This is a genomic window from Roseateles sp. P1_C6 (assembly GCF_056406315.1).
Map to the genome: position 1 here is coordinate 1 of NZ_JBFUAK010000011.1, position 57,671 is coordinate 57,671.

A 57,671-nucleotide genomic window follows, 5' to 3' on the forward strand; every position below is an offset into this window, starting at 1 on the left:
CCTGCGGGGGCTGGCACCGCGGATGGCGCACCGTCCGGGTGATTTCCGATCCCGAGTTTTTCGAGGATCTTGGAGAAGAAGCTCATGTCGTTTCCTTGCAGTGGGTGGAAGCGAGACCATAGAAGAGAGACACGATCCAACGTGTAGGCAAACGACTGAATCATCCGCGAGCTTGACGAGGACGTGAAGCCCAACCCTGGCGTGACCCGCCGCCCTGGTACCTGAGCCCGAGTCAGCCTTGAACGAGCACCAACGCAGCTTCCTCATACTGGCGCTTCAGAACCCAACAGCAGCCTCCACGACGGCAGCAACACGGGGCGCGCTAGGCCTCGGTTAGACGCTCACCCATCACACAATCTCCCTCAGCCTCCCCTGCCCCACCCCGCGCAGCGTGTGAAACAGTAGCCACGCAACCACGATCGATGCAAAGGCGAGCAGCAGCGCAGCCAGGCCATCGGCGACGCGCGACCGGAAGGCGGCGGCGATCTGCAGCGAGGCGATCACGCACGCCGCGAGCGGGAAGCTGGTGGCCCACCAGATCGTCTTGAACGGCGCACGCCATGCGCGGCGGAGCTGGGCGACGAGTACGACGAGCAGCGGCAGCGCGGCACCGAACAGGCCCAGTGCCAGCAGATCACTGTGGCCGCCGGAGAGCGCGGCGTGGCTCGATGCACCAACGGCTGCGGGCGCCACCAGGATCAGCAGGGTGGGCTGCATGGGGGCTGGCAACGGTGTGCCGAACAGCAGTCGCGCGCCGACGGCGGCGAGCAGCAGCACGGACATCGCCAGGCCGACTGCCCAGCACAGCGTCAGCGCCGCATGCCACGACGCTGGCAAGTGCAGCGCTGGGGCCGCAAGGGGCACGTCGAGCAGGCCAACGGCCGGGACGATCCAGGCCGGGGTGGCGCTCTCGCGAGCTTGCCGCAGGCCTGTCGCCCACCGGCCGGCCACCGGCACCATGAAGACGAGCATCAAGACGGCTCCTACCACCCACAGGGCGCGCGCGAAGGCGAGCGACAGCGGCGCAAGCACGATGGGCAGCAACAGCAGGTTGGCGATGAACAGACCGAACATGTGGCCGGCAACGGGGTGCTTGAATTCAGCGCGCACGGCATCGGGCGCGAACGCCGCCTTCACGCCATAGGCGGCCAACAGCACGGCAAAGGCCAGGCCGGCCACCGCCGCGATGCACTGCGAGATCGCCTCGGGAACGCCGAAGCGCACATGCGCCAGGCGCCAGGCCACGCTCAGGCCGGTCAGGCCCATGCTGGCCCCGAACAGCGCGACGGGGAGGTAATGCATCGGACGCGCGCCCGTGGGCGCCGTGGTGAGGGTGCTCGCGTTCATGTTGATTCGCCTCCAGTGGGGATGGCTCCATTCTGGGAAGCGCGGCGCCGGGCACCAACGAGGCGCGGTGAAAGTGACCATTGCACGGCGCGGTGGACTGCTTGGCGCATCGCCGGCATCACAGACACTTCCTCCATGGACCAGTTGCATTCCCTCCGAGTGTTCGCCGCCGTCGCCGAGGCGGGGGGCTTTGCGGGCGCGTCACGCAAGCTCAACCTGTCACCCGCCAGCGTGACGCGCGCGGTGGCCGACCTGGAGGGGCACCTCGGCGTGCCGCTGTTCACGCGCACGACGCGGGTCGTTCGGCTGACGGAGGCAGGCGCAAGCTACCTCGACGACTGTCGGCGCATCCTGGCCGACCTGGACGATGCGGACAGCGCCGTGGGCGGCGTGCACGCGACGCCGCGCGGCCGCGTGGCGATCACGGCGCCCGTCCTGTTCGGCAACCTCTACATCGCACCTCTGATTGCCGAGTACCTGGGCCGCTACGCGGAAACCCAAGCGCTGTGCCTTTTCGAGGACCGCATGGTGAACATGGACGACGAGGGGGTGGACGTGGCGGTGCGCCTGGGCGACCTGCCCGACTCCTCGCTGCAGGCGACGCGCGTGGGCACCATCCGGCGGCTGCTGGTCGCTTCGCCGGGCTACCTCAAGCGCCGCGCCGCGCCGCAGCACCCGAGCGAGCTGGTCGACCACACCATCATCTCCGCCACGGGCGTCACGCCCACGGCGCGCTGGCGCTTCAAGGACGACAGCGAGCCGCTGGTGTGCGAACTGCGCCCCGCGCTGATGACCACCACCAACGACTCGGCCATCACGGCGGCCATCGCGGGCTTCGGCATCACGCGCATCATGTCCTACCAGGTGACCGATGCGTTGCGCGACGGTCGGCTGCAGGTGCTGCTGCCCGACTACGAGCCCGGGCCCGTGCCGGTGCATGTGCTGCACCGCCAGGGGCGGCGCCCGAACGCCAAGGTCCGGGCGCTGCTGGACTTGCTGATCGAGAGACTGCGGGCCAACCCCGCGTTTCGCTGACGCCTCACCGTCTCCGTTACACGCTCAGTTGCGAACCTTGCGCGCCAGGAAGTCGCGCATCAGCGCCGCGATTGCTGCGCTGTCCTCCTCCAGCGCGAAGTGCCCCGTGTCCAGCAGGTGCAGCTCGGCCTTAGGCAGGTCGCGCAGGTAAGGGTGGGCGCCGGCCGGCGGGAAGATCTTGTCGTTCTTGCCCCAGGTGATGAGCATGGGCGGCTGATGCTCGCGGAAGTAGGCCTGCCATTCGGGGTAGCGGCCGGGGTTGCTGCCATAGCTGTGGAACAGCGCCAGCTGGATGTCCTTGTTGCCGGGTCGGTCCATGTAGGCCTGATCCAGCACCCAGGCGTCGGGGCTGAGGTTGGCCGCGTCGCGCACGCCTTCGGTGTACTGCCAGCGCGTGGTGCCCAGCTCCAGCGCTGCGCGCAACGGTGCGGCATTGGCCTCGGTCTTGTTGGCCCAATAGGCCTTGATCGGCTTCCAGAAGTCGTTGTCCAGGCCTTCGTCATATGCATTGCCGTTCTGCACCACGATGGCCGAGATGCGCTCCGGGTGCGCCGCGGCAATCCGGTAGCCAATGGGCGCACCGTAATCCTGCACGTACAGCGCAAAGCGCGTGAGGCCCAACACCTGCGTGAACCTGTCCATCACCGCGCCCAGGTGATCGAAGCTGTACTCGAACTTGTCCATCGGCGGCATGTCGCTCTGGCCGTAACCCGGGTAATCCGGCGCGATCACGCGGTAGCGGTCGGCCAGGCGCGGGATGAGGTTGCGGAACATCTGCGACGAAGTCGGGAAACCGTGCAGCAGCAGCAGCACCGGCGCATCCTTCGGCCCCGCCTCGCGGTAGAACACCTTCACGCCGTCGATCACGACGCTGCGGTACTGCACGTTCGCGGCAGTCGCCACATTGGCTGATGCCGTGGTGGAAGGCGCCGCGTTCGCGGCGAGCGGCGCCAGGGACAAGGCAATCGCTGCGGCAGCGATGCGGGTGGCAAGAAACGTCTTCATGTTGAACTCCAGATCGAGGGGTCTCGGGTGGAATTCATTCTGGGGACGGCCTCCCACCGCACCAATCCAGCGGCGCGAAAGTGACCCTTTCACGCCGCATCGGAATGGCCCTCGACGGCCCTCTCTTCACTTGCCTCGTCGTCGCCCGAGCCAAAGAGCATGACCCATGCGAGCGGCAATGCCCGACTAGCTTCGGCACCGCGACAGCTTCGCAGACTGCATGCCCGCCACTTTCCGCCAGCGTTGTCATCGCTGGGGCATGCGCACCATACTGGTGTAAACCCAAATGACATCGATAACATTTGTCCGCACAGTCCGGCCCATCGACAGTCCGGTGACCGCGCCCGGCTCTCGAAAAACGCCTACATCGACGACTGGAGACAAGCCATGCACCGCGCCAGAGCCGCATCACGCCACGGTGGCCGCCCCGTCGACGCCCTCCTCCTCCCGCACCCGATTGCTCCGGCTGGCCACGGCAATCGCGCGGCGGACAGTGCGGCGCTGCCCCGCGACTGGGGCGAGAGCTTCTTGCCACCCGAACAAGGCTGGGGTGAGGACGCTAACGCGATCGCGGCTCGCCGCCGACCGCACGAGCCCGGGACCACCCGGGCGGCGGCGAGTAGCAGGTGCAGGAGGGCTTCGCTTGGACACCCGTCGCACAAGCGTGGGACAGGTCGGCAAAGACCTTCATCGCTGATGACGCCCCTGCCGAACCTTACCCTTCAGTCCAGCGGCACGAAATGGCCAAGGCCGTCGGCGTGTAAGCGATTTCAATGTCCCTGAAATGAGGCTGCTGCCAAAAAACGGTGCATCGATCGCCATTTGCAGACGTAGGCTGCGCACCCCGAGCAGTTTGAGCGAGGAGCATTTGCATCATGACGAGCGCACCCGTTGACGAAATGGCCTACGGCCCGGTGACGCAATTGCTTCGGAAATGGTCCGACGGCGACGGCCAGGCGTTCGAGCGCCTGATTCCGCTTGTGTATGACGATCTGCGTCATCTCGCGCGCCGCCATCTTCGGCACGAGCGCTCGGGCCACACGCTGCAGGGCACCGGCCTGGTCCATGAGGCGTTCCTGCGCTTGTCGCAGGAGCGTGAAGTGCAGTGGCAGTCACGCTCTCAACTGTTCGCGCTGGTCTCCAAGCTGATGCGCCACATCCTGGTCGACCATGCTCGCGCACGTCAGGCCGGCAAACGCGGCGGTGGCCAGATCGCCGTGAGCCTTGACGAGCTTCATGAAGTGCCGACCGATTGGGACCAATCGGTACAGGCGGGCGAGTTGGCGATCAACATCCTAGCGCTCGACCAGTGCCTGCAGCGGCTGGAGCGTCTGGACCCGCAGCAGAACCAGGTTGTCGAGCTCCGCTACTTCGGCGGCCTCAGCATCGACGAGACCGCCGAGGCGCTGGGGATTTCTCCGGCAACGGTGAAGCGCGAATGGGTGACGGCGCGTGCCTGGCTGCTGCGCGAGATGGCGTGGCCGGCTGCGGGCGTCCCGCGGCGCGGCAACCTGCCCGCCGTCGCGCCTGCATGAGCTCGAACCGTCGTCCCAGGAAGCACCGCCCTTGAGCGCCTCGATAGACGTCGAACTCTGGCAGCGTGCCAAGTCGATCGTGGCCGACGCCATCGAGCGTCCGGCGCACGAGCGCAAGGCTTTCGTGCGGCAAGCCAGTGCTGGCGATTCGGCGTTGATGCGCGAGGTTGAAGAACTGCTTGAAGCCGCCGGCATTGCGGCAAGCGCGTTGGACGAGCCGCCCGCCGAGTTCATGCTCGAGGCGCTGGAGCAGCGCGCCGCGGGCGCATGGGTCGGGCGAACGCTCGGCGCCTACCGGCTCGTGTCGCTGATTGCGCGGGGAGGCATGGGCGAGGTGTATCTCGGTGAGCGCGCGGACGGCCAGTACGAGCAGCAGGTCGCGGTCAAGGTGATGCGGGCGGACGCCGACCAGGCGGTGGCCCTGGAACCGTTCTGGGCCGAACGGCGCATGCTTGCCTCGCTGGATCACCCCAACCTCGCCAAGCTGATCGACGCCGGTGTCACCGGCGACGGTGCGCCGTGGTTCGTGATGGAACTCGTTCAGGGCGACGCCATTGACACCTACTGCGACGACCGCGGGCTCGGGGTCGACGAACGGCTGCGCCTTTTCGTCACCGTCTGCCACGTGGTGGGCTACCTGCACCGACGAGGCGTGGTGCACCGCGATCTGAAGCCGAGCAACATCCATGTTCGCGACGACGGCACGGTGAAGCTGCTGGATTTCGGCATCGCTGAGCAGCTGTGTCCGGCGCCGGCCGACAACAAGCGCACAGGGTGGGCCTATCGCATCCTGACGCCTGAATACGCCAGTCCCGAGCACATCCGCGGCGAGCCGGTCACGCCGGCGAGCGACGTCTACTCGCTGGGCGTGGTGCTGTACCGCCTGCTGGCTCGAACCAGCCCCTACGACGCCGGTGACGGTTTGCTGAGTCAGGCGATCTGCGAGCACGCGCCCCCCTGGCCGAGCCGCGCGGTCGACGCCACCTTGAGCGACGCCCGCACATTGAAACGGCAACTGCGCGGTGGCCTGGATGCGGTGGTGATGAAGGCGCTGCACAAGTCGCCGGCCATGCGCTATGCCTGCGCGGAGGAACTGGCGGACGATCTCTCCCGGCACCTGCAAGGCCTGGCGGTCGAGGCCCGGCGCCACGCCTGGCGCTACCGCATGAGCCGCTTCCTGCGACGCCACCGTCTGGCGCTCTCCGCGTCGCTGCTGGCCCTGTTCGCCGGCGCCACCGTCGTGGCCTATGAGGTGTACGAAGCGCGCCGGCAGAAGGCCCGTGCGGAGCAGCACTTCGCCGACGTCCGCAAGCTGGCCAACATCATGCTGCGCGACCTGCAGAAAGCGATCGCCCCGCTGCCAGGGGGCACGGCGGCGCGGCAAATGGTCGTGCAGAACGCGCTGGACTCGCTGCGTCAACTGAGCGTCGAAGCCAAAGGCGATGACGAACTGCAGATCGAGCTGGCCAGCGGCTACCGCAGCATCGGCGACATCCAGGGCCGCCCCTATTCGTCCAACCTCGGCGACCCGAAAAGTGCGCGGGAGAGCTACGACCGGGGCATCGCGTTGGTGAAGGATCTCGTCGGCAACCCGCGCGTCGCGGAACCGACGCAATCCCACGCCGTGGCCGCGCTCGCCCAGCTCTATCAGCGCAAGGGCACGCTGCTGGGCTCCCAGGATGACGATGCCGAGGCCGTGTCGCTGGTGGCGAAGGGTGTCGCGTTGATGGACCAGCTGGCCTCGCGTGGCCCGCTTGATCAGGACCTGCAGTTCACCCATGCCGCCATGCATTCCCAGCTTGCGCAGGTCCAGCGTTTCGTCGACAAGGTGGAGCCGTTCTTCAAAAGCCTGGCAACCGCCCGCCGGCTGTACCTTGCCATCCTGGCAAGCCGCCCGGGTGACGAGGCCGCCGTGTCCGGGCTCGCCACCACGCATCTGGAAGAAGGCACTTATTACTTCGAGCGCGACGAGGACCCAGCGACGGTTCAGCTGGCCATCACCGCGTTCCGACGCGCCCTTGAGCTGCAAGGGCCGATCGTGCAAAAGCATGGCGACGATGCGCGCCTGAAGCGCAATTTCGCGGCCCACAACGCCAACCTGGCCGCGGCGTTGATGCGCGCGAAGCAGCCGCGCGACGCGGCCGATGCGTACCGGCAGGCGGTGCAGATCCTCTCCGAACTGAGCGGCAGGGATCCCAGCAACGCGCAGCTGCGCGCCGAGGTGGCCATCGTCACCGGCTCGATGAGCCGGGCGCTGCTGGCCAACGGTGATGCCGTCGCCGCCGTGGCAGCCGCGCAGCAGGCGGTGGATGGCTACAAAAGCCTGCCCGAGGGCTCGCTGCGCGACCTGAACACCCGCTACAAGCAAGGTGTCGCCCATTACCTGCTGGGCCAGGCACTGGCCGCCGGCCACCAGAACCAACGGGCATGCGCCGCGTGGCGAAGGAGTCTGAGCATCCTGCGAGAGGTGGAGAGCCACAACGGCCTCAGTCGGACCGGCACCACCCCGGACGTCGTGTCGCAGTCACTGCAAAGCTGCGGTTCGTCGCCAGTCGACTAAAGCGTATCCAGCTGAAACGCCATGAGCCGGTCGCTCGGCGTTTCTCGCCTTATGCGGTATCTGGAACTGGTGCGCAGCCGAGGTGTGTGGCATGGGAATGTTGACGTCTTTGGGAGCGGCGTTCCGCCGTGACGACTACGCTGTACCGCCGGGAGCAGGCGGCGCTGCGCCGGTCTTGCTGCACGACGAGCCGCCGGGGGTGGAACGAGACCTGACGCAGCCGCGGCTGCAGCCGGCGCTGCTCGTCGAGCTGATGGCAGCCGAGACGCCGGCGTTGCGCCAGCGCTCGGTGAAGGCGATGCTGCAGTCGCTCGGCTTCGAATGGCTGGGCTACGGCTGTTTCAGCCAGGCCAGGGACCGGCCCGTGCCACGGTCGTTTTGCACGACCTACGCCGATCCGGCCTGGACGGAACACTATTTCACCCAGTCCTACCACCTGGTCGATCCGCGGCTGCAGCGCGTCCCCGAGTCCGGCTTGCCGGCCATGTGGACGCTGGAAGAACTGGAGGCCGAGGCCGAAACGCCTTCCTATCTGCAAGGCCTGCGCCAGCGCTTCTTCGACGACTTGCGCGCCACCGGCGCTGGCAGCGGCGTGATGATGGGTCTGCCCAGCATGCCGGGCCGTGATCGTCACATCGTCAGCCTGATATCGAAGCGATCGGGCCGCGACTGGATGACCGATGCCGTGTTGGGCCAGGTCCTGACGCTGGCGCTGTGCCTGCACGAGTTCTACAGCCGCTACACGCTGGCGCCGCAAGCGGACGGCCTGAGCGGTGCGGCCGGCGCGCTGACGCCGCTGCAGTCCGAGATCCTGGCGGGGCTGGCGCGCGGCCTGCCCGACAAGCTCATTGCCGCACAGCTCGACCTGTCGCTGCACAACGTCGACTACCACATGCGCCAGCTGCGCAAGCGCTTCGGCGTGCGCAACCGCCTGCAGCTGATGCAGGCCGCGCTGGGGCCAACGCCGCACGTCGCCTGACGTCACGACGGCGATTCGCAAGCGCGCTGCGCCGACTGAGCGCGCCGGCGCAGCGCCGCGCCCAAAGGAGCACGGTCGCAGCTCATCACTTCGGTGGGTGATATCCATCGGGCAGCACCAGCACATCGCCCACTTCGATGTAGTTGGGGTTCTGGCCGCCGCGCGCGTTGATGGGCCGCTCGTCGCTCTCCATGCGGTCGTTCAGCCACAGGTTGTGGTCATAGATCCACTCCACGACCTTCGGGTCATTGCCGGCAATGCCCCAGACGCTCTCGTTCTCCTGCACGGTGTAGGTATTGCTGCGCGCGGTCTTGGATGTGTCGGTCGGCGTCGCAGGCTTGTCGTCGGGCTTTGGCAGCGGTGGTGGCGCCATGCCGTGCGCGTGCAGCCAGTTCTTCAGCCCCTGCCCCCCGCGGGCGGACAGGGGGATGTTGATGTCGGCCATGCAATGGATCTCGCGCGACTTCGGGTTGTAGTCGATGAAGTAATGCCCTTTGTTGGGGTCGTTGACCTTGGCGGCGCCAGAGGCGGCCGCAATGTCCTTGTCGTAGACCCAGCTGCCCCCGCGGTAGTAGGTCTGCGTCATCGGGTCCTCGAAGCGCTTCTTGTCCTTGTTGTAGGCCACGCTCGAATAGGACAGATCCACCTTGGTCGGGTCCTCGGGCAGAGCCAGGAAGGCCTCGTAGTGCTCCGGTGCGCGCTTATCGGCGTCGTATTCAGACGCCTGGCGCACCTGCTCCAGCCGACCCGTGCGTTGCAGTTCGTTGACCCAGTCGACAAACTTGTCGGGGTCGCCACTGGCATCGCTATAGGCATCCAGCAGCCCCTCGGCCAGCGATTCACCACTGAGCCAGCGGTTGAAGTTGGCCTTCAGCAGGTCACGGTCGGCGAGGTTGTCTGCGGCGTCCGGGTGCATGCCGGCGGCGGAGAGGTAGTCGCGGTCCACCGCTTCCAGCTGCTTGTGGATCTTCTGTTCATTGCCGTACCAGTTGATCAGGTCGGTGGCCGTCCAGGCCATGGTGGCCAGCCAGCCGGCAGGGCCAGCTTCCATGAAGGGCAGCTTCTTGGCCATCTGCTTGCCGATGAATTCGTAGAAAGTGGACGGCGCCATCACGGTCTTCAGGCCGAAGCGGGTCAGGGCGTATTTGTCGACAAACTTCTCGACGGCCAACTGTGCGCCCTTGATCGGGCCATCCCGCGTCACGGCCGTGCCACCCGTTGCGGCGATGCGTTTGGCCTCCTCGGTGGTGACCAACGGGTCCTTGAGCAGGTTCCAGGCCCCCTTGAACTCGAGCGTCGAGATCGCGACATCGTTGGACAGGTTGACCGTGGCGGTCCAGAAGTTGCGCTGGTCGACCGGCTTGCCGTCCTGGAAATTGTTGACCTCGCTGTTGACCCGGCTCAAGTCCCACACCGCGGCGTCGGCGTGCAGCAGGCCGAAGAAGCCGATGGAACGCCATTCGGCGGTGCGGGTGAACTCGCTGCCACGCCGGATCGTCTCGACACTGGGCAGGCCCTTGGTGTCGTTGAGGATCTGCTGCATGCCCGGCGGCAGTGCCTGCGCGCCCTTGTGCGCCAGCGCGGCACCGGCCTCCAGCACCTTGATGCCCGCGAAGCCCCCCACCAGCCCCAGCAACACCGGCTTTCGCCAGGACTGGCTCGCGTCGAAATTGACGTTGTGATAGAGATAGTCGGTGAACCACAGCTGCGTGACGCCCACCGCGCCCCAGCTCGCCGCAGCCGCCGGCCCGTGGTTGCCCAGGCGCGCGTAGCCAGCACCGTACTTGCCCTTGAGCTTGTTGTTCTCGATGGCGTTCTCGGCGAAGTCGCCGGTCCACTGCAGATAGAGATTCACCGGCACCGGCCCCAGGGCCGCCGGCGGCGCGATGCCGGCGTCGCGCATCCAGTTCAGCGATGAATGCACCGCCTGCTCCTTGATGCGGGTGGAGGCGGCATCGCTGCCCATCAGCATGGTCTTGGTGTAGTCGTCATCCATCAACGACGTGCGCTTGTCGTTCACCTGGCTGAAGCCGTCCTGCTTGCCCAGCTTGTCGTCCGCGCCATAGAAAGTGACCATCTCGCTGTCGCGCAGCAGGCGGTAGCCGCGCGCGTCCAGCGCCTGCTTGCCGTCCTGAAAGTCCTTGGCGAAATCGGGATGCTGCTTGATGACGGCCTGCATGGCCTTTTGCTGCTGCTCCTCGGTCATCAGCTTGCCGAATCGCAACTGCGGCACTTCCAGGGCAGCCATCTTCTTGTGCTGGTCCTCGAACAGCTGGCGCGAGTTCTTCTTCAGGTCGTCCAGCCCCTGTGACGTGCTTTGCAGCGTTTCCTTGGCGAGGTCGACCTTGTGCCCACCGGCGGGGCCCCAGTCCATCTTGAACTGGAAGTCCTTCTCCTGCCGGGCCGTCTCCAGCGCCAGCGTCGCGCCGGAGCCGTTGGCGATGGCACGCTGGAAGCCGCCATTGAGGCGGCCCTGTTGTGGTCCCCAGTTCTCGACGATGTTCATCGTGAAGGCCTGCCCGGCGGACTCGACGGCCTTCTGCACCTCGTCGGACTCCCAGGCCATCGTCGGCTTGCCGTCCGCTGCATTCCCGGTCGGGTGCGAGCCGGCCGCCGCACGGTCGATGACCGTGCTGACGCCACCGATGATCTCGTCGAAATCCTTCAAGCCGTAGCCCAACAGCATGTCGTTGTCCATGCCGCGGAAGGACTTGAAATCGTCAGGCGTGCCATCAATCGTCATCAGCTCCGCGGAATGGTCGCCATGCAGCGAGACGTCGTCGATCACCTTGTCCAAGGTGCCGTTGCTGTTCGGGCCGAACAGCTTGTTGACGATGCGCGCCGTGATCTCAGGCGTGAGTTCCGGGTGCTTGGCCGGGTCCGTCAGCTCCATCAACTTGCGCGTGGCCGCCGTGGCGGGCGCTGCATAGTTCTTGTCCCTTCGGTAGGTGTCCCCGTACTCGTCCTTGTAGTCCTTGACGCCCTTGTCGTAGGCATCCGTCACGGCCTGGGCCGATTCGTTCACATAGCTGTCGACGAGCTTCTTGACGCCCGGGTCCGACATCACCAGCTCGCGGATCTGCAGGCTGGTTTCGGGCGGCATCGCCTTGCCGAGAGCGAGCATCTGGTCGGTGGTGCCGCTGGCATCCTGCGTGTGGCTGATGATGCGGGCCGCCGCGGCCATGCGCGCCAGGTCCTCGTCACCCAGGTAGCGGTCGACAAGGCCCATCGCGGCATCATCGATCGCCTTGTCGCGCGCTGCGCCGGCCGGCTCGCCCGCCGTGGCCAGGGAGATCTCGTGGCCCAGGGCCTCCATCGCCGCATTGCGCTTGGTCTCGTAGGTGGCCAGGGCCGACTTGTAGGCGCCGTCGTCGGTGTGCCCGGTCGCGTTGAGCTGGGCCTGCAGCGTCGTGACCTCGTCGGTTGCGCGGTGGAATTCGTAGAGCTTGTTGCCGGTGTCGCGCTGCTGGGCGTTCTCGGTCTTGACCGTCTTCAACGCGCTGTCGACCACCATCTGGGCCTCGGGGTCGTCGCGGAAGCGCTTGGCGATCTCGTGCGCCGCATCTTCGGTGGCGACGGCGTTCTTCGGATCGGCCTTGTAGGTCTGGCGCAGCTCCGCCGCGATGGCCTGCTCGCTCTTGGCACGCTCCCGGATCGTCAGGTTGGCCGCGCTGCGATAGGCCTGCGACGCCTTCTCGTAGTCCTCGGTGCCAGGCTTGTATTTGGCGAGCTCGCCTTCCTTCTTGCGCGCGTCGAGCAGCAGCTCGTGCGACAGGCCGACCTCGTCGTCCGTGTAGGTCTTCATCGCCGCCAGCTCGGCGGGTGAAGCGCCCGGCACGCCCGACGGCTGCGGAACGCCCGCGATCAGGCGGACCGTGGCGGCCAGCGCGTCGGGCGGCGCCGCCAGCACCGAGCCCGGCTGCGCGTTCTGCGGCGATTGCAGCGCGAACAGCACCGCGTCGTGCAGCGCCCCTTTGCCGGCGTTGTGCGCGCTCAGGGCGTCGCCAAACAGGTCGAGCCGGTCGGCACCGCCGCCCGGCGTGGCTGCCGCAGCCAGATGGTTCAGCAGCGTCTGCGCGAGCTGCCGCGCGTGCGCCGGGTCGCCAGCGGCATCGGCAGCCGTGGCCAGGTCGTCGACCAGCGCGCGGTACTCCGCCTTGTCGTCGATGCCCGTGGTCTTGCCGGCCTGGCCATCGGCCGGCAGGTCGGTGTGGCGCGCCTGCTGGCCCGCCGTCTCGGCAAGCTTGCTGATGACCGGCTGGGCCTTGTCCATCAGCTGTTTGCGCTGCTCGGGGCTCAGGCTCGTGTCTCCCATCGCCTGCGCGAGCTGCTGGGCAGCGGTGGCTGCGCCGGACTGGGCGTAGACGTCCTGGATCTGCTTGGCATAGCCGTCGACGTCATGCTTGGCGACCGGCAAGCCCTGCGTGGGCCGCAGGGACAGTGGCGGATTGCCGCCGAGGGTCGGCTTCGGCTGCAACGGTCCAAGCCCCGGCGACAGCGGGCTGCCGCCAAGCGAGGGCGTGGCGGGTAGCGGCCCGAGCCCGTTGAGGAACGGCGACCCGCCGTTGAAGGGGGTCGCGGCCGCCAAAGGGTCGTAGAAAGCGTAGGTCGCCCTGGCCTTGTCGACCTGCTTCTGCGCATCCTGCGTGGCGGCCGAGGGCGCCGATGGGGCACGGTTGTCCTGCGCGTCCTTCCACCGGGCCTGGGCGAGGCCATGCTCCTTCTCCTTGAACACGGCCTGGGCCTCGGCCTTGAGTGCATCCGCCTGCTTGGCCTTCAGTTCGGTCTTGGCCTTGGCGACCTTGTCCTCGTCCTGCTGAGCGTGGGTTTCTCGTGCCTTGGCCTCGGCATCTATCGCAGCCTGGCGTGCGGCTTCGGCACGGCGCTTCGCCTCTTCGGCCACGCGGCGGGCTTCCTCGGCGCGGCGCCGTGCTTCCTCGGCGGCGCGACGTGCGGCTTCCTCGGCACGGCGGCGCGCTTCCTCGGCCGCCTGTGCGGCGTCGTCCCGGCCGACGAAAGAACTGGACCCGATGGCGTCAAGCATGCAATCACTCCTGGTCTTGATCTGGTGGGCCTCGCGGCCCGGCAATGCACATTAGTTGCCGTGCCCCTGAGCTCGCAACTACGAGTCCACGGAAACGGTCAGTGCCGAGTGGCTGGGCTGTGGCTGTTTCAATCGGGTCGGGAAGCGGCCGTGCCCCACGCCCTGCCGGCAAGGCACGGACTGCTCACCTCATCACTTCGGCGCGTGGTAGCCCTCTGGCAGCACCAGCACGTCGCCCACCTCGATGTAGTTGGGGTTCTGGCCGCCGCGCGCGTTGATCGGGCGCGTGTCGCGCTCCATGCGCTCGTTGAGCCACAGGTTGTGGTCATAGATCCACTGCACGAGCTGGGGGTCGTTGCCGGCAATGCGCCAGGCGCTCTCGTTGGCCTGCACCGTGTAGGTGTTGCGGCCCGCGGTCTGCGAGGTGTCGGCTGGCTGGTGCTGGACGGGCTCCGGCTGGGGTGGCAGCGGCATGCCGTTCGCGCGCAGCAAGTCCGTCACCGCCCGGCCGCCATGCGCGGACAGCTTCACGCCGTAGTCGGGGAACATGATCTGGCACAACTTGGTGTCGTAGTAGTTGAAGTGCGTGGTCGATGGGGGCAGGCACCGCACGCCGCCTGAGGGCCGCCGAGGCGGCGCGCCGCGGGGCGGCCGGACGAGGCCCGCGCCCATCAACCGAGGGGCGGCTTGTAGTCCACGGGCAGGATCAATCGGTCGCCGGGATAAATGACGTCCGGGTCCTGTCCGGGCAAACCGTTCGGATACCGGCCTTCCATGCGGTCGTTCAGCCAGGGATTGAGCGCGTAGATCTGCGCCTTCACCGCGGTGTCGTAGCCGGCAATCTTCTCGACAAAGTCGCCCGTCTCGACCACGTAGACGTTCTGCTTGGCCGGTTCATCCGGCGCCGCAGGCAACGCAGAACCGCCGCTGTCCGTCGACGCGTTGAAGGCCGAGCCACCGCCTGCGACCCAGCCATCAAACTCGCCGCTGTTACTGGGATCCAGCTGCACCTTCTTGTCGCCCTTGGTGTAGAGCATCCGTGCTGCCGGGTCATAAGACACGATGCCATACGGATTGCCATCGGCACCGGCGGCCTTGGGGTCGAAATACCACTTTCCGTCGGCAAAAGCCATGTGCGTGGTCTTGTCGTGATAGCGCCTGTCGCCGTCGTCGTAGCTGAAACGCGTGTTCTTCGTCACGTCGACCTTGGCTGGATCGACGGGCAGTGACAGGAAGTTGCCGACGTTAGGCGGCGTGATCGGTGACGGCGCCTGCGGCGGCAGCGGCATGCCGTTGGCCTGCATCCAGTTCTGCCAGCCGGACTTGCTGGTCGCCTCGACCGGCAGAGTGTGGCCAGTGCCACCTCTGGCGTAGGTGTTCGTCCTGGCGACCGGGTCGTAGAACACCAGCCCGTCCTTGCGCGCAGGCGTGGTGCCCATCATGTTGCCGATCCTCGCGTCGTAGAACCAGCGGCCATGGCCGTCCCAGTAAGTCTGGGACACGGGGTCTTCGTAACGCTTGGTCTGGCCGTTGAAGCCGATGACCGTGTACTTCGACGTATCGACCTTGGTCGGGTCCAGCGGCAGCGCGAGGAAGGCCTGGTCTTCCTGCGTGATGGGCACCTTGCCGTCCTTGTCGAGCTTGTCGTCCATGTGCTCGGCTGCAACCAGCATCGCGTCCAGCACCTTGGTACCGGTGTGATTGACGTAATCGATGAACTTGGCCGGGTCGCCCCCCTGCGCCTCGTAGGCTTTCAGGAATCCGTCGACCTTGGCATCACTGCTCCACCAGTCGTGCTCGTCCATCACCTCGGCATGGGCATGGTCCAGACCCGCGCCTTTCATGAAGGCACGGTCGTGGCTTTCGTAGCTATTGATGTTCGAGCGGTGGTCGTAGGCCCAGTTAGCAAAGGCGGTGCCCATGTAGAGGAGGTTGACCGCCCAGCCGACCGGGTTGTCGCCCAGCACGGCGAACTTGAGAACGCTCTTGCCGCCCTCACCCACAGCCTCCTTGAACAGGAAGCGCTTGATTGAACCGTCGAGCAATTCCTTGGTGCCGTCCATTTGCTCGAAGAAGTTGAGGAACGCGCTGTTGCCCAGGGTTCGCCAGCCGTTCTTGGCGCCGGCCGCGTAGGCCTGCTTTCCGGCTTCGCGCAGGCCCAGCTGCTCGGCTACAGCGGCGTAGGCAGGGTCATTCAGAGCCTCCTTGCCGATCAAGCGCAACACCATTTCGCGCACTTGAAGGTGCAGCAATACGGAGTCATTCGCAAGGTTGGTGCCCTGCGTGACAAGCTTGAAGACATTTCGCTGGTTACCGTCAAGCTCGGCAGCATTGAAGATCACGCCGCTCAGGTCCCATGCCACCGCGATGGTCATCAGGCCGACGAGTTGCTTGACCAGAGGCGGGGTGGCCGCCACCGCGAGTTGCGTCCAGCGATCACGCAAGGAGCCATTCTTCAGATACAGGCTCCAGCTGTCCTCACCGCTCTTCGCGGCATCGAAGATGCTGCTGCCAACCTTCTTGATCCCCGAGTCGATCTTGTCTGCAGCCCACTTGGTTCCGCGGGTCACCGCGTTGTTTCCCAACCCGAGGCTGTGCGGCTGAATGCGGGCCACAGCCAAGCCCGCCTGCATCAGGTGGAAGCCGGCAAAGCCCCCTACGAGGCCCAACAGCAACAACTTCCGAGCCGGGCCAAACTTGCCGCCGATCTCCAGGTTGTCCGCCAGATACACAGTCATGATGGCTTGCAGGGTGCCACCGGCACCCCAGACAGCAGCGCCTGCGAAGAATGGCAGATGTCCGATACGGGTGGCTTCAATCGGCCCGTCCGGCGTGGTGACGAACGCCTTGCCAGCCTCTCCCTTCCCAACGACGTAGCTTTCCGCCAGGAACTCAGCCATGTCACCAAACAACTGCGCACCCAGCCCGTAGCGCTGCGCGTCAAGCGCACCGTTCTTCATGTCCTCGGAGAGCAGCCCCCGTGCAATCTGCCCCCCCATGCGCCGGCCGGCGGCGTTGCTGCTCAGGATGATGGTGGTGGACTTCTCATCCGCCATCACCTTGCTGCTGCGGTCCTGCACGTCCTTGTAGGCCTTCAGCTCACCCAGGTCCTTGCTGTAGAACTTGACTGACTCCGCGGTGCGCACGAGGCGATAACCCAATTCGTCGAAGGCCTTGAAGCCCTTCCTCACGGCCTCGGCCAACTTCGGGTCCTCCGCCGTCATCGCCTGCTGACCAGCGCGGAACTGTTCCTCCGTCATGTTGGGAGAGTGCTTGCCCTGCACCAGCAGCGGCCCCATGCCCGTCATCGTCTCATCGGAAGTGCTATCCACCTTCTTCTGCAGTTGCGCCAGCCCCTGGCTGATGGCGCTCAGCATGGAGTCCTCCCATGCCTTGCGCTGCTTCTCGTCGACCTTGCCAAGTGCGCCCCGGCCGACCTCGTCGAGCTTCATGTTCTTGATCTCGGCGACGGTCTGCAGTGCCAGCGTCGCGTAGCCGTTGCCCACCGCATCGTTGAAACCGAGCTTCGTGATGTCGAACGCAGGCTTCGTCGCGATCAGATGGGCCGTGTCCTTGATGGCCTTCTCAATCTCCGGGCTGTCGTACTGCTTCTTCACGACGTCGCCGCCCTCGGCCGCCACATCGACGGCCTGCGAGAGTGCGTCGGCAACCCTGATGCCGGCGCTGATGTCCGCGCCGTAGGGTTGGCCGTCCTTGCCCTTGGGCGATGACGTGTAAATGTCATCGACGATCTTCGCGATGGTCGGCTGCGACTTGTTGATGATCTGTGCGGCGATCTGCGGCGTCACGCCAGCATGCTTGGCCGGGTCGGTGAGGTCGCGCAGCGCCTCGGCACCGAACGCCGTGCCCTTGGTGCGGTGGGTCTCATCGACATTGGCAGCAGCATTGGTGACGTAGGTGTCGACCACCCCCTTCACACTTGCATCCCCCATCACCAGGCGCTTGAGCGACGGGTCCACACCCTTGGGCAGTAGCTGGCCCAGCTTGTCGAGCTGCGCCTCGTTGCCCAGCACCGCCGTCTCGTTGATACGGCGGATATCCGTGGCGGCCTTCACCACGACGGTCAGCTCCGGGTCGTCCTTGTAGCGGCTGGCAAGCTGCTCGGCGGCATCCGCCAGCGGGTCGTCGGAGCGAACCATCAACCCGTCGGGCAGGTTCTTGTAAGTCTCGTCCAGATCGGTCTTCACGCTGCCGAGCAGGTCCTGCTGCGCCGCCTCGTACTGCTTGCGGGCCGCCTGGATCTGCTCTCCGGTGACGCTCCTGTCGCCTTCTCGCTCGCGGCCGCTGAGGTCGTCGAGCGTGGCGGCCTTGCGGTTGACCTCGTTGAGATGGCTGTTCGTCAAGCGCTGGGCCGGGGTCTCGTTGAGCACCGTGTGCTGGGCATCGGCAACCATCTTTTGCATCAGCGGGTCATCGCGGAAGCGGTCGGCGATGCCATGCGCTGCGTCTTCGGTGGCCACCTTGTTAGCCGGGTCGGCCCTGTAGGTGAGTCGCAGTTCGGCCGCCACAGCCTGTTCAGCCTTGGCCTGGTCCTCGTTGGCCACGGTGCGGCGGGCGGTGTACATCTCCCAGCCCGCTGGGTCGTCCTCGGGCGAGGTCTTGCCGAGCTCGGCCTGCAGCTTGTCAGCCACGATCTTGCTGGTCTGCGCCTGCTCGACGCTGAAGCGCGTGTAGGCCGCGGCGATGTCGGGGTCACCGGCATTGCCGACGCCCGGTCCGGTCAGCCCGTCGGGCGACGACAGGTAAGCTGCCGTCAACGCGCGCGCTTGCGCCGACTCGCCGAGCACCGAACCGGGCGCTGAGTTGGTGGGGGCATCGGCATTCAGGCTCAGCATCACCATGTCGCGCAACGCGCTCTTGCCGGTCGGCAGCGCAGAGAGTCCGGTCCCCAGCAGGTCAAGGGTGTCGGCATGTCCGCCCGTGGATTTGGACTTGGCCGTGTTCGACAGGATCACGTCGGCGATGTGTCTGGTCTGCGCAGGATCACCGGCCGCATCGGTGGCCGTGGCCAGGTCGCTGACCAGCGCGCGGTATTCCGCCTGGTCATCGATGCCCGTGGTCTTGCCGGACTGGCCATCGGCCGGCAGGTCGGTGCGGCGCGCGTCCTTGCCAATCATCTCGGCGATCTTGCTGATCACCGGCTCCGCCTTGGCCATTAGCCGCTTGCGCTGCTCAGGGCTCAGGTTTGTGCTGCCCTCGGCCAACGCCAGCTGCTGTGTAGCGGCTGCGGCGCCCGACTGGTCGTAGACGTCCTGGATCTGCCTGGCATATCCGTCGACGTCATGCTGCGGCGCTGACTGCTTCGGCATCGCCCAAGCGGAGAGCGGTGGTTTTCCATCGAGAGCGGTGGGGGCCAGCGGACCTTGCCCGTTGAGAGAGGGCACGCCGCTGTTGGCGTTGTCCGCGGCCGGCGGCCCGTAGAAGGCGGCGGTCGCCTTTGCCTTGTCGGCCTGCTTCTGCGCGTCCTGCGTGGCGGCCGACGGTGCCGATGGGGCACGGTCGTCCTGCGCGTCCTTCCACCTGGCCTGGGCGAGGCCATGCTCCTTCTCCTTCAACACGGCCTGGGCTTCGGCTTTGAGCGCATCGGCTTGCTTGGCCTCGAGTTCGGTCTTGGCCTGAGCGGCCTCGTCCTTGTCCTTCGGGGCTTGGGTTTCTCGCGCCTTGGCCTCGGCTTCCATCGCAGCTTTGCGCGCGGCTTCGGCGCGACGTTGAGCCTTCTCGGCGGCGATGCGGGCTTCCTCGGCGCGGCGTCGCGCTTCCTCGGCAGCGCGACGTGCAGCCTCCTCGGCGCGGCGGCGCGCCTCTTCGGCCGCCTGTGCGGCGTCATCCCGGCCGACGAAAGAACTGGACCCGATGGCGTCAAGCATGCACTCTCTCCTTGTCTATGGCAGATGGGCCTGGCGGCCCGACGATCAACAGTAGTTGCAGGGGTGTCGGCATCGCAACTACGAACCCACGTAGAAGCTCAGCTATCACCGTGGGCCCACTGCAGCAGCCGGGCCACCGGCGCATACAGCGAGCGCGGGATCGGGCGGTCCTGCGGCACCTCGTCGTACAGGCGCTCGGCCAGCGCGGGGTCGAAGGCCATTGGCACCAGCAACTCGCCCGCCACGCGGCGGATCTGCGCGGCCATCTCGGCCTCGCCGCGGGCCAGCACGCGGGGCAGGTCGTGCTCGCCGAGGTATTGCAGCGCCACCGCCACGCGCTGCGAATGGATAACGGCCGAGGCCATGCGCACACGGTCCGCCAGGCTTGCGTACACGGCCTCGAAATGCGCGTTGCGGCGCCGCGAGCGATTGAGCGGGTCACCCTCGGCGTCCTTGTGCTCGCGGCGCACCTCGTCGATGGACATGCGCAGGCCCTTGATGAACTCGTAGCGCGTGTGCGCATAGTCCACGCCCGCCATCAGCGCGTACACGAGGCCCGCCCAGGCAAAGCTCTGCAGCACCAGGCTGGCGCCGACGCTCAAGGCGGCCGACGGCGTTGCGTAGCCGAGTTTCAGCGCGGTATCGAGGCAGCCGCGGATCACCAGCCACATCACCGACGCGAGCAGTGCGGTCTTGACCCCCATCTTCAACAGGTTGACCAGGTTGCGCGTCGAGAAGATCTTCTGGAAACCTTGCGCCGGGTTGAGCCGGTTCACGTCGGGTTTGAGGCGCTCCCACGCCAACAGCCCGCCCACCTGCGCGAACGAGCCGACCAAACCGCCCACCGTCGCCACGGCTGCCATGCCCAGCGTCGTGATCACCAGCACGCGCGTGGCGTGCAGCAGCAGCGCGTGCATGCCCTCATCCGGTGCGACGAACAGGCGCGCGCTGGTGGCGTGCAGCCAAAGCTCGCGCCACATGCCAAAGATCGTGGCGCCGGCCAGCCACAGCGCCAGCACGACCAGCAGGAACACGACGCTGGATGCCACGTCGTGGCTGAACACCACCTCGCCCCGCGTACGCGCGTCGCGCAGGCGCTTCGGGGTCGGGGCCTGGTCCTTCTCAGCCATTGCGGGGCCTCACCTTGGCCGCATGGCCGAGCGCAGGAACTCCAGCACGCCGTTGTCGGGCCGCAGGAACTGCTGCAGCGAATCCCACAGCACGTACATGAACAGCATCATCATCAGCGCGGCCAGCAGGCTTTTCAGCGGCTGCGTGCTCTGGAACACGTTCAACTGCGGCGCGACGCGCTGCAGCAGCCCGACGCCCAGCTCCACCAGCATCAGCACCAGGATCACCGGCGCAGCCAGCTTGACGATCCACGTGAAGAGCGTGTCGCCCTGGCGGATGGCGAAGGCCTCGATGACGCCGGCCAGATCGGGGAAGAAGTCGGCCACCGGCCACAGCCGGTAGGAGTCCACCACCGCGCCCACCAGCGCCAGCATGCCGCCCGCCGACACGAAGAGGTTGATGACGACCCAGCCGAGGAATTCGCCGGTGGGGCCGTTGTCATGCCCGGCCACGGGGTCGAAGAAGGCAGCGTTGCCCGTGCCGGTCTGGAAGTCGATCAGGTCACCCACGCTCTGGATCGCCCAGAAGAAGATGCCGAAGCCCAGGCCCAGCATCACGCCGATCAGCGCCTCCTTGGCGGCGATGGCGACCCACATCGTCACCGACAGCGACGGCATGTCGCCCGCCAGCGGCGACATGAACAGCGCCAGCATCAGCATCAGCGAGTTGCGCGACATGCCGGTGATGACGTGCGGCGACAGAAACGGCGTGACGGCGAACACGGCGAAGAGCCGCGGCATCGTTAGCGCGATGGATGCGAGCAACTGCTCGGGATGGGTGAAGACGGACTCGTCCATCAAGCCCGCCTCGCCGCCGACCACAGCTGCACCGAGGCTTCCTCGGTCGCCTCGTCCTGCCGGTGCTCCTGCTGCGCCCGCTGCTCGGCCTGGGCGCGTTGCTGCATCTGCCTGGCCTTCTCAAGCTCCCCGCTGATGCGGCGCAGCTGCCCCCGGCTCGCGTCGAGCTGCTCTTCGGCATGCGCCACCACGGCCTGCGCCTGCGCCACGGCCTCGCCGGCCGCCACGATGCGCGCATCGAGCGCGTGGCTCCAGGCACCCGCCTGGCGCATCTGCGCGACGCTGCACGCGCCCTCACCCACCGCCGCCACGGTGGTCTGCCAGTGCTGCGCCTTGGCCTGGTGCTGCTGCCGCCACTGCTGCTCGGCCTCGTGCGCCCTCGCCTCGCAGGCCTGCAACGCGCGCTGGTCGCGCCCGACCGCCTGCAGCGCGCCGCGCTGGTGGCGCTCGCGCACGTCGGCCAGCAGCTTCCAGGCGATCGCCATGTCACACGCCTTCGGCGAGCCGCCGCAGCGCCGCCAGCGTCTGCTCCAGGTCTTGTCGCTCGCCGGGTTTCTGCGCGAGGAATTGCTGCGTCGCCGGGCGGCGCTGCACCGCCTGGTCGGCCAGCGTGTCAGCGCCACGGCGGTACTCGCCGATCTGGATCAGCAGCTCCAGCTCCTGGTACTTGGCCATCAGGGAGCGCAGGCGCCCGGCCGCCTGCGCATGCTCGGGTGCCGCCACGGCCGACATCACGCGGCTCACGCTGGCCAGCACGTCGATGGCGGGGTAGTGGTTGGCCGCGGCGAGCTTGCGCGACAGCACGATGTGGCCATCCAGGATGGAGCGCACCTCCTCGGCGATGGGGTCGCTGTCGTCCTCCCCCTCGGTCAGCACCGAGTACACGGCGGTGATGGAGCCGCGCTCGCCCTGCCCTGCGCGCTCCAGCAGCTGCGGCAGCATCGAAAAGATCGACGGCGGATAGCTGCGCCGCGTCGGCGGCTCGCCGCTGGCCAGGCCGATCTCGCGCTGGGCACGCGCAAAGCGCGTCAGCGAGTCCACCAGCAGCAGCACCTTCTGCCCCTGGTCGCGGAAGTGCTCGGCGATGGTCGTGGCGACATAGGCCGACTTGATGCGCTCCATCGGCGGCCGGTCGGAGGTGGACACCACCATCACCGTGCGCGCCATGCCCTCGGCGCCCAGGCTGTTCTCGATGAACTCCTTCACCTCCCGGCCGCGCTCGCCGATCAGCGCCACCACGTTCACGTCGGCCGTGGAGCCCCGCGCCAGCATGCCCAGCAGCGTGCTCTTGCCCACGCCGGGCGGTGAGAACACGCCCACGCGCTGCCCTTCGCCGAGCGTCAGCAGGCCGTCGATCGCGCGGATGCCGGTGACCAGCGGCTGCGCCACCATGCGGCGCGCCAGCGGGCTCACCGGCTGGCGCTGCACCGGCATGCGCGCCAATGCCTTCAGCGAACCTTTGCCGTCCATGGGCTCGCCCATCGCGTCGAGCACCCGGCCCAGCAGCCCTGGCCCGACGGGACACACGTGGCCGCGGCCGGACGGCACCACCTCCGTCAGCGCGGAGATGCCGGTGGTCGGCCCCAGCGGCGTCAGGATGGCCACCTGCTTCTGAAAGCCCACCACCTCCGCCAGCAGCGGCGGCTCGCCCGGCGTGCGCAGCTCGCAGAGCTCACCGACATGGGCCTGGATGCCGGTGGCGTCGATCAGCATGCCCACCGCCTTGCTGACGCGGCCACGCACGCCGACGGTGGGCAGATGGCCGAAGGCGCGCGACAGGTCGTCGACGAGGCTTTGCGTGGCCAGGTCGTCCATCAGCCCTGCTCCACTTCCGGCAGCAGCCCGCTGCGCTCCACTGCGGCGCGGAAGGCGTCCAGTTGCGCATCGACGCCGATCTGCAGCGTGCCCGAGGGCGTCTGCAGCACGCAGGCCTGCGCCGGCAGGGCCGGGTCGGCCACCACGGCCAGCGCCTGGGCCCAGGGCAGCTCGCCGGCAATCTGGCGCAGCGCGGTGCGCACATGGGCCTCATGTGGTGGCGCCACGCGCAGCGTGACGAAGGGCTCATGGCGCACCAGCGTGTCCACGCGGCGCAGCGCGGTCTCCAGCAGCGCCGCCGGGTCGGCCTCGGCGAGGAACTGCCGCACGGCCTGCGCGACGATCTGCGCCATCGCCGCGCGCAGCGCCTGCAACTGGCGCTGCGCGGCCAGCGCGTCGCCCACCAGCTGCTGCGCATACTCGGCCCGGGCGGCCTCCAGCCCTTGCTCATGGCCTTGGCGGCGGCTGTCTTCGGCCTGGCGCTGGGCCTGCTGCTCGATGCGGCGCGCCTCCTGCCGCGCGGCCTCCACCACGGCCGACGCGTCCAGCAGCGCGGCGTACTCGGCCTCCTTCAGCACCTTGCGCTCGCTGAGCAGCTGCAGGTTCTCGGTCGTGATCAGAAAAGCCAGTCCCATTGCGGCAGTCTTTCCGGAACGATGCACAGCAGCATCAGCTCCCTGAGTTGTTCGAGCTGGCGCGGCTGCAGCGGCGGCACGCGCAAAAGGCTCACGCGCTGCGGCAACTTGCGCCGGATGCGCTGCAGCACCGCCGGCCCCTCGGGCAGCACCGCACCGGCGAGAAGCCGGTAGCCGCGCTGCACCATCACGTGGCCGGCCGCATGCGGGTGCTGCTGCAGCCGCTCGGTGTCGACCCGGATGTGCGTGAGCTGCGGCACGCGGTCGAGCACGAAATCGACCGCATCGTCGGCAATGCGCCGCGCCTGCCGCCGCACCTGACCACCCAGGCCACCGCGCACGCCGAACAGCGGCTTGTGCGCGGCCATGCCGCAGTAAATGGCCAGCAGCCGCAGCGAGGCGGCGTCCATCAGGTCCAGGCGCTTGAGCTGCGAATCGAACTGCAGGTCCGGAGCCTCGTCGGCGAGGCCGCGGGCGCGCAGCACCTGGCCCAGCACCGCACGGCCTGCAGGCCCGAGGCGTGCGATCGTGCGGTGGCGAACCGGCCAGTCGGGCGGCAGCCAGCTGGGGTGCAACTCGTCTTGCGGGTGCAGACCCTGGCGCAGCGCCAGCCGCAGCATGTCGAGCGGGCCATGCTCGGCCGCGGGCGGCACGAGGTCGACGGTGGGCTGCACGGTTCGCATCAGCGTCGCATCAGTTGGCGCCGCGCCCAGGTGCGCCAGTCGACACCCTGGCGGCGCAACAGCCCGGGCAGCGCGACCACGCAAGCCAATGCGGCCACGAGCAGCACGGCGAGCGCGATCGTCGTGCGGTCGAGCTGCAGGCCGCCGACGTCATAGCGCGGCGGCGGGTCGTTGGCGGCCTGCGCTGCGCCGCCGGGGCGCCGCGCTTCCACCAGCGACAGCGAGACCTGGTCATGCGACAGGCCCTCGATGCTGTGCGCCACCATGTCCTTGACGGTTGGCGCCAGCAGACGCAGGTCCACGTCGGGCCGGTACTTGATGAACACCGCCGCCGACGACGGCTTCATCTTGTCGCTCAGCGGGTCGTTGGCCGGGATCACCACGTGCACGCGTGCGGCCACCACGCCGTCGATGGTGCGCAGCGTCTGCGACAGCTCCTGTGACACCGCATAGATGTAGCGCATGCGCTCTTCCGACGGCGTGGACACCAGGCCCTGCTTCTGGAAGACGTCGCCCATGCTGGCGTAGCGGTCATGCGGCAAGCCTTGCGAGCGCAGCACGTCGAGCGCCGCGGGCAGCCGGCTTTCCTCGACCTTGAGCTGCCAGAGGCCGCCCTCGGCAGGCGCCTTCTCGGCAGGGATGCTCTCCGAGGTCAGCGCGGCCAGCATCTCGTTGGCCTCACGCTCGGTGAGGCTGGAATACAGGTCGACCTTGCAGGCGGTCAGCGCCAGGCACAGGGCCAGGGCCGCGGTGATGCGCAGCTGCCTAGCCATTGTTCTTCAACAGCGAGTTGAACTGGTTGCTGCAGGCGCTGGCGAGCGCGCTGCACATGTGCATCTTGCTGAAGTAGGTCATCGAGTCGTTGCTGAACTTGACGATCTCCATCTGCGCGCGGCCGAACTCGACGGCGGCGGTCTGCGGGTCGCCCAGGTCGGCCGCCGGCACCATGCGGTGGGCCATCAATTCGCTGGCCCCGGGTCGCTGGCCGAAGAACTGGTCGGCGACGCTGGACAGCGACTGCAGCGAGCCGGTGTCGCTGGCCGATGGGCGGACCATGTAGCCGGCGAACTGCTTCGCCTCGGCCGGATCGATCGCGGCCGGCGCCGTGGCGGTGGCCTGGACCGCAACGGCTGCGGCATCAACGGGTTGGACCATGATGACCTCGCTGGGGTTGGAGGGATGAACCGAAATGCCGCCCCGGCACCGGGGCGGCGAGACGCGGGAAGGTCAGACCTTCTGCGACTGCTGGCGAACGTCGCTGGCCGCCTGCAGGACCGTGTTGGTCTGCTGCGCGTTGGCCGACGTGATGGCCGCGGTGCGTTGGGCGCTTTGCGACGTCACGGTGCTGAAGATGGTCAGCTGCTTGTTCTGTTCCAGGATTGCCTTGCTGTCCAGTCCGGACTCGGGTGGGGAAACGGCCATTGCTTGACTCCTAACGTCAAAAGTTGATGACATGACAAAAATCGCCCCCACCCGGGTGGACGGAGACATTCCGCACGAAGGCCAGGCCTGCGGTGCGAAATCCTGTGGCGCTCATCGCGGCCCTTCCTTGCCTGGTGACACCACCAGACCGTCGGCCTCGATGCGCTTGAGTTCGGCGCCCGACTTGAGCACCGCCCCCTCGTAGTAGCGGCTGCCATTGGCGAGCTGGATGTAGCTCATGCCGTTGGCGTCCTGCGTGATGCTCACCATGCGCGACGGCAGCACGCCCTGCCAGGCCTCCCACTGCGCGCGCTGCTGCTCAGCGGCACGGTCGGCCTGAGGCCTGGGCCGCACCTGCACCTGGTCGGACACCAGCACCGCCGGGTGCAGGTCGTCGGCAAGGCGGCGGATCTTCTGGCGCACCGAGTCGTCCTCGGCGGCGCCGGCCACCACCAGCCGGCCCTGGCCGGCGTAGGTCATCGAGATGCCGGGGTCGCTCACATAGCGGCGCGCCTGCTCGACGATGTCCTCCGCCGCATGCACGCTCGTGCTGACCTGCCGGCCGAAGGGCGCCATGGCCTGGGCCAGCGCCTGCTTGCGTTGGCGCGATTCGACGTAGCCGCGCACGTTGAAACGGCCACCGGCCACCGCCACCACCTCCACCTCGGGGAAAGGCTTCAGGGCCTTCTCCACCTCGGCCAGATCGACGGTGGCGGCGCGTGCCGAGTTGCCCGCGCTGCCGGCCCACGCCAGCACGCCGGCCGCACCACCGACGGCAAGCAGCACGACCGCCACGCTCAGCCACGGCGAGCCACGGCGCGCGGGCGCCTGCAGCAGTGCGGCGGGCGGCGTGTCGCCCGGCATGATGCTTTCCGCCCACTCGGACGCCGGGTCGTCGTGCTCGGGCGCGGGGTAGATGCGGTCGATCTGGAAGTCGATGCTGCCCACCGACACGATGTCACCGGCCACCACGCCCTTGCGCTGCGCCTGCACTTCCTGGCCGTTGAGCCGCACGGAGGCGGCGCCGACCTTCTGCAGCGACATCGCCAGTTCACCCACCGTGAACACCAGGTGGCGCGGCAGCACGTCACCGCCGGGCAGCATGACTTCGCACTCGCCCGACGCGCCCAGCGTGTTGACGCCCGGCTTGAGCGCAATGGTGCGCCCCTTGACCGCGCCACTGAGGAAGCGCAGGCACCACCCCGGCGCGGTGGCCGGCGCAGTGGCCGCGGTGTGAGCCCGCGCGTTCATTGGGTGGGCTCCTGCTGAACCGGGAGCGGCTTGGTTCCCGGCGTGACGAGCCGCGGCGTCAGCAGGTAGAAGCGCTCCATGTTGTTCTGCTTCTTCTCGCTGTACTGGAACAGCTTGCCGAGCACCGGGATGCTGGACAGCAGCGGCACGCCCGACGTCGCGTTGGCCTTCTCTTCGGAGGTGTAGCCGGCGATGAGCAGGCTCGCGCCCTCGTCCACCAGCGCCTGCGTGTTGACGGTGCGCCGCCGCACGACAGGGATGCGGTCGACGGTGTTGCTGCTCAGGTCACCGTCCTCGATGTCGATGGACATCAGCACGCCGCGGCCTTCCTTGTCGTCGACGATCAAGGGCGTGACGCGCACGGCGGTGCCGGCCGTGACGCTGTACAGGCTGGAATCCTGGAAGCCGTCGACCCTCACGTAGAACTCGCTCAGGTTCTCCAGGACCGCCTCGTTGTTGTCCAGCGTCAGCACCTTGGGCCGGGCGATGAAGTTGGCGTTGCCCTTCTGGGCCAGCGCGCTGACGCGGGTCAGCAGGTAGTTGCGCAGGTCGTTGCCGATGGAGGCCGTGAACAGCGCGCCCAGCGGCGTGCTGGCGTTGCCCTGCCCGTTGACGGAGACAACCTGGCCGGCCTCGGAGTTGGCGTTGCCAAAGGTCAGCGGCGGCAGGTTGCCGCGGCCGATCTGCAGGTCGCCGTGGCGGGCATGCAGCCGCCAGTCCACGCCCAGGCTGTCCAGCGTGTTGGTGCTGATATCCATGATCGTGACCTCGATCTCGATCAGGCGCGGCCGCACGTCCATCGTCTGGATCAGCTTTTCGTAGCGCGCCATGCGCTCGGGCGTGTCGCGCACCAGCACCGCATTGAGCCGCGTATCGGGCTGGAACTGCGGCAGCTCACCACCGGAGAACTCCGCGCCACCGCCGTCAACGTCGTCCTCGGCTGCGCTGCCCTCACTGGACAGCTTGGCGATGCCGGCGCCGTCGCTGACGCCGAGCTTGGTGCGCCGCACCGACCCGGTCACGGCCGACGGCGCCGCCGCCCGCGCCGCGCCGGTGCGGCCATAGAGGTTGCGCAGCACCGTCGCGACGCCGGGGATGGACACCTGCTTGCCGGCCCGGTTGATCTTGAAATCGGCGGCCCACGCGTACTTCAGCGGGAACACCTGCACCTCGGCGCTGTCGCTGCGCGCCGCGCGCTGGTCGATCAGCCGCACGGTCTGGCGGACCAGCTCCACATAGCGCTTCGGGCCCGACGCGTAGACGTTGCCGTCCGACTCGCTGACCTGCAGCGGATAACGGGCGTCGGCAATCCTGAGCCGGGTGAGCGTGTCGGCAATGCGCTGCGCGTTCTTGCCGGAGATGGCGAACACCTCGCTGCGCGTGTCGGCCGCCGGGTCGACGAAAAGGAAGGCGCCGTCGTAATACCAGGTCAGCCCGTTGGACGCGCAGATGTTGCTCAGCACCATCTGCACCGCACCGGGCTGGCTGCCGGTGATCGCGAAGCGGCCGCTGATGGTGCCGCTGACCTTGCCGTCGATCACCGCGGTGACGCCCTGCGACGCGGCGAGCTCGCGCAGGAAGTCGCCCACCGGCTTCTCGTTGGCCTCCATGCGGAAGGGCCGGCCATTGCGCGGCAGGTCGGCCGCCACGGCTGAACCGGCCAGCCATGCCACCAACGCGCCGACAAGGCAGCACCGCAGAACGTGAAGAGAGCGCAGCAGCATCAGGTCAGCGAAGCCAGGGTTTGGAAAGCGCGCTCAGCGAAGCGCAGCACGTCGCGGCCCAGCCAGCCGGCGGTGGCCACGACGGCGATCAGCACCACGATCAGCCGCACCGACTGGCCGATGCTCTGGTCCTGGATCTGCGTGACCGCCTGCAGCACCGCCACGATCAGCGAGGTCAGCGTGGAGACGAGCACCATGGGCAAAGACACCATCAGCACGATCAACAGTCCTTCGCGCGTGATGTCGAGGATGTTCTGAGGGGTCATGCGGCCTCGGCGATGGGTGGCAAGGCCTGGGGCTGAGGGTTGGTGACCCAGCCGACCGGCTGCAGGGCGACGTCCTCGTCGACCTCCTGGTACGACAGCACCGGCAGATGCGGCGCCACCGGCTCGAGCAGCGTCTTGATGTAGCGCCGCGTGTCCGACGACACGATGGCCACCACGCGCTGCTGCGCGCCACCCAGGATGCGGCGCACCTGCTCGCGCACGTCCTGCGCCACCGCGGGGTCGAGCAGCAGCAGGTTGCCGCGCGGCGAGCGTTCGATGGACGCCTGCACGCGGTCGATCAGGCTGGACTCGAAGAGGATGGCGTGCAGCTCGCGCCGCGCGCCCACGTGGCGGCTGGTGATGAAGCGGCCGAGATCGATGCGCACCAGCTCCGTCAGCGCCACGACGTCGGCCTCGGTGGGCGCCCAGATCGCCAGGCTCTCGAAGATGGCATGCAGGTTGCGGATGGGCACGTTCTCCTGCAGCAGTCGGCGCAGCACCTCGGCCAGGCGTTGCAGCGGGACGGCGCGGGCCACCTCCGCGGCCAGTTCGGGCACCTCGCGCTGCGCGGCATGCAGCAGCCGCTGCACCTCCTGCAGGCCAATCAACTGCGCGATGTGGCGGCGCACCGTGTGGTCCACATGCAGGCTGAGCACGTCCTCACAGTTCCAGGCGCGGCTGGCCGCCGGCGGCGCATCGACCCACACGACACGGGCGAAGGGGCCGAAAGGCTCCACCACCTCGGCGCCCGCAGGCGGCGCGACGGCCTCGGCCGCATCGAGCAGCCACCAGCCGGGCCGCAGCAAGCCCTGCGAGACCACGACGTCCTGCACCAGCACCTGGTACTGGTTCTCGGCCAGGCCATCGGCCCAGCCGACCTGCACGCGCGGGAACACGGGCCCCAGGTCACTCTCGACGCGCGCCTTGGCGGCGGCCATGCGCTGGTCCAGCACGGGGCGGTCCAGGCGGCCGCGCAGGCCCGTGGACAGGCGCAACTCCAGCGGTGCGGCGATGGCGCCCTGCACCACCTCGTCATCGCCCATGTCGGCGTAGGACATCCAGGCCGGCGTGCGGCGGCTGTCCAGCAGCCGGCGCGTCAGCAGCCCGGCCCCCAGCACCACCAGCGCGAGCGTGCCGAAGACCCACTTCGGAAACCCGGGCACCAGCAGGAAGCTGGCGGTGGCCAGGCCGGCGATCACCAGCGCGCGGGGATGCGCCGTCAACTGGCGGCTGATCTGGCTGGCCAGTTGACCCTCGTGCGGCTCGCCGTCCGCCGAAACGCGGGTGATGACCACGCCGGAGGCGATGGACACCAGCAGCGACGGGATCTGCGACACCATGCCGTCGCCGACGGTGAGGATGGCGTAGCGCTGCAGCGCGCCGCCGATGGTCATGTCGTGCATCAGCGTGCCGATGGCCAGGCCGGCGAGGATGTTGACCAGCGCGATGACGATGCCGGCGATGGCGTCGCCCTTCACAAACTTCATCGCGCCGTCCATCGCCCCGTGCAGCGAGCATTCCTGCTCCAGCTGCTGGCGGCGCTTTTGCGCCTGCACCGACGACAGCACACCGGCGCGCACGTCGGCGTCGATGCTCATCTGCTTGCCGGGCATCGCGTCCAGCGCGAAGCGTGCCGCCACCTCGGCCACCCGCTCGGAGCCCTTGGCGACGACGATGAACTGCACGATCGCGATGATCAGGAACACCACGCCACCGACCACCACGTTGTTGCCGACGATCAGCTTGCCGAAGGTGTCGATGATGTGACCGGCATTGGCGTGCAGCAGGATGAGCTTGGTCGACGCGATGTTCAGCGCCAGCCGGAACAGCGTCGTGAACAGCAGCAGCGACGGGAAGGTGGACAGCGACAGCGCCGACGGCACATACATGGCCACAATGAGCAGCGTCAGGCTCATGGACAAGTTAGCGGCGATCAGGAAGTCCAGCAGCGGCGTCGGCAGCGGCAGCACGAACAGCGCGACGATGGCCACCAGCATGCCGGCCAGCAACAGGTCGTTATGGCGGCCCGCGTTGGCGATCAGGTCCTTCAAACGACTGCGCCGGGGCAGGTGTCGTTGCAGTGCATTCGGTGCAGGTTCAGCCATGCGAAGCACTCTACGGCGTGACTTTTTGACGCACCACTACGAGTCCCCGTAGCGCCGCTCGCAGCGCGCGGTGCTACGGATTCACGTAGTTCCTCGAAGCCCCGCGGATGGCTACGCTCGCCGCGTGCTGATGCCTACCGCCGTGATCAAACTGAGCGAATCGAGCGCGTTGACGCGCCTGCCCGCGCCAGCCTGCCTCGCCCTCAACCGCCTCTACAACCGACGCGCGCCACCCGTTGATCTCGCGCTGCGAGGCGGGACGCACCGCCTGCGGTGGCGCTTTGGCGGCGCCCCGGATTTCACTGAACTGGCGCGTTATCGATTCCGCCTTGGCCCCCACACGGGCTGGCTGGCGCTGGACCCGCCCGCGCAGGCCGCCCTGCTGCAGGAGCGCGGCCATGCGCTGCTGCCGGCCGAGTTGCGCTACGTGCTGCTGGCCGATGCGCTGCAGCCCGTGGCCGCCGCGCTGGAGGCGGCGTTGCGCCTGCATTTCGAATGGTCGCCTGGCGAACCAGACGACGCCGAGCTGCTGCCGCCGCTGGAAGCCGCCGCGCGCTTCACCGTCGCCGCAGACGGCGAAACCTGGCCGTGGCATGGCTTCGTGCTGTTCCAGGACCCATCGGCGCTCGACAAGCTCGTGCCGGCCTTGCCCAAGGCTTCAGCCGGCCCCGTGGGTACCGGCTTCGACGGCCTTCGCGTGCCACTCGCCTTTCGCATCGGCGACAGCGTGCTGACGATCGCCGAGGTTCGCAGCATCCGGCCGGGCGACATCGTCAGCGTCGAACGCTGGACCGCGGCTGGCGCGGGCCTCGTCGTCCAGGCCGAACTGGGCGGCCCGGCGGGCCGGCAACTCATCGCGCGGGCCGAGGGTTCGCGCATCACCGTCACGCAATGGAGAGATACCTTGATGCACCGAGATGAGCTTGCCACCGCCGGCGAGGGCGACGACGCGGCGGGTCTGCCGCTGGACCGGCTCGATGCGCTGGAAGTGGCGCTGCGCTTCGAGGTGGGTCACCTGACCCTGTCGCTCGGCGACCTGAGAAACATCGGCCCCGGCCATGTGTTCGACCTGACGCAGCCGCTGAACCGCAGCCCCGTGCGCATCCTGGCGCACGGCAATGTGCTGGGCAAAGGCTTCCTGGTGGCGGTCGGCGAGCGCCTGGGCGTGCGCGTCTCGGAGTTCGCGCCGACCGAGCTGAAGAGCTGACGATGAACATGAACGGCATGCCCGAGCCCATGACGCTCGTGGCGCTGATTCTCGCGTTCGGGGTGGCGCCTTTCGTCGCGATGATGGTGACCAGCTACACCAAGCTGGTCATCGTCTTTGGCTTGCTGCGCACGGCGCTCGGGCTGCAGCAGACGCCGCCGAACATGGTGCTCAACGGTCTCGCGATCATCCTGTCGGTCTACATCATGGCGCCGGTCGGCATGGAAGTGGCCGATGCACTGCGCCACCGCCAGTTCGGCGGGAAGAGCGAGGGCTGGAACGACGTCGTGGCAGTGCTGGACGCCGGCAAGGCGCCGCTGAAGGCGTTTCTGCAAAAGCACACGCAAGAGCGCGAACGCCAGTTCTTCCTGAAGTCGGCCGCCGCCATCTGGCCCAAGGAGCAGGCCGAGAAGCTGCATGCCGACGACCTTCTCGTGATGGTGCCCAGCTTCACGCTCAGCGAGCTGACGCGGGCATTCCAGATCGGCTTCGTGCTCTACCTGGTGTTCGTTGTCGTCGACCTGATCGTGGCCACGGTGCTGCTGGCGCTGGGCATGTCGATGATCTCGCCGACCACCATTTCGCTGCCGTTCAAGCTGCTGCTGTTCGTCATGCTGGACGGCTGGGCCCGCTTGATTCACGGGTTGGTGCTGTCTTACCGGTAGAGAAGCGCCTTCGCTGCTTCGATTCGCAGTGCCAGCGCTGCGGTCTCGTCGTTCAGCACCTGCTGCAGGAAGCGCCTCGGGTCGACGTCCGATGCGCTTTCGGCCGGCTCGCCGCGCGGTGGGCTCCCACCCGTTTCCGACCACGCCGGCGGGGCAGTCGCCTTGAACGCAACCGGCGGGAGGCGCTGCATCGCGGCGTCGAAGGCCGCCTGACCCATGGGCTCCACCCGCGCCAGCAGGTCCGCCTGCCCGTCGACCCCGGGCTCGACGTCCAGCCAAGGCGTGTCCGAGAAGATCGGCGCGAGGTCGGGTGCGATGAAGGCCGACCAGTTGCCGGTTGTCCCGAATTGCGCGGGGACGGGCGGGACCGACCGGCACTCGTCGCCGCTCCACGGCTGCAGCCTCACCCGACCCTGTGCAACGCCCGGGAGATAGCGTGCGCACAGGCGCGACAGGAAGTCGGCTGCCCGCGCGGCATTGACCGGCGACTGCAGGGAGAACCACAGCTGCAGACCGTCGCTGCCCGACACAGCGATGGCCGGTGCGGGCAGCCGAAGCTCCTCTTGCACGCCGTGCCACACCTTTGACAGCTCCTCCCAATCTGCAGGACCGGCGAGCTCCATGACCATCCCCCTGGCCATGCCGGGCATGTCTGCACGCTGATCATCAGAGGACAGCAGGAACAGGCGATGGAGCTCGGCTTGAAGGCGGTTCATTTGGGCGGCGACGGCGGTTGGACTGGCCAATCTACATGGTTCTGACCCGGCACCCATGGCCCGGGAACGCCGAGCCTCACGACCAGGCTGCCGCTTGCGGCTGCGCCACTGCTAGGTCAGCCCACGCAACTCTCTCAAGGCCACCGACAGCATCGCCGCATCCGGCGCCGGCACGGCACGCAGCTCGCCGAGCAGCTGCTCCGCGCGCTCGATGGTGCGGCCATTGCTGGCCTGCCAGGCCTCGACCTGCGCGGTGGGCGAGTCGCTGTCGCCACCGCCCGCCAGCACCGAGCCGGTGATGGAACGCTGCAGGCCCCACAGGTCGTCGAGCATGGCGCCCTTGGCGAGCATCTGCCAGTGCTGATCGCCGGGCAAGGCGGTGATCTTGTCGCGCAGCCAGGGCATGCCCAGGCGGTTGGCGAGATCGAAGTAAATGGCCGCCACCAGCTCCACAGGCCAGCGCGCGCTGCCGGCGATCTCGGCGATGTCCAGCGTCGCGTACAAGGTACCGAAGGTCACCACGCGCTCGGCCAGTTCGCGTGGCACGCCGCCGGCGACATAGCTGGCCGCCGCCGCGTCGACACGCGCGCGCTCGTCGGCATCCAGCAGCTGCGGCAGGCGAGCCGCAAGCTTGGTGACGTTGGACGTGAAGTGCTCGATGGTGGCGCCCATGTCGTCCACCAGCCGGTTGGAGCGCAGGAACCACTTGGTGCCACGCTCAAGCTGGCGGCTGGTGTCGATCAGCATGCGCGACTGCATCTCGTCGGCCACCTTGTTGTCCAGCGCCTCGGTGCCCTGCCACAGGCTCACCATGCCGAAGATCTCGCGGCTCAGCAGGTAGGCGCGCACGATCTCGAAGGCGCGGGCGCCGGTGGTCTCCAGCAGGCGGTGCACGAAGGTGCTGCCCACCCGGTTGATCATGCTGTTGGTGACGTGCGTGGCGATGATCTCGCGCTTGAGCGGGTGGCGCTGCATGTAGCCGGCGAAGCGGTCCTGCAACTGCGTGGGGAAGTAGCGCACCAGCGCGGTCGACACCCAGGGGTCGTCGGGCAGCGTCGAGCCCAGCAGCTCGTCGTAGAGCCAGATCTTGCTGTAGGCCAGCAGCACCGCGCGCTCAGGCGCGGTCAGGCCCAGGCCCTTGCCGCGCCGGTCGGCGATCTCCTCGTTGGACGGCAGGTACTCGATGGCGCGGTCCAGCCGGTCGGCCTTTTCCAGGTACTGCATGAAGCGCGCCTGCGCGTCCATCAGCTGCGGCGCCATATGCCCCGTGACCGAGAGCACCTGGGTCTGGAAGACGTTGTCGCGCAGCACCAGCGCGGCGACATCGTCCGTCATCTGCGGCAGCAGCGTGTTGCGCTGCTTGTCGGTCAGCTCGCCTTCACTGACGGCCAAGCCCAGCAGGATCTTGATGTTGACCTCGTGGTCGGATGTGTCGACACCGGCCGAGTTGTCGATCGCGTCCGTGTTGATGCGCCCGCCCGCCAGCGCGTACTCGATGCGACCGCGTTGCGTGCAACCCAGGTTGCCGCCTTCGGCAAACACCTTGCAGCGCAGCTCGCCGCCGTTGACGCGCAGCGCGTCGTTGGCGCGGTCGCCGACCTGGGCGTGGCTCTCGGTCGCGGCCTTCACATAGGTGCCGATGCCGCCGTTGTAGATGAGGTCCACCGGCGCCTTCAGGATGGCGTTGACCAGCTCGGTCGGCGTCATCGCATCGGCCGTGATGCCGAGGGCCTGCTTCACCTCGGGCGTGATCGCGATGGACTTGGCGCTGCGCGCGTGCACGCCACCGCCGGTCGAGATCAGCCCGGCGTCGTAGTCGGCCCAGGACGAACGCGGCAGCTTGAACATGCGCTCGCGCTCGACGAAGGACGCTTCGGCTTGCGGGCTCGGGTCCAGGAAGATGTGACGATGGTCGAACGCCGCCAGCAGGCGGATGTGGCGCGACAGCAGCATGCCGTTGCCGAACACGTCGCCCGACATGTCGCCCACGCCCGCCACCGTGAAGGCGGTCGTCTGCGTGTCGACGCCCATCTCGCGGAAGTGGCGCTTGACGGACTCCCAGGCCCCGCGCGCCGTGATGCCCATGGCCTTGTGGTCGTAGCCCACCGAGCCGCCGGATGCGAAGGCATCGCCCAGCCAGAAGCCGTACTCCTTGCTGACGCCGTTGGCGTAGTCCGAGAACGTGGCCGTGCCCTTGTCGGCGGCGACGACGAGGTAGGGATCGTCCTGGTCATAGCGCCGCACCAGCGGCGGAGGCACGATCTTGTCGCCCACGCGGTTGTCCGTGAGGTCCAGCAGCCCGCGCAGGTAGTTCTGATAGCAGGCCACGCCCTCCTTCATGAAGGCCTCGCGGTCGGTCGACGGCGGCGCCTTCTTCAGCACGAAGCCGCCCTTGGAGCCCACCGGCACGATGACGGTGTTCTTCACCATCTGCGCCTTCACCAGGCCCAGCACCTCGGTGCGGAAGTCCTCCGGCCGGTCCGACCAGCGCAGGCCGCCGCGCGCCACGCGGCCACCGCGCAGGTGCACGCCCTCGAAGCGGGGCGAGTAGACGAAGATCTCGAACATCGGCTTCGGGGCTGGCAGGCCCGGCACCTTGGACGAGTCGAACTTGAACGACAGGAAGCTGCGCCGCCGGCCCGCGCCATCGCGGGTCCAGAAGTTCGTGCGGGTCGTGGCCAGCATCAGCGCCAGGTACTGGCGCAGCACGCGGTCCTCCGACAGGTTGTCGACCTGTTCCAGCGCGGCCGTGATGGCCTTGACCTGCTCCGCGGCCTGGGACTCGGCGTTGGCGCCGCCGGCCGGGTCGAAGCGCAGCTCGAAGAGCCGGGCGAGCTGGGCGGCGATGGGCGCGTGCGCCACCAGCGTCGCTTCGATGAAGGATTGCGACAGCGCAAAGCCGATCTGCCGCATGTACTTGGCGTATGCGCGCAGCACGACGATCTGCTCGGCCGTCAGGCGCGCCGCGACGACGAGGCGGTTGAAGTCGTCGTCCTCGACGTCGCCGCGCAGCACGGCAGCAAAAGCGTTCTCGAACACCTGGTGCAGTGCGGCGACCTCCACGTCGGCATCGGCCAGGCCGGACATCAACCCGAAGTCATGGATCCAGATCGGCGCCGAGTCCAGCGGTGCGATGCGGTAGGGGTGCTCATCCAGCACCTTCATGCCCATATGCTCCAGCATCGGCAGGCTGGCCGACAAGGTCAGCGGCTCGCCCCGGCGCAGCAGCTTGAAGCGCAGGTGGCCGGGCGGCGCCTCCAGCGGGCGGTACAGGTTCATGCCCAGCGGTTCGGCATCGCTGAGGCGGGTCATCAGCTCGACGTCGGGCACCGCCGCGCGGGCTTCGAACTCCTCCCGGTAGGAAACCGGGAAGGCGCTGCCGAACTGGCGCAGCAGCTGGATGCCGCGGGCCTCGCCTGTGGCCTCGACCAGCGCCGTCTTCAGGTCGTCGTCCCAGCGCCGTGCGGCCAGGGCCAGGCGCGCTTCCAGCTCGCGCACGTCGAAGGCCGGAATGCGACCCGGCTGTGTGCGCACCGTCATCTGGATGCGTGCCAGCACCGACTCCGACAGGTGCACGTTGAACTCCGACCCGCTGCCGTTGAAGGCTTGCAGCAGGATGGCCTGCCACTTCTGGCGCAGCTCGGTCGTGTAGTGCTCGCGCGGTGCGTAGATCAGGCAGGACAGAAAGCGCTGGAACGGGTCGCGCCGCACGAAGAGCCTGAAGCGCTGGCGCTCGCCCAGGTGCAGGATGCCCACCGCCGTCTGCAACAGGTCGTCGTTGCTGGTCTGGAACAGCTCGTCGCGCGGATAGGTTTCGAGGATGTTGATCAAGGCCTTGCCGGCATGGCCGCCCGGCGTGAAACCGGCGCGCGCGACGACGTCGGCCACCTTGCGGCGCAGCAGCGGGATGTCGGCCGGGTTGGCGCTGTAGGCGGTGGACGTGAACAGGCCGAGGAAGCGGTCCTCGCCGCAGACCATGCCGTCGGCGTCGAAGCGCTTGACGGCCACATAGTCCAGGTAGCCCGGCCGGTGCACCGTGGAGCGCGCGGTCGACTTCGTCACCACCAGCAGCTCGGGCCGGCGCACCTGGGCGCGCACCTCGGCCGGCAATGCCGCAAAGGCGGCCACCGCGTCCAGCGACGCCACGTCGTGCAGGATGCCCAGGCTGGAATCGGGCACCACGGTCAACACATCCTGCCCGTCGACACTGGCCAGGCCGTGGCGGCGGTAGCCCAGGAAGGTGAAGTGGTTGTCGGCCAGCCAGCGCAGGAAGTCCAGCCCCTCGGCGAGCTCGTCGGCCGCGAGCGGTGGCGACTGCCCCTGCAGCTCATCGACGATGTCCAGCATGCGCTGGCGCATCGCCCGCCAGCCGACCACCGCCGACCGCACGTCGTCCAGCACGCGCGTCACATCGGCCGCGAGCGCGTCCAGCCGGGCCGGCTCCGGCATGCGGTCCACCTCGACGTGGATGAACGATTCGCGCACCCCGTCGGCGGCCAGGCCCTGCAGCGTGCCGTCGGCGTCGCGGTTCACCGCCATCAGCGGATGGATGATCAGGTGCAGCGTCAGGCCGTGGCGGTTGACCTCCATCGTCACCGAGTCGACCAGGAAGGGCATGTCGTCGTTGACGATCTCGATGACGGTGTGCGTCGACTGCCAGCCATGTTCGGCAATCGTCGGGTTGAACACCCTCACCCGCGCACGGCCCAGCTCGCGCTTGCGGGCAAAGCTCCAGTGCGACACGGCCGCACCGTACAGGTCCGCCACCTGCCGCTCGGCCAGCTCCTCCGGGTCGACCTGGCCGAAGTACCTCTGCACGAAATCCACCAACGCCTCGCGATGGTCGGCGGCGGTCTTGCCGCGCACCAGCTTCACGACTTCGTCCATGCGTTCGGCCTGCGGGCCGGTTTGGTGTGTCTGCGCCAGCATGTTTGTCTCCTGTGTGGTCATCGAATTCACGACACCTGACGCCCCAGCGGGTCACCTTGTGCCGACGGAGTCTGCCCCTTCGGTTGCATCAAGTCCCTGGACAGGCTCGCGCGTCAGCGGCGGCATGGCCAAGCGATGGGCGAAGGTTACGCCCGCATCAAGGCAATGGCCCCGTGCCGCCCGAAACCGACGAACGGCAGCGCAGCGGCGGGCCGCGATCCCTAGAATTCCGCGGCCCGGCTTGCGGGCATACAGCCGCTCACGCAGCCTTCGAGGTGCCGGTCATGAAGCAGCAACAGCCCTTTCGCAGCAGACACGCCCGGCGCGCGCCGCTGGATGCGATGCTGGCGCGGCTCGAGCCGGCCTTGCAGGGCTACCCGGTGAAGGAACTGGTCGAGCTGTGGGCGGCCGTTGAAGAACCCGAGGACACGGCAACGGGCACGCTGGTCGAGTTGTGCATCAGCAGCTGGATTGCGCGCCTGGATGTCGAGGGTGCCACAGCGCCCTTGGGCGATGAGCCGCTGGACGACCTCGGCGCCCGGCAACGCTGCGCTCGCCATGCACTGGCGCTGGTACGGGCCCGGTTCCGGCGCAGCGCGGGTGCAGTTGCCATGACGCCAGATCCTTCGCCACCATCGCGCTGACGGTCATTGCCGGCCCAGATGCACGTGGCGCCTCGATCAAGGCGCCCTGCGCGTGTCCGGTCGGAAACGTGCGGCGCCTTCCCTCAGCATCTGTAGCTGCTCGGGCGCAAGCAACCACGGCGCAACTCGCCACAAATAAAAAAGGGGCACCCCGAGGTGCCCCTTGCTTGATGCCGGACGCCGTCCGGCGCCGCCCGCTCAAGGCGTGCAGCGATAGACCATCACGTCATCCAGGTACCAGCCGATCAAACCGCTGCCGCAGTCACTGCCCAGCTCGAAGCGCAGCTTGACCTTGTCGCCAGCGACCGCATACGGCGCCAGGTTGACGATGGAACGACCCCACGAACCGCTCAGCGAGCCGCCGTCGCTGCCCGTGAAGCCGGGCTGGCCTGCCAGTGCACTGCTATTGCCTCCGGCGGCGGTCACCATCGTCGCGTTGTAGGGGTTGTAGATGAAGTCCGCCGCCTTGACCAACGTCCAGGCCCCGCCGTTCACGCTGATCTTGACGTTGCCGCCGTCAAAGCCCTGTTCCGTCGCGACATAGTGCTCGAAGGTCAGGCGAGGCGTCGTCGTGCCAGCGGGGATGATGATCTCCGGGCTCTCAAGGCGCTGCAGGCTCGTGGCGTCACCGCCCGCTGCGCAGGTGCCGATGTTGGGATCGGCCGCGAAGATGGCGTAGCCCGGACGGCCGCCCGGCAGCTTGGTGACGACACCCCAGTCGCGTGCCGGGTAGTCTGTGCTGCCTGCGTGCGTGACGGTCCACTTCAAGCCACCCTTCTTGCCGCCGTCGAAGCTGTCAGATGCCAGCGCGGTGGCCGCACCTGTTTCGCACAGCGCCGGCGGCGTCTTCTTCAGCAGCGGCACGAAGGCGCATTGGCTGGGCGCCTTGCGCATTTCCACGGCCAGCAGCATCTTCGGGATCTGCGAGCAGTCGGCTGCGCTGATGACTTCGCCCGACACGTTGCCGGTCTTGAGGTCGTTCAGCGGCAGGCCGGTCAGGTCGCGGCAGGACTGCTCCAGCGCATCGGCATGAACGGTGAAGTCGCTGGTCGGCGTTTGGTAGACGGTTTGCGCACGGTAGTAGATGTGCGCCGCCTTGGTCAGGCCGATAGAGGAAACGGTCTGCCCGTTGTAGTTGCCGCCGTCCACCAGCAGCGCATAACCGTGGTTGGGCACACCGGAGTTGCTGTGCACACCGCCGTTGTCACCCGCCTGCGTGTTGGGGCCGCACGAGTACTGCCGGTCGGAGACCTTGCCCGGGTTGCCATAGCACGTCGGGTTGTACATGTCACGCAGCGCGCCGCTCAGGCCGGGCGCGGTGGAGTCTTCGCCCAGCAGCCAGCGCACCGAGCTGTCGGTGCCGGTGCCGCCACGCGAGATCGTGAGGGTGACCGTGCCGGCCGCCAGCGCGTTCTTGATGGCCGTGCCATCGTTCTGAGTCACCGACAGCGAGGGCAGCGTGCTGCTGGGAGATCCATCGGCCATGTTGATGATGGCCGTGCCGCCCTGGTTGTTGCCGATGATGACGCCGACGGCGCCGGCGGCCTGGGCGTTGCTGGCCTTGATGCTGAAGCCGCAGGTGCCTCGGTCGATGAAGGCGATCTGGCCAGTGAGCGAGCCGGCCGGCAGCGCCGCACAGGCCGCGCTGGTGGAGCCCACCTGTACGCCAGTGAGCGTGCCAGTCAGCGAGAAGGTGGCGGGACCCCAGGCTGCCGTACCGGCGGGGAGGTTGCCGGCAATGGATGCCGGCGCCGTGATCTTCACGGTCGGCGCTGCCGGCGTGTAGACGGTGCAGGCGCCTTCGGTGCGCATCGTGTCGGGCGTGTCGCCGCCACGGCCGTTGAGGCGGTCCACGGTCTCACCCCAGATGTCCGAGTAAGCCTCGTTCAGCGCACCGGGCTGCCAGGCGTAGATCAGGCCGTGCGTGTACTCCGTGTAGGCGTGGGCCCATTCGTGCGCGGTGACGTCGTCGGTGGTCAGGCCGGGGCAGAACGAGATGAAGGTGCCGTTCCAGGACGCGTTGGGGCAGGCATTGCCACGGTTGAAGATCGAATCCATCGTGGCACCGTTGCCGTCGTAGGAGTCGCGGCCGAAGGCCAGCTTGAACAGGTCGTAGATCTCGGACGACGCCTGGATCATGTTGTCCGCTTCGGCGGTGCCCGTGGGGAAGGCCTGGCCTTCCACCCAGAACGGGCTGTTCGGGTAGTTCGGGCCGGGCGCCGTGGCGCCCTGCGCGTTGAAGGCGCGGCGGTTCTTGGCTTCGTGGATGCCGGCGATCTTGTCGATGACCTGGCCGGTGTGCGCGTCAACGTAGACGAAATCGCGCACGTCGACGCCGTTGCCGACGACGACTTCCCAAGCCAGGTGGTTGTCACCGGCGACGCCCTGCACCAAGCCTTCGCGGTAGATCATCAGCGTGGGCTTGGCGGCCGACAGTTTGACCGGGCGGCCCACGTCGGCGACCACGCGCTTCATGGCGATCCTGCCGGCTTCTTCGGCCGAGCGGGTCGGGGTGGTGTCGATGGCAAGGCCAGGCACGAACGTGCCGTTCGCGACCACCAGGTTGTCCGACGCGTCGAAGTGGGTCTTCAGCTCGGCGCCAAAGACGGGCACGCCGCGGTAGAACTGCTTGTGGCTGATGTGCGTACCACCGTGACGGTCCTTGGAGATGCGCGCGGCACCCAGTTCTTCGTTGGCATTGCTGATGCCGAAGAGGCCGCCGTAGTCGCGCATGAAGCGCATCGAGCCGTCATGCTTGGCGGCGTCGCTCATGGGGCGGCCACGGCTCTGGGCGGCCATCTTGAGGCCATTGCCGCGCGCGATGCGCACGAAGCGGGCGGCGCCGGTTGCGCCGTCGACGCTGACTTCCGCCTGCTGGCCCGTCTCGGTGGCGAGGCGGCTCATGGCTTCACGCTGGCCGCGCAAGGGACCTTGGTCCTGGGCCTGGGCTGCCATGGCCATGCATGCGGATAGGGCAAGCAGTGACAGGCGAAGTGGGGTTCGGGTCATGAACACTCCTGGGCGCGGCGGATGGCCGCTTCGTTGGTTTGCTGACGGAAAGAGCCGCTGGGGAGGGTTGCCCCCGGGGCCGGGGGGATCAGATGACGCGGCGACGCTTGGTGGCGGCCAGGCCGGCGAGGGCAAGGCCCACCAAAGCGAAACTGGCCGGCTCGGGTACGGTGCCGACGGTCAGGTTGTCCAGCGCGGCATACAGCGACTGGCCGGGACCGCTAATGGTCAATGACGTGATGAACGCATCAGCCACGAAACCGCGATAGCTGTCGGCCTCCGAGGTCGGCGTGAAGGTCTCGACGGTGCCGTCGCTCAGCAGCAGGCTGATCTGCACGGACTGAAAGTCGTCGGCGATATTGGTGGCGAAGAAATTCGCGCCGATGGCCGCCACGTTGCCGCTGGTGAAGGTGATGGTCAGCGGGTCGTCGATCTGGTTGGTGCCCAGAAAGGTGCCGGACGCATAGAGGTCCAGGGGGGCAGAGACGGTATAGGAAAAGAGGCCGTTGCTGAACGCTGCCGGCCCTGAGGGCGGGGTGCTGAGGCCGTCGAAGTTTTCAGTGTACGAACCGGGCAAGACCTGGTTCAGGAACGCCGCAGACGAGGTGTAGATGGTCGGCGCGGCAAAGGATGACAGCGACAGGGCGCTCAGTGCGAGCGCCGAAAGCAGGTGACCGGGTTTCATCAATGATCCTTTGATTGAAGACGAAGTTTGAGCAGCACGGATGCGGCATAAACTCATGGTTTCATGCACCGTGGCATCTAGTCATCCCTGATACGCGGGGACGGGAAACCCAGTACTTCGTCAAGCCCGCGGCTGGTACAGCAGCACCCGCGACGGCTCAAGCGTGTCTTGGATCACGAGGCGCTCAACACCCCGGGAGGGTGCTGGCAGAGAGCCTGCACGCTGGGGCGAGCAGAGGCACCCGAGCTTTAGCGGTCTGATTCCGCCGTCGACTGGCGGCTCAGGTGCAGCGTGGCAACGTAGGCGGTGCTCGCGATGGCACGGCCGGCGATCGCGGTGGGGTCAAGGCGTACCAGCGTCAGGCTGTGATCGAAGACGCGCGCACTCTGGGCCGGGCCTGGCGCCGCATGCAGCTCGCGAACTTCCTTGGGTCCACTGCCGCGCCGCAACCAGACTCGAACGGTCGCATCACCCGCCCACACGCATTGCTCGCCCTTCGGGCAGCGCGAGTCGGCCGTGACGCCTTCGAGCCCGACTTGTAGCGCATCGCCCACAAGTTGCCCAACCTCGCCCACGTTCAGGCTGAAGTTCTTGTCCAGCTCGATGTTGGCCGGCGGGGCCGTCACGGCCACGCTGCATCCGGTTCCCAAAAGCGCTGCCACCAACGTGGCACTAGCGAGTCTCATGTCCAACGCCTCCCGGTCATTGAAGTGGGACCGCCTCCAATGCGGCGCGCCTCGAGGTGCCCAACTCAGTCGGATCGAGTATGGCAGCAAGACCTGGCCGCGATGACTCGCAGCGAAACGATCGGGGCAACGCGCTCAGCGAGCCGCCGCAACCCCTCACGGCAAGTCGTTCATTGCCTGGGCTGCGACGCGCCCTCGGCCACGGCCACGACGTTGGCGGGCTGCGGCAGCGTCAGGCGGTTGTCCACGCCGCGCACGCCCTGAGGTGCGCCGGCCAGCACGGTGGCGCGGTCCTTGGCTGCCACGTCGGGCGCCGGGCCTTCCAGGCGCACGATGCCCTTGTCGGTGCTGACGACGATGCGCGCGGCGCTCAGGCTGGGGTCGACGGCAAGCGCGGCCTTGACCTTGGTGCTGATGCCGGCATCGTCGATGGCCGTGCTGACGCCTTCCACCGCGCCCAGCGAGACCTGGGTGGCGGCGTTCTGCGAGTCGGTCAGCGTCTGGCCGGCGCGGTTGCCGACATCACGGACGCTGGCCACGCTGTCATCAAGTTGCGTGCCCACACTGCGCGGGTCCTGCATGACGACGAAGGCCACCGCGGCGATGGCCGCCCCGACGCCCAGCGCCAGGAACCAGCCCAGCAGCCGCGCCGGACGGCGCGGCGCGAGCCGCTGCACGCGCGGCGCCAGCGGGTCCTTGCTGGCACGCAGGTTGGGGTCGAGGGCGGGCTTGGACTCCAGCCAGTCGTCGGGTTGGCGGTCTGTGGGTTGTCTCATGGTGGTGCTCCCGGGACGGCCGCGCTCAGGCGCGCGTCATCCAGTCCTTGAGTTCGTCGGCATGCTCTTCCTCGTCGGCGAGGATGTCTTCCAGCAGCCGGCGGGTCGTGGAGTCCTTGTCGGCGATGAGGCCGATCATCTGGCGGTAGCTCTCCACCGCCACGCGCTCCGCGATCAGGTTGGACCTGATCATGCCCTTGAGGTCATTGATCTCGTCGTAGTCCGCGTGGCCTCGCTCCAGCAGGCCCACCGGGTTGAAGTCGGGCTCGCCGCCCAGCTGCACGATGCGCTGCGCCAGCCGGTCGGCATGACCCAGCTCCGCATTCGCGTGGACGAGGAATTCCTCCGCGATGGTGGGCGACTCCAGGCCGCTGGCCATGAAGTGGTGGCGGCGGTAGCGCAGCACGCAGGTCAGCTCGGTGGCCAGTGCGCCGTTGAGCAACTGCACGATGTCGTCGCGCCAGGGGCCGTAGGCCGGTGTGACGGCGCCGTCGTCAAGGTCGCTGCGGGCGGCCTTCAGCGCGGCGTCATTCAGCCGCAGCGGGGTGTGTTGCTCAGCCATTGCGGGCGACCACGAGCTGGTTGTCCACCGAGCGCACGCCGCTCACGGCGGCAGCCAAAGTCGTCGCGCGCGACTGCGAGCCGGCATCGGGCGCCATGCCGGTCAGCGTGACATGCCCGTCCTGCGCCTTCACGTCGATCTTGGTGGCCTTCAGCCGGTCGTCGGCCACCAGGGCGGCATTGATCTTGGTGACGATGGTGGCGTCCGTGACGGCTTCGGAGGTGGCAGCGGCGGCCTGCTTCACCTTGTCTTCCGCCGTGTCGGCGGCACGGCCCGCGTCGGCCTTGGCTTGCGCACCGGCCTGCTTGGCCTCGGCGATGGCGCCGTCCAGCTTCTGGCCGGCGGTGCGGTCGTCTTCATGCTTGCCGCAGGCTGCCAGCGCCGCGGCCAGGGCCAGCGCACCGATCATCGGCAGGCGGGAGGTGGTGATGCTGTTCATCATGGGTCCCTTTTTCAAGGTTGCGAGAGTCGTCAACGCAACTCTGGCCCCTGCCCGCCCAGGCCGGCATCGGCTGCGGTGCTGATCGTCTGTCGGACAGAACTGACCCACGCCTGCATGGGAATCGCCGCCAGAAATGCAAACGGCCCCTCGCGGGGCCGTTCATTTCAGCGGTCGGCGCGTTCAGCGGCCGATGTTCAGCGGCGCCATCGACATGTAGGCGCGCGACTGGGTCGCGATGCGGCGCTCGAGGTCGACATGGTCGACGGCGTCGGACAGGTACTGCTCCTCGAGGGAGGTCTGGGTTTCGACGGTCAGCGCGTTGCGCAGCGACTGGACGAAGTTCTGGATCAGGCTCATGGTGGTTTGGGCTTGTGGCCCGATGACATTTACTAGGGTAAACCCGATTATAGGGTAAACACTAGATTCATGCAAACGGCGCCTCAGCCGGTCTCCAGCGCCAGCCCGGCCTGGGTCCAGGCGTCGATGCCGCCGCGCAGTACGCGCGCCTGGCGGCCTTGCTGCTTCAGCCACTGGGCCGCACGCACGGCCGAGGCGTCGTTGGGGCAGGCGCAGTAGGTGATGAACTCGCCCGCCACGGGCCAGTCGGTCAGCGCCACATCGCCCAGCGCGCCCAGGTCGAGATGGCGGGCACCGGGGATGCGGCTGCCCAGTGGCATGTCCACCGAGGCGGCGCGCACGTCGACGAGGACCACATCGCAGCCCCGCTCCAGCAGCAGCATCACGTCAGCCGGGCCCAGGCGCTCGAAGCGGCTCAGCTCGCGGCGCACGCGAAACCGCCGCCACAGCCGCCAGCCCAGATAGGCGCCGATCGCCGCCAGCAGCAGCGCGAACGCAACGCTGCCCAGGTTGCCCAGCGCGCGCAGCAGCGCGTCGATCTGCTCATGGAAGATGCGGCCCGCCAGCACGGCCACGCCGGCCCACAGCGCCGAGCCCAGCAGGTTCCAGCCCAGGAAACGCCGTGCCGACATGCCCAGCGCCCCGGCCAGCGGCGGCGCCAGGATGGACAGCCCCGGCACGAACTTGGCGATGACCAGCGTCAGCACCCCACGGCGGGCAAAGCTGGCCTCGTTCTGGCGCACGCAGCTGTCCGGCGAGATGGAGATGCGGCACAGCGTCGCCAGCACGCGCCGGCCCAGGCGCCGGCCGGCCCAGAACCACAGCGCGTTGGCCGCCATGGCCGCCAGCGTCGCGACCGCGAAGGCGCGCAGCGCGAAGCCGTCGCGCGTGGCACCTTCCACGCCCGCCAGCAGCAGCACCGGCGTGGACGGCAGCGGCGCGCCGAGCTGCTCCAGCAGCACGGCCAGGGCCACGGCGATGAGGCCGTGGCGGGAGAAAAGTTCGGTCAGCAGGTCCATGGCGATTCGGCGCGCAGCATAGCCGCGAGGCCTTGACCTGAGCGGCACACGCCCATCGTGATGTAGTTGATTACATTACGCCTGCCATGCCTGCCGACCTCTGGAGCCAATTCGATGCCGCGCCGCTCGCGCTGACGCTGCGTGTGGCCGGCGTCGCGACGCTGCTGGCGCTGCTGCTGGGCGTCGCGCTGGGCTGGGTGTTCGCGCGCACCCGGCTGCCCGGCCGCAGCGTGCTGGAGGCCATCTGCATGCTGCCGCTGGTACTGCCTCCCACCGTGCTGGGCTACGGCATCCTGGTGTTGATGGGACGACGCAGCGCTTTGGGCGGCTGGCTGCGCGAGCACTTCGACTACACCGTCATCTTCAATTGGCATGGCGCCGTCATCGCGTCGGCGCTGGTGGCGCTGCCGCTGGTGCTCAAGGGCGCCAGCAGCGCCTTCGCGCAGGTGGACCGCAACCTGGAAGCCGCCGCGCGCACGCTGCGCCAGTCGCGCTGGAGCAGCTTCGTGCGCGTGACGCTGCCGCTGGCCTGGCCGGGCATCCTGGCCGGCACGCTGCTGGCCTTCGCCCGCGCGATGGGCGAGTTCGGCGCATCGCTGATGGTGGCCGGCTCCATCCCGGGCCAGACGCAGACCGCGTCCATGGCCATCTACGACGCCGTGCAGGCCGGCCGCGACGACGTCGCGCTGATGCTGGCCCTGGTCATCTCGGCCGTCTCGGTCGTCATCCTCGTGCTGTCCAACCGCTATCTGCAACGCCCCACACCATGATGTTCAAGCGCCTGCTCTGCACCCTCGCCGTTTCACTCTCATCCGCCCTGCCCTTCACGGCGCAGGCCCAGCAGCTCACCGTGTCCGCCGCGGCCAGCCTGACCGACGCGTTCAAGGAGATCGCCCCGCGCTTCGAGGCCGGCAAGCCCGGCGCGACGCTGCGCTTCAACTTCGCGGCGTCGGGCGTGCTGCTGCAGCAGATCGTGCAGGGCGCGCCGGTGGACGTGTTCGTCAGCGCCGACCAGGAGACGATGAACCGCGGCATCGACCAGAAAGTCATCGCTGCCGACACGCGGCGCGACTTCGCCGCCAATTCGCTGGTGCTGATCACCCCGGCCCAGGGTGCGCCCGCGCTCGCGGCGCTGGCCGACCTGAGCAAGGCCGACGTGAAGCGCATCGCCGTCGGCAAGGTCGCCTCCGTGCCGGTGGGCCGCTACACGCAGCAGGCGCTGGAAAGCGCCCAGCTCTGGACCGCGCTGAACCCCAAGTTCGTGTTTGCCGACAACGTGCGCCAGGTGCTGGACTATGTGTCGCGCGGCGAGGTCGAGGCCGGCTTCGTCTACCGCACGGACGCCGAACTGCTGAAGGACAAGGTGCGCATCGCGCTGACCGTGGGCGGGCATGCGCCGGTCACCTACCCGGCAGCGGTCGTCGCGGACAGCAAGCAGGCAGCCATCGCGCGCGACTTCGTCGCCTTCCTGGGCGGGGCGGAGGCGCAGGCCATCCTGGCCCGCTACGGTTTCGGCAAGCCTTGATCGACGTCAAGCTGCAACTCTCGGTCAGCGACAACCGCCGTCGCTTCGACCTCGACATCGCCTTCAAGACCGATGCGCCCTTCGTCGCGCTGTACGGCCCGTCGGGTGCCGGCAAGTCGCTGACGCTGCAGGCCATGGCCGGCCTGCTGGCGGTGCGCGCCGGCCATGTGCGGCTGAACAATCGCGCGCTGCTGGACACGGCCACCGGCATCAACCTGGCGCCCGAGGCGCGTGGCGTGGGCTATCTGTTCCAGCAGTACGCGCTGTTCCCGCACCTCAGCGTGTACGACAACATCGCCTTCGGGCTGACCAGCTGGCGCCAGCGGCTGAAGGCCGACGACGCGGCCCGCGTGGCGGAATTGATCGCGTCCTTTGGGCTGACCGCGATGGCGCGCAGCAAGCCGTCAACCCTGTCCGGCGGTCAGCAGCAGCGCGTGGCGCTGGCCCGGGCGCTGGCCTGCAACCCGCAGGTGCTGCTGCTGGACGAACCCTTCGCGGCGCTGCACAGCGCGCTGCGCCGCGAGCTGCGCGCCGAGCTGCAGCGTGTGCGTGCGCAATGGGGCATCCCGGCCGTCATGGTCAGCCACGATGCCGAAGACGTGCTGGCGCTGGCCGACGAGACCTACCTGATCGAGGGCGGGCAGGTCTGCGATCGCCTGCAGGCAGGCGATCCCGCGCTGGCGGGCCGGCTGCGATGAAGGCCACCGACCACCCGCTGCTGCAGGGCGAGCTGCGCCTGGCCGGCCGGCTCGACGAGCGCTTCTTCGACCTGCTGGCCGCGCTGGCGCTGACTGGCTCACTGCAGAAGGCCGCGCGCGCCGCCGGCTACAGCTACAAGGGGGCCTGGCTGGTGCTGGACGCCGCTGCGGCGCTGGCAAACGAACCGCTGGTCGACAGCGAGACCGGTGGTGCCGGCGGCGGCGGCTCGCGGCTGACGCCCGCCGGCGACACGCTGCTGGCCGCCTGGCGCGAACTGCAAGGCCGCCACCGCGCCTTCCTGCGCGAGCAGGAGGCCTGGCTGGCCGCCCGGCCCGAACTCCATCAACTGCTGAAGACCACCGCCATGAAAACCACCGCCCGCAACCAGTTCAGCGGTCACATCAGCGCCGTGCGGCCCGGCCCCAGCACCTGGCAGGTGCGCCTGGCGCTGCCCGGCGGCGACGCTGAGATCAGCGCCTCGCTGACCGCCGAGGCCGCCGAGGAGCTGGCCGTCAGCGTCGGCCAGCAAGCCCTGGCCCTGGTGAAGGCGTCCGAGGTCGTGCTGGTGAGCGACTTTGCCGGCTACCGGCTGTCGGCGCGCAACCAGCTGGCCGGCACCATCGCCCGCATCGAGCGCGGTGCCGTCTCGTCCCTGGTCGGCCTGACGCTGCCCGGTGGCACCACGGTGACGGCCAGCGTCACCAATGACGCGGTGGACGGCCTGGGCCTGGCCGTCGGCCAGCCGGCCACCGCCTGCTTCAAGGCTTATGCCGTCATGCTGGCCGTGCGCGGCTGACGAAGTTATTCGAATAAGGAAATAAGAAAACTGTCGYTCCTCGAATAAGAGAGTTTGGGCACCCTCGCGGCTTCGTTCATTCGATGGCCCTGCCCATGCCCTCCTCCTTCCTGACCTTCCGCCGCGCCGCGCTGGTGCTGATCGCTTCGGCCGCCGCCCTGCCTTCGCTGCCGGCGCTGGCCAATGACGCCGCGCTGCTGAACGTCTCCTACGACGTCGCGCGCGAGCTCTACAAGCAGATCAACCCGGCGTTTGCCGCGTCCTGGAAGGCCAAGACCGGCCAGACCGTCGTGCTGAACCAGAGCCACGGCGGCTCCAGCAAGCAGATCGGTGCCGTCATCGGCGGCCTGGAGGCCGACGTGGTGACCATGAACCAGGCCACCGACATCCAGCAGCTGGCCGAGAAGGGCTACACACCGGCCGACTGGGCGCAGCGCTTTCCCAACGGTGCCGCACCCTACAGCTCCACCATGCTGATGCTGGTGCGCAAGGGCAACCCCAAGGGCATCAAGGACTGGTCCGACTTGGCCCGCCCCGGCGTGCAGGTCGTCATCCCCAACCCCAAGGTGACGGGCAACGGTCGCTACGGCTACCTCGCGCTGTGGGGCAGCGTCATCGCCAGCGGCGGCAGCGAGGCACAAGCGCGTGAACTGGTGACCAAGGTGTTCACCAATGTGCCGGTGCTGGACGGCGGTGGCCGCGGCGCGACGACCACGTTCACGCAACGCGGCATCGGCGACGTGCTGGTGACCTTCGAGGGCGAGGTCGAGCTGATCGAGAACGAGTTCGGCAAGGGCCAGTTCGAGCAGGTCAACCCCAGCATCTCCATCGAGACCGATGCGCCGGTGGCCATCGTCGACAAGGTGGCCGCCAAGAAGGGCACGGCCGCGCTGGCCAAGGCCTACCTCGACTTCCACTGGACGCCCGAGGGCCAGGAAATCATCGCCAGGAACAACTTCCGCCCGCGTGACCCGGCGATCTTCAAGAAGCACGCGCAGCGCTTTGCCAACATCAAGCTGTTCACCGTCGACCAGACGCTGGGCGGCTGGGCCAAGGTCAGCAAGACGCACTTCGCCGACGGCGGCACCTACGACCAGATCGTGACGGGGATCAAGCGTTGAGCTCTCCCGCCTCGACGGCGGCACCAGCCAGCCTGGTGCCCGCCAGCGGCGGCGGCCGCTCGTCCTTCACGCGCCGCCGGGTGCTGCCCGGCTTTGCGCCCACGCTCGGCTTCACGCTGTTCTACCTGTCGCTGATCGTGCTGGTGCCGCTGACGGCGGTGTTCCTGAAGTCGTCGGGCCACGGCTTCGAGGCCTTCTGGGCGGCCGCCACGTCGCCGCGCGTGATGGCCTCGTACAAGCTCAGCTTCGGCGCGTCGCTGATCGCCGCCTTCATCAACCTGTTCTTCGGCCTCATCCTGGCCTGGTGCATCGTGCGCTATGAGTTCCCCGGCAAGAAGCTGGTCGACGCGCTGATCGACCTGCCCTTCGCGCTGCCCACGGCCGTGGCCGGCATCGCGCTGACGGCGCTGTACGCACCCAACGGCTGGGTGGGTTCGCTGTTCGTGCCGGGCGGCGCGCTGGCGACGCTGTTCGGCGAGGCGGGGCTGAAGATCGCCTTCACGCCGCTGGGCGTGCTGCTGGCGCTGATCTTCATCGGCCTGCCCTTCATCGTGCGCACGGTGCAGCCGGTGCTGGAGGACATGGAGACCGAGCTCGAGGAAGCCGCGGCGAGCCTGGGCGCGCAGCGCTGGCAGACCTTCCGCTACGTGGTGCTGCCCACGCTGATGCCGGCACTGCTGACCGGCTTCGCGCTGGCCTTCGCGCGCGCGGTCGGCGAGTACGGCTCGGTGATCTTCATTGCCGGCAACATCCCCATGGTCAGCGAGATCACGCCGCTGATGATCATCGCCAAGCTGGAGCAGTACGACTACGTTGGCGCGACGGCCATCGCGGCCGTCATGCTGATCGTCAGTTTCGTGCTGCTGCTGGCCATCAACGGCCTGCAGGCCTGGAGTTCGCGCCGGGGGAGCAAGCGATGAGCACCGCGTTGCATCTGGCGCCCGCCCGTGCCCGCGCCAAGTACCAGGACAACCCCGCCACGCGCGAATCCACCTGGGTGCGTCTCGCGCTGCTGACGCTGGGCCTGGGCTTCTTCGCCATCTTCCTGCTGCTGCCGCTGGTGGCCGTGTTCACCGAGGCGCTGCGCAAGGGCTGGGCGCTGTACTTCTCGTCGCTGGCCGACGAGGAGACGTTCTCGGCCATCAAACTCACGCTGACGGCTGCCGTCATCGCCGTGCCGCTGAACCTGGTGTTCGGCGTCAGCGCGGCCTGGCTGATCGCCAAGCACGAGTTCCGCGGCAAGCAGCTGCTGATCACGCTGATCGACCTGCCGTTCTCGGTCTCGCCCGTCGTGGCCGGCCTGATGTACGTGCTGATCTTCGGCGCGCAGGGCTGGTTCGGGCCGTGGCTGCAGGCGCATGACGTGAAGATCATCTTCGCCGTACCCGGCATCGTGCTGGCGACCATCTTCGTGACCTTCCCCTTCGTCGCCCGCGAGCTGATCCCGCTGATGCAGGCGCAAGGCAAGGACGAGGAAGAGGCCGCGACCGTGCTGGGCGCCAGCGGCTGGCAGACCTTCCGCCGCGTCACGCTGCCCAACATCAAGTGGGGCCTGCTGTACGGCGTCATCCTGTGCAATGCACGGGCCATGGGGGAGTTCGGCGCGGTGTCGGTCGTCTCAGGCCACATCCGCGGCCTGACCAACACGCTGCCGCTGCACGTCGAGATCCTCTACAACGAATACCAGTTCGCCGCCGCCTTCGCCGTGGCCTCGCTGCTGGCGCTGCTCGCGCTGGTGACGCTGGTGATCAAGCAATTCATCGAGTGGCGTGCCAGCCAGTCGCACGCTGCATAAGGGCAAGTGATGGGCATCCAGGTTCAAAACATCCACAAGAGTTTCGGCAACTTCACCGCCCTGGGCGACGTGTCGCTGGACTTCCCGCGCGGCGAACTGGTCGCGCTGCTCGGCCCCTCGGGCTGCGGCAAGACCACGCTGTTGCGCATCATTGCCGGGCTGGAACAGGCGGACCGCGGCCGCGTGCTGCTGGACGGCCAGGACGCGTCGGACACGCACGTGCGCGAGCGCCAGGTCGGCTTCGTGTTCCAGCACTACGCGCTGTTCCGCCACATGACGGTGTTCGACAACGTCGCCTTCGGCCTGCGCGTGAAGCCGCGCAAGACCCGGCCCAGCGAACCCGAGATCAAGAAGCGTGTCACCGAGCTGCTCAAGCTGGTGCAACTGGACTGGCTGGGCGACCGCTTCCCGCCGCAGCTGTCCGGTGGCCAGCGCCAGCGCATTGCGCTGGCGCGTGCGCTGGCCGTGGAGCCGCGCGTGCTGCTGCTGGACGAGCCCTTCGGCGCGCTGGACGCGAAGGTGCGCAAGGAATTGCGCCGCTGGCTGCGCCGCCTGCACGACGAGCTGCACATCACCAGCATCTTCGTCACGCACGACCAGGACGAGGCCCTGGAAGTGGCCGACCGCATCGTGCTGATGGACCACGGCCGCGTCGAGCAGGTCGGCACGCCGCAGGAGGTCTACGAGCGCCCGGCCACGCCCTTCGTCTACGGCTTCCTCGGTGCGGTCAACCGCTTCGTGGGCCATGCGCGCGGCGGCGTGCTGCACATGGGCGAGCACCAGCTGCCGCACGACGGTGCCCACGGCGACGGCGAGGTGCAGGCCTACGCGCGGCCGCACGAGCTGCAGATCCTGACGGACGAATCCGCGCCAGGGCTGGCTGCAACGGTTGAGCGCGTGCTGTCCTTCGGCGCCAGCGCCCGCGTCGAGCTGATCGGCCCGGATGGCCAGCCGCTGGAGGCGGAGCTGACGCGCGACGAAGCCGACGCGCTGCGCCTTCAGGGCGGGCAGCGCGTGCGGCTCAGCGCGGCGCGGTTGAGCTTGTTCGAGGCCGGCGCAGGCATCTGATAGTTGACCCTCGCATGCCCTGCTGCGGATTGATTCCTTCCCTGACGTTGCAGCGCTGAGCACACTGGAATCTCCAATCCAGGAGTTTTCATGAGCATCACCGCCATCAACGTGCGCAACCAGTTCCGCGGCACCGTCAAGGAAATCATCGAGGGGCCGGTCGTCTCCGAAGTCGATGTGGTCACACCGCAAGGCCTGGTCGTCACCTCGGTCATCACGACCCGCTCGGTCAAGGAGCTGGGTCTGGAGGTCGGTCGCGACGTCGTCGCGCTGGTCAAGTCCACCGAGGTGTCGATCGCAACGCTCTGAGGAGCCCGTCATGGCCTACAGCGCACCCCGCGTCCTCATCATCCCGGGCCTGCACGACAGCGGCCCGGCGCACTGGCAGACATGGCTGCAAGGCCAATACCGCGACGCCCGCCGCGTCACGCAGCGCGACCCCAGCAGGCCCGAGCTGGAGCGCTGGGCCGAGCGCATCCAGCGCACGCTGGAGGTCGCAGGCCCCGGTGAATGGCTGGCCGTCGCGCACAGCTTCGGCTGCCTGGCGCTGGCCCGCCACCTGGCCGACCATCCGGCCTCGCCCATCCGCGAGGCGCTGTTCGTGGCACCCGCCGAGCCCGACAAGTTTGGCATCGCCGAGGCCCTGCCCCACGAGCGCCTGCCGCGCCGCTCGCGGCTGATCGCCAGCAGCACCGATCCCTGGATGAGTGCGGCCAGCGCCGCGCGTTGGGCGCACCGTTGGGGCGCCAGCTACAGCAACCTCGGCAACGTCGGCCACATCAATGCAGAGGCTGGCTTCGGGCCGCTGCCGCTGGCCAAGAGCTGGATCGAAGCCGCACGGGCGCGCGCGGCCGCCGAGCAGCGGCCGCGACACGCGGAATTCCGCGAATGGGCGTTCGCGGTCTGACGGGTCAGGTCAGTGTGGCCTTGAACACCGCCAGCGTGCGGTCCCAGGCCAGCTGTGCCGACACGGGGTCGTAGCGCGGCGTCGTGTCGTTGTTGAAGCCATGCTGCGTGCCGCCGTAGACGAACTGCTCGTAGCGCACACCGGCCGCCTTCAGCGCGGCCTCGTAGGCCGGCCAGCTGGCGTTGACGCGCTCGTCGTTGCCCGCGTAGTGCAACAGCAGCCTCGCCTTGATGCGCGGCACGTCCTCCACCGCCGGCGCGGCGCCGTAGAACGGCACGGCCACGGCGAGCTCGGGCACTTGCGTGGCGACATGGTTGGACAGGCTGCCACCCCAGCAGAAGCCGACGACGCCGACCTTGCCCGTGCTGTCGGGCAGTGAAAACAGCCCGCGCGCCGCGGCGACGATGTCGGCGCGCGCCTTGGCCGCGTCCAGCTTGCCGAACAGCTCGCGCGCCTTGCCCTCGTCGCCCGGGTAGCCCCCCAGCGGCGCCAGCGCGTCGGGCGCATAGGCCACGTAACCCGCCAGCGCAACGCGGCGGGCGATGTCCTCGATGTGCGGGTTCAGGCCGCGGTTCTCGTGCACGACGAGCACGGCCGGCAGCTTGCCCGCCGCGCTGGTGGGCTTGGCCAGATAGCCCTGCACCTGGCCATTGCCCTGGGGGGACTCGAAGGCCTGGCGGCGCACGACCAGCCGCGGGTCGTCGGGCTTGACCTGCTGGGCGGCGGCGAAGTTGGGGCTGAGCGCGGCCAGCAGCGCGGCGGCGCCGGCCGGGCCACCGGCGAAGGTGGCGGCCTGTTCGAGAAAGCCGCGGCGGCTGAGATCGCCGTGCACGTAGCGGTCGAACAAGGGCCAGGCCTGGGGCGGAATGGGCTTATGCATGAACGGGCTCCTGAAAGGTGCGCTGACTTTAGACGTCACTCAGCGGGCCTGCACTGCGAAGAATCGCATAACGATATGGCGAATCGTTCGACGACAGATCTGACGATCATTCGCAGAATCGCCCCGCATGAACTTCCAGCAACTCCGCTCCGTCCGTGAGGCCCAGCGCCGCGGCTTCAACCTGACGGAAGTCGCTCAGGCCCTGCACACCTCGCAGCCCGGCGTGAGCCGCCAGATCCGCGAGTTGGAGGAAGAGCTCGGCATCGAGCTCTTCGTGCGTGTTGGCAAGCGCCTGACCGGGTTGACCGAGCCCGGCGAGCAGGTGCTGCCCGTCATCGAGCGCCTGCTGCAGGAGGCCGAAAACCTCAAGCGCGCGGCCGATGACTTCGCCCAGGCCGGCAGCGGGCGGCTGCGCATCGCCGCCACGCACAGCCAGGCGCGCTATGCGCTGCCGCCGGCCGTGCGCGACTTCCGCGCCCATCACCCCGACGTCAGCCTGCATCTGCAGCAAGGCTCGCCGCAACAGATCGCGCGCCTGCTGCTCGATGGCGAGGCCGATGTCGGCATCGCCACCGAGGCGCTGGCGCAGTACCCCGAGCTGGTCGCGCTGCCCTGCTATCGCTGGACGCATTCGGTCGTCGTGCCGCCCGGCCATCCGCTGCTGGACGGGCCGCTGACGCTGGCGCGCGTGGCCCAATTTCCCATCATCACCTACGAGCCTGGCTACACCGGCCGCTCGCACATCGACGAAGCTTTCTCGGCGGCGCAGCTGACGCCGCACATCGTGCTCAGCGCGATGGACGCGGACGTCATCAAGACCTACGTGGAGCTGGGCCTGGGCGTGGGCATCGTCGCGGCCATCGCCTTCGACGAGGAGCGCGACCGCCACCTGCGCGCCATCGACGCCCGCCATTTGTTCGAGGACAACATGACGCGGCTGGCCGTGCGGCGCAGCGCCTACTTGCGCGACTACGTCTACGAGTTCATCCAGACCTTCGCCTCGCCGCTCAAGCGCGAGGTCGTGGACGCCGCGCGCCACGAGTTGCCGGCGCTGGCCGCCGAGCCCGTGCTGGCGTGGTCGAAAGCCGCATGAGCTTGCGCCATCTTCTTCTTTGCCCGCCTCACCCCTCATCCCTAGAGTGAACCGCTCCCTCCCTAACTCAAACACCATGCGCCGCCTTTTCACCGCCCTCACCTTCGCCCTCGCCGCCACCGGCGCGTTTGCCCAGACCTCGCTGCTCAACGTCTCCTACGACCCGACCCGTGAGCTGTACCAGGACTTCAACAAGGCCTTCGCCGCCCACTGGAAGGCCAAGACCGGCGAGGTGGTGAGCATCAAGGCCTCGCACGGCGGCTCCGGCAAGCAGGCGCGCGCAGTCATCGACGGCCTGGAGGCCGACGTCGTCACGCTGGCCCTGGCCTACGACATCGACGCGGCGGCCGACCACAAGCTGCTGCCGCTGGACTGGCAGAAGAAGCTGCCCAACAACGCCAGCCCCTACACGTCCACCATCGTGTTCCTGGTGCGCAAGGGCAACCCCAAGCGCATCAACAACTGGCCCGACCTGGCCCGCAGCGGCGTCGAAGTGATCACGCCCAACCCCAAGACCAGCGGCGGTGCGCGCTGGAACTACCTGGCCGCCTGGGGCTTCGCGCTGAAGAACGGCGGCACGCCGGCCTCGGCACAGGACTTCGTCAAGCGCATCTACGCCAACACCAAGGTGCTGGACTCGGGCGCGCGCGGTTCGACGACCACCTTCGTCGAGCGCGGCATCGGCGACGTGCTGATCGCCTGGGAGAACGAGGCCTACTTGGCCGTCAAGGAACTTGGTCCGGACAAGTTCGAGATCGTCACGCCCAGCGTGTCCATCCTGGCCGAGCCGCCGGTGGCCGTCGTCGACAAGGTCGTCGACAAGCGTGGCACGCGCAAGCAGGCCCAGGCCTACCTGGAATACCTCTAC

Annotated in this window: 48 protein-coding genes (1 of these 48 running past the window's edge); 19 read left to right on the top strand and 29 right to left on the bottom strand. The window is 68.2% G+C overall.

Annotated elements, in window-relative coordinates; all coding sequences use genetic code 11:
- Positions 1-348 precede the first annotated feature (348 nt).
- Positions 349-1,347, bottom strand: coding sequence for an SLAC1 anion channel family protein (locus AC1D29_RS22725; RefSeq protein WP_477901715.1), 999 nt, complete (start codon positions 1,345-1,347; stop codon positions 349-351).
- Positions 1,348-1,482: 135 nt separating this feature from the next.
- On the opposite strand from AC1D29_RS22725, the gene AC1D29_RS22730 reads away from it, so the two are divergent.
- On the top strand, positions 1,483-2,382 hold the full coding sequence (locus tag AC1D29_RS22730) for a LysR family transcriptional regulator (protein WP_477901717.1): 900 nt from the start codon (positions 1,483-1,485) through the stop codon (positions 2,380-2,382).
- Between the two features lie 24 nt (positions 2,383-2,406).
- Here the strand turns inward: AC1D29_RS22730 and AC1D29_RS22735 are convergent, their stop codons facing one another.
- Entirely contained in the window at positions 2,407-3,387 is a 981-nt protein-coding gene (locus AC1D29_RS22735) for an alpha/beta fold hydrolase (protein ID WP_477901719.1), read from the bottom strand.
- A gap of 875 nt (positions 3,388-4,262) precedes the next feature.
- Here AC1D29_RS22735 and AC1D29_RS22740 point away from each other — a divergent pair.
- The 3 genes from AC1D29_RS22740 to AC1D29_RS22750 all read left to right on the top strand — a co-directional run bounded on the left by AC1D29_RS22740 (position 4,263) and on the right by AC1D29_RS22750 (position 8,461).
- Positions 4,263-4,922, top strand: a complete 660-nt coding sequence (locus AC1D29_RS22740; protein ID WP_477901721.1) for a sigma-70 family RNA polymerase sigma factor — start codon at positions 4,263-4,265, stop codon at positions 4,920-4,922.
- Positions 4,923-4,953: 31 nt separating this feature from the next.
- Positions 4,954-7,482, top strand: a complete 2,529-nt coding sequence (locus AC1D29_RS22745) for a serine/threonine-protein kinase (protein ID WP_477901723.1) — start codon at positions 4,954-4,956, stop codon at positions 7,480-7,482.
- A 199-nt stretch (positions 7,483-7,681) separates the two neighbouring features.
- Positions 7,682-8,461 (top strand): helix-turn-helix transcriptional regulator, encoded by a 780-nt coding sequence (locus tag AC1D29_RS22750; protein WP_477901725.1) that lies wholly within the window; start codon positions 7,682-7,684, stop codon positions 8,459-8,461.
- Positions 8,462-8,546: 85 nt separating this feature from the next.
- Here AC1D29_RS22750 and AC1D29_RS22755 read toward each other — a convergent pair whose 3' ends face one another.
- The 16 genes from AC1D29_RS22755 to sctV all read right to left on the bottom strand — a co-directional run bounded on the left by AC1D29_RS22755 (position 8,547) and on the right by sctV (position 31,222).
- Positions 8,547-13,505 (bottom strand): LysM peptidoglycan-binding domain-containing protein, encoded by a 4,959-nt coding sequence (locus AC1D29_RS22755; RefSeq protein ID WP_477901727.1) that lies wholly within the window; start codon positions 13,503-13,505, stop codon positions 8,547-8,549.
- A gap of 192 nt (positions 13,506-13,697) precedes the next feature.
- Positions 13,698-14,117 (bottom strand): LysM peptidoglycan-binding domain-containing protein, encoded by a 420-nt coding sequence (locus tag AC1D29_RS22760; RefSeq protein WP_477901729.1) that lies wholly within the window; start codon positions 14,115-14,117, stop codon positions 13,698-13,700.
- A gap of 59 nt (positions 14,118-14,176) precedes the next feature.
- Positions 14,177-19,393 (bottom strand): LysM peptidoglycan-binding domain-containing protein, encoded by a 5,217-nt coding sequence (locus tag AC1D29_RS22765; protein WP_477901731.1) that lies wholly within the window; start codon positions 19,391-19,393, stop codon positions 14,177-14,179.
- Between the two features lie 98 nt (positions 19,394-19,491).
- Positions 19,492-20,523, bottom strand: a complete 1,032-nt coding sequence (locus AC1D29_RS22770) for an EscU/YscU/HrcU family type III secretion system export apparatus switch protein (RefSeq protein ID WP_477901733.1) — start codon at positions 20,521-20,523, stop codon at positions 19,492-19,494.
- Between the two features lie 9 nt (positions 20,524-20,532).
- Positions 20,533-21,321: a type III secretion system export apparatus subunit SctT gene (gene sctT, locus AC1D29_RS22775; RefSeq protein ID WP_477901735.1), complete on the bottom strand. Its 789-nt coding sequence runs from the start codon at positions 21,319-21,321 to the stop codon at positions 20,533-20,535.
- Positions 21,321-21,806: a serine kinase gene (locus tag AC1D29_RS22780; protein ID WP_477901737.1), complete on the bottom strand. Its 486-nt coding sequence runs from the start codon at positions 21,804-21,806 to the stop codon at positions 21,321-21,323. Before AC1D29_RS22780 ends, sctT begins: the two co-directional genes overlap by 1 nt.
- Position 21,807: 1 nt before the next feature.
- Positions 21,808-23,136, bottom strand: a complete 1,329-nt coding sequence (gene sctN, locus AC1D29_RS22785) for a type III secretion system ATPase SctN (protein ID WP_477901739.1) — start codon at positions 23,134-23,136, stop codon at positions 21,808-21,810.
- Positions 23,136-23,771 carry a type III secretion system stator protein SctL gene (sctL, locus tag AC1D29_RS22790; RefSeq protein ID WP_477901741.1) on the bottom strand — a complete coding sequence of 212 codons (636 nt, stop codon included), beginning with the start codon at positions 23,769-23,771 and terminating at the stop codon, positions 23,136-23,138. The genes sctN and sctL overlap by 1 nt, the downstream gene beginning before the upstream one ends.
- Complete coding sequence (locus tag AC1D29_RS22795; RefSeq protein WP_477901743.1) at positions 23,753-24,454, bottom strand: type III secretion system protein; 702 nt, start codon at positions 24,452-24,454, stop codon at positions 23,753-23,755. The genes sctL and AC1D29_RS22795 overlap by 19 nt, the downstream gene beginning before the upstream one ends.
- Complete coding sequence (gene sctJ, locus AC1D29_RS22800) at positions 24,454-25,227, bottom strand: type III secretion system inner membrane ring lipoprotein SctJ (RefSeq protein WP_477901745.1); 774 nt, start codon at positions 25,225-25,227, stop codon at positions 24,454-24,456. The genes AC1D29_RS22795 and sctJ overlap by 1 nt, the downstream gene beginning before the upstream one ends.
- A complete protein-coding gene (locus AC1D29_RS22805; protein WP_477901747.1) occupies positions 25,220-25,609 on the bottom strand; it encodes a hypothetical protein in 390 nt (129 codons plus the stop codon). Before AC1D29_RS22805 ends, sctJ begins: the two co-directional genes overlap by 8 nt.
- 72 nt (positions 25,610-25,681) lie before the next feature.
- Positions 25,682-25,876, bottom strand: coding sequence for a hypothetical protein (locus tag AC1D29_RS22810; RefSeq protein ID WP_477901749.1), 195 nt, complete (start codon positions 25,874-25,876; stop codon positions 25,682-25,684).
- A 111-nt stretch (positions 25,877-25,987) separates the two neighbouring features.
- Complete coding sequence (locus AC1D29_RS22815; protein WP_477901751.1) at positions 25,988-27,127, bottom strand: FHA domain-containing protein; 1,140 nt, start codon at positions 27,125-27,127, stop codon at positions 25,988-25,990.
- Positions 27,124-28,800, bottom strand: coding sequence for a type III secretion system outer membrane ring subunit SctC (gene sctC, locus AC1D29_RS22820; RefSeq protein ID WP_477901753.1), 1,677 nt, complete (start codon positions 28,798-28,800; stop codon positions 27,124-27,126). The genes AC1D29_RS22815 and sctC overlap by 4 nt, the downstream gene beginning before the upstream one ends.
- Before the next feature lie 50 nt (positions 28,801-28,850).
- Complete coding sequence (gene sctS / locus AC1D29_RS22825; protein ID WP_477901755.1) at positions 28,851-29,117, bottom strand: type III secretion system export apparatus subunit SctS; 267 nt, start codon at positions 29,115-29,117, stop codon at positions 28,851-28,853.
- Entirely contained in the window at positions 29,114-31,222 is a 2,109-nt protein-coding gene (sctV, locus tag AC1D29_RS22830; RefSeq protein WP_477901757.1) for a type III secretion system export apparatus subunit SctV, read from the bottom strand. Before sctV ends, sctS begins: the two co-directional genes overlap by 4 nt.
- 142 nt (positions 31,223-31,364) lie before the next feature.
- Here sctV and sctQ point away from each other — a divergent pair, with 142 nt between their 5' ends.
- On the top strand, positions 31,365-32,429 hold the full coding sequence (gene sctQ / locus AC1D29_RS22835; protein ID WP_477901759.1) for a type III secretion system cytoplasmic ring protein SctQ: 1,065 nt from the start codon (positions 31,365-31,367) through the stop codon (positions 32,427-32,429).
- Positions 32,430-32,437: 8 nt separating this feature from the next.
- The gene (sctR, locus tag AC1D29_RS22840; protein WP_477902251.1) at positions 32,438-33,094 is read left to right on the top strand and encodes a type III secretion system export apparatus subunit SctR; all 657 of its coding nucleotides are present in this window, start codon (positions 32,438-32,440) and stop codon (positions 33,092-33,094) included.
- On the opposite strand, the gene AC1D29_RS22845 is transcribed toward sctR, so the two are convergent.
- Together AC1D29_RS22845 and AC1D29_RS22850 are read right to left on the bottom strand one after the other, a co-directional pair.
- Positions 33,085-33,810, bottom strand: coding sequence for a hypothetical protein (locus tag AC1D29_RS22845; RefSeq protein ID WP_477901761.1), 726 nt, complete (start codon positions 33,808-33,810; stop codon positions 33,085-33,087). The two genes, sctR and AC1D29_RS22845, sit on opposite strands and share 10 nt — an antisense overlap.
- A gap of 111 nt (positions 33,811-33,921) precedes the next feature.
- Positions 33,922-38,739 carry an NAD-glutamate dehydrogenase gene (locus tag AC1D29_RS22850; RefSeq protein WP_477901763.1) on the bottom strand — a complete coding sequence of 1,606 codons (4,818 nt, stop codon included), beginning with the start codon at positions 38,737-38,739 and terminating at the stop codon, positions 33,922-33,924.
- Positions 38,740-38,912: 173 nt separating this feature from the next.
- On the opposite strand from AC1D29_RS22850, the gene AC1D29_RS22855 reads away from it, so the two are divergent.
- Positions 38,913-39,383 carry a hypothetical protein gene (locus AC1D29_RS22855; RefSeq protein ID WP_477901765.1) on the top strand — a complete coding sequence of 157 codons (471 nt, stop codon included), beginning with the start codon at positions 38,913-38,915 and terminating at the stop codon, positions 39,381-39,383.
- A gap of 198 nt (positions 39,384-39,581) precedes the next feature.
- On the opposite strand, the gene AC1D29_RS22860 is transcribed toward AC1D29_RS22855, so the two are convergent.
- From AC1D29_RS22860 to AC1D29_RS22895, 8 genes are all read right to left on the bottom strand, one after another.
- Positions 39,582-42,287: a M4 family metallopeptidase gene (locus AC1D29_RS22860; protein WP_477901767.1), complete on the bottom strand. Its 2,706-nt coding sequence runs from the start codon at positions 42,285-42,287 to the stop codon at positions 39,582-39,584.
- 193 nt (positions 42,288-42,480) lie between these two features.
- Positions 42,481-43,077, bottom strand: coding sequence for a PEP-CTERM sorting domain-containing protein (locus tag AC1D29_RS22865; protein ID WP_477901769.1), 597 nt, complete (start codon positions 43,075-43,077; stop codon positions 42,481-42,483).
- Between the two features lie 248 nt (positions 43,078-43,325).
- Positions 43,326-43,709 carry a hypothetical protein gene (locus AC1D29_RS22870; protein WP_477901771.1) on the bottom strand — a complete coding sequence of 128 codons (384 nt, stop codon included), beginning with the start codon at positions 43,707-43,709 and terminating at the stop codon, positions 43,326-43,328.
- Positions 43,710-43,933: 224 nt separating this feature from the next.
- Positions 43,934-44,539, bottom strand: a complete 606-nt coding sequence (locus tag AC1D29_RS22875) for a BON domain-containing protein (protein WP_477901773.1) — start codon at positions 44,537-44,539, stop codon at positions 43,934-43,936.
- Between the two features lie 25 nt (positions 44,540-44,564).
- Positions 44,565-45,101, bottom strand: coding sequence for a ferritin-like domain-containing protein (locus AC1D29_RS22880; protein WP_477901775.1), 537 nt, complete (start codon positions 45,099-45,101; stop codon positions 44,565-44,567).
- Positions 45,094-45,540, bottom strand: coding sequence for a BON domain-containing protein (locus AC1D29_RS22885; RefSeq protein ID WP_477901777.1), 447 nt, complete (start codon positions 45,538-45,540; stop codon positions 45,094-45,096). The genes AC1D29_RS22880 and AC1D29_RS22885 overlap by 8 nt, the downstream gene beginning before the upstream one ends.
- Positions 45,541-45,723: 183 nt before the next feature.
- Entirely contained in the window at positions 45,724-45,900 is a 177-nt protein-coding gene (locus AC1D29_RS22890; RefSeq protein ID WP_477901779.1) for a hypothetical protein, read from the bottom strand.
- Between the two features lie 83 nt (positions 45,901-45,983).
- On the bottom strand, positions 45,984-46,919 hold the full coding sequence (locus AC1D29_RS22895) for a VTT domain-containing protein (protein ID WP_477901781.1): 936 nt from the start codon (positions 46,917-46,919) through the stop codon (positions 45,984-45,986).
- An 86-nt stretch (positions 46,920-47,005) separates the two neighbouring features.
- Between AC1D29_RS22895 and modB the strand changes: the two genes are divergently transcribed.
- The 10 genes from modB (at position 47,006) to AC1D29_RS22945 (ending at position 54,830) form a co-directional block, all read left to right on the top strand.
- Entirely contained in the window at positions 47,006-47,689 is a 684-nt protein-coding gene (modB, locus tag AC1D29_RS22900; RefSeq protein ID WP_477901783.1) for a molybdate ABC transporter permease subunit, read from the top strand.
- Complete coding sequence (gene modA / locus AC1D29_RS22905; protein WP_477901784.1) at positions 47,686-48,444, top strand: molybdate ABC transporter substrate-binding protein; 759 nt, start codon at positions 47,686-47,688, stop codon at positions 48,442-48,444. The genes modB and modA overlap by 4 nt, the downstream gene beginning before the upstream one ends.
- Positions 48,441-49,142: an ATP-binding cassette domain-containing protein gene (locus AC1D29_RS22910; protein ID WP_477901786.1), complete on the top strand. Its 702-nt coding sequence runs from the start codon at positions 48,441-48,443 to the stop codon at positions 49,140-49,142. Before modA ends, AC1D29_RS22910 begins: the two co-directional genes overlap by 4 nt.
- Entirely contained in the window at positions 49,139-49,939 is an 801-nt protein-coding gene (locus AC1D29_RS22915; RefSeq protein ID WP_477901788.1) for a TOBE domain-containing protein, read from the top strand. The genes AC1D29_RS22910 and AC1D29_RS22915 overlap by 4 nt, the downstream gene beginning before the upstream one ends.
- 95 nt (positions 49,940-50,034) lie before the next feature.
- Positions 50,035-51,060, top strand: coding sequence for a sulfate ABC transporter substrate-binding protein (locus tag AC1D29_RS22920; RefSeq protein WP_477901790.1), 1,026 nt, complete (start codon positions 50,035-50,037; stop codon positions 51,058-51,060).
- A 32-nt stretch (positions 51,061-51,092) separates the two neighbouring features.
- Entirely contained in the window at positions 51,093-51,980 is an 888-nt protein-coding gene (gene cysT / locus AC1D29_RS22925; RefSeq protein WP_477902253.1) for a sulfate ABC transporter permease subunit CysT, read from the top strand.
- Entirely contained in the window at positions 51,977-52,855 is an 879-nt protein-coding gene (cysW, locus tag AC1D29_RS22930; protein ID WP_477901792.1) for a sulfate ABC transporter permease subunit CysW, read from the top strand. Before cysT ends, cysW begins: the two co-directional genes overlap by 4 nt.
- A 9-nt stretch (positions 52,856-52,864) precedes the next feature.
- Entirely contained in the window at positions 52,865-53,923 is a 1,059-nt protein-coding gene (locus AC1D29_RS22935) for a sulfate/molybdate ABC transporter ATP-binding protein (protein ID WP_477901794.1), read from the top strand.
- Between the two features lie 90 nt (positions 53,924-54,013).
- Positions 54,014-54,232 (top strand): TOBE domain-containing protein, encoded by a 219-nt coding sequence (locus AC1D29_RS22940; RefSeq protein ID WP_477901796.1) that lies wholly within the window; start codon positions 54,014-54,016, stop codon positions 54,230-54,232.
- A gap of 10 nt (positions 54,233-54,242) precedes the next feature.
- The gene (locus AC1D29_RS22945; RefSeq protein WP_477901798.1) at positions 54,243-54,830 is read left to right on the top strand and encodes an RBBP9/YdeN family alpha/beta hydrolase; all 588 of its coding nucleotides are present in this window, start codon (positions 54,243-54,245) and stop codon (positions 54,828-54,830) included.
- Positions 54,831-54,834: 4 nt separating this feature from the next.
- On the opposite strand, the gene AC1D29_RS22950 is transcribed toward AC1D29_RS22945, so the two are convergent.
- A complete protein-coding gene (locus tag AC1D29_RS22950) occupies positions 54,835-55,710 on the bottom strand; it encodes a dienelactone hydrolase family protein (RefSeq protein ID WP_477901800.1) in 876 nt (291 codons plus the stop codon).
- A gap of 127 nt (positions 55,711-55,837) precedes the next feature.
- Between AC1D29_RS22950 and AC1D29_RS22955 the strand changes: the two genes are divergently transcribed.
- Complete coding sequence (locus AC1D29_RS22955; RefSeq protein ID WP_477901802.1) at positions 55,838-56,803, top strand: CysB family HTH-type transcriptional regulator; 966 nt, start codon at positions 55,838-55,840, stop codon at positions 56,801-56,803.
- Positions 56,804-56,879: 76 nt separating this feature from the next.
- A protein-coding gene (locus AC1D29_RS22960; protein WP_477901803.1) for a sulfate ABC transporter substrate-binding protein crosses the window boundary here: on the top strand, positions 56,880-57,671 show its 5' portion. The gene runs 201 nt beyond the window's last position; 792 of the gene's 993 nt are visible here — the first part of the coding sequence; it begins with the start codon at positions 56,880-56,882; its stop codon lies off the right edge, out of view.

Excerpts from the sequence above, each read along its gene's own strand:
- AC1D29_RS22940 (WP_477901796.1), top strand. The coding sequence starts at position 54,014 with ATGAGCATCACCGCCATCAACGTGCGCAACCAGTTCCGCGGCACCGTC.
- AC1D29_RS22885 (WP_477901777.1), bottom strand. The coding sequence starts at position 45,540 with ATGAACAGCATCACCACCTCCCGCCTGCCGATGATCGGTGCGCTGGCC.
- AC1D29_RS22955 (WP_477901802.1), top strand. The coding sequence starts at position 55,838 with ATGAACTTCCAGCAACTCCGCTCCGTCCGTGAGGCCCAGCGCCGCGGC.
- AC1D29_RS22725 (WP_477901715.1), bottom strand. The coding sequence starts at position 1,347 with ATGAACGCGAGCACCCTCACCACGGCGCCCACGGGCGCGCGTCCGATG.
- AC1D29_RS22850 (WP_477901763.1), bottom strand. The coding sequence starts at position 38,739 with ATGCTGGCGCAGACACACCAAACCGGCCCGCAGGCCGAACGCATGGAC.
- AC1D29_RS22865 (WP_477901769.1), bottom strand. The coding sequence starts at position 43,077 with ATGAAACCCGGTCACCTGCTTTCGGCGCTCGCACTGAGCGCCCTGTCG.
- sctJ (WP_477901745.1), bottom strand. The coding sequence starts at position 25,227 with ATGGCTAGGCAGCTGCGCATCACCGCGGCCCTGGCCCTGTGCCTGGCG.
- AC1D29_RS22875 (WP_477901773.1), bottom strand. The coding sequence starts at position 44,539 with ATGAGACAACCCACAGACCGCCAACCCGACGACTGGCTGGAGTCCAAG.
- AC1D29_RS22845 (WP_477901761.1), bottom strand. The coding sequence starts at position 33,810 with ATGAACCGCCTTCAAGCCGAGCTCCATCGCCTGTTCCTGCTGTCCTCT.
- sctR (WP_477902251.1), top strand. The coding sequence starts at position 32,438 with ATGAACGGCATGCCCGAGCCCATGACGCTCGTGGCGCTGATTCTCGCG.
- sctN (WP_477901739.1), bottom strand. The coding sequence starts at position 23,136 with ATGGACGACCTGGCCACGCAAAGCCTCGTCGACGACCTGTCGCGCGCC.
- AC1D29_RS22805 (WP_477901747.1), bottom strand. The coding sequence starts at position 25,609 with ATGGTCCAACCCGTTGATGCCGCAGCCGTTGCGGTCCAGGCCACCGCC.
- modA (WP_477901784.1), top strand. The coding sequence starts at position 47,686 with ATGATGTTCAAGCGCCTGCTCTGCACCCTCGCCGTTTCACTCTCATCC.
- AC1D29_RS22860 (WP_477901767.1), bottom strand. The coding sequence starts at position 42,287 with ATGAGCCGCCTCGCCACCGAGACGGGCCAGCAGGCGGAAGTCAGCGTC.
- sctV (WP_477901757.1), bottom strand. The coding sequence starts at position 31,222 with ATGGCTGAACCTGCACCGAATGCACTGCAACGACACCTGCCCCGGCGC.
- AC1D29_RS22895 (WP_477901781.1), bottom strand. The coding sequence starts at position 46,919 with ATGGACCTGCTGACCGAACTTTTCTCCCGCCACGGCCTCATCGCCGTG.
- AC1D29_RS22765 (WP_477901731.1), bottom strand. The coding sequence starts at position 19,393 with ATGCTTGACGCCATCGGGTCCAGTTCTTTCGTCGGCCGGGATGACGCC.
- modB (WP_477901783.1), top strand. The coding sequence starts at position 47,006 with ATGCCTGCCGACCTCTGGAGCCAATTCGATGCCGCGCCGCTCGCGCTG.
- AC1D29_RS22935 (WP_477901794.1), top strand. The coding sequence starts at position 52,865 with ATGGGCATCCAGGTTCAAAACATCCACAAGAGTTTCGGCAACTTCACC.
- AC1D29_RS22950 (WP_477901800.1), bottom strand. The coding sequence starts at position 55,710 with ATGCATAAGCCCATTCCGCCCCAGGCCTGGCCCTTGTTCGACCGCTAC.
- sctT (WP_477901735.1), bottom strand. The coding sequence starts at position 21,321 with ATGGACGAGTCCGTCTTCACCCATCCCGAGCAGTTGCTCGCATCCATC.
- AC1D29_RS22780 (WP_477901737.1), bottom strand. The coding sequence starts at position 21,806 with ATGGCGATCGCCTGGAAGCTGCTGGCCGACGTGCGCGAGCGCCACCAG.
- AC1D29_RS22735 (WP_477901719.1), bottom strand. The coding sequence starts at position 3,387 with ATGAAGACGTTTCTTGCCACCCGCATCGCTGCCGCAGCGATTGCCTTG.
- sctS (WP_477901755.1), bottom strand. The coding sequence starts at position 29,117 with ATGACCCCTCAGAACATCCTCGACATCACGCGCGAAGGACTGTTGATC.
- AC1D29_RS22810 (WP_477901749.1), bottom strand. The coding sequence starts at position 25,876 with ATGGCCGTTTCCCCACCCGAGTCCGGACTGGACAGCAAGGCAATCCTG.
- AC1D29_RS22890 (WP_477901779.1), bottom strand. The coding sequence starts at position 45,900 with ATGAGCCTGATCCAGAACTTCGTCCAGTCGCTGCGCAACGCGCTGACC.
- cysW (WP_477901792.1), top strand. The coding sequence starts at position 51,977 with ATGAGCACCGCGTTGCATCTGGCGCCCGCCCGTGCCCGCGCCAAGTAC.
- AC1D29_RS22880 (WP_477901775.1), bottom strand. The coding sequence starts at position 45,101 with ATGGCTGAGCAACACACCCCGCTGCGGCTGAATGACGCCGCGCTGAAG.
- AC1D29_RS22730 (WP_477901717.1), top strand. The coding sequence starts at position 1,483 with ATGGACCAGTTGCATTCCCTCCGAGTGTTCGCCGCCGTCGCCGAGGCG.
- AC1D29_RS22770 (WP_477901733.1), bottom strand. The coding sequence starts at position 20,523 with ATGGCTGAGAAGGACCAGGCCCCGACCCCGAAGCGCCTGCGCGACGCG.
- AC1D29_RS22915 (WP_477901788.1), top strand. The coding sequence starts at position 49,139 with ATGAAGGCCACCGACCACCCGCTGCTGCAGGGCGAGCTGCGCCTGGCC.
- sctL (WP_477901741.1), bottom strand. The coding sequence starts at position 23,771 with ATGGGACTGGCTTTTCTGATCACGACCGAGAACCTGCAGCTGCTCAGC.
- AC1D29_RS22945 (WP_477901798.1), top strand. The coding sequence starts at position 54,243 with ATGGCCTACAGCGCACCCCGCGTCCTCATCATCCCGGGCCTGCACGAC.
- AC1D29_RS22815 (WP_477901751.1), bottom strand. The coding sequence starts at position 27,127 with ATGAACGCGCGGGCTCACACCGCGGCCACTGCGCCGGCCACCGCGCCG.
- AC1D29_RS22795 (WP_477901743.1), bottom strand. The coding sequence starts at position 24,454 with ATGCGAACCGTGCAGCCCACCGTCGACCTCGTGCCGCCCGCGGCCGAG.
- AC1D29_RS22755 (WP_477901727.1), bottom strand. The coding sequence starts at position 13,505 with ATGCTTGACGCCATCGGGTCCAGTTCTTTCGTCGGCCGGGACGACGCC.
- AC1D29_RS22740 (WP_477901721.1), top strand. The coding sequence starts at position 4,263 with ATGACGAGCGCACCCGTTGACGAAATGGCCTACGGCCCGGTGACGCAA.
- AC1D29_RS22920 (WP_477901790.1), top strand. The coding sequence starts at position 50,035 with ATGCCCTCCTCCTTCCTGACCTTCCGCCGCGCCGCGCTGGTGCTGATC.